The 57,130-nt window shown below is 58.3% G+C and carries 51 protein-coding genes, 6 tRNA genes and 1 pseudogene (2 of these 58 only partly in view); 38 read left to right on the top strand and 20 right to left on the bottom strand.

Translation table 11 applies throughout. The annotated features are described in order from the left end of the window. From A7Q00_RS06075 to tal, 4 genes are all read right to left on the bottom strand, one after another. Positions 1–523, bottom strand: the 5' portion of a protein-coding gene (locus tag A7Q00_RS06075) for a YebC/PmpR family DNA-binding transcriptional regulator (protein WP_003822885.1). 206 nt of this gene lie to the left of the window's left edge; the window shows 523 of its 729 coding nt (coding positions 1–523); it begins with the start codon at positions 521–523; the stop codon falls past the left edge of the window. Between the two features lie 322 nt (positions 524–845). Continuing rightward, entirely contained in the window at positions 846–1,937 is a 1,092-nt protein-coding gene (locus A7Q00_RS06070) for a hypothetical protein (RefSeq protein ID WP_064089705.1), read from the bottom strand. A gap of 16 nt (positions 1,938–1,953) precedes the next feature. Beyond that, positions 1,954–2,949 carry a virulence RhuM family protein/type II toxin-antitoxin system death-on-curing family toxin gene (locus tag A7Q00_RS06065; RefSeq protein WP_064089704.1) on the bottom strand — a complete coding sequence of 332 codons (996 nt, stop codon included), beginning with the start codon at positions 2,947–2,949 and terminating at the stop codon, positions 1,954–1,956. A gap of 71 nt (positions 2,950–3,020) precedes the next feature. Beyond that, positions 3,021–4,046, bottom strand: coding sequence for a transaldolase (tal, locus tag A7Q00_RS06060; RefSeq protein WP_064089703.1), 1,026 nt, complete (start codon positions 4,044–4,046; stop codon positions 3,021–3,023). A gap of 82 nt (positions 4,047–4,128) precedes the next feature. On the opposite strand from tal, the gene A7Q00_RS06055 reads away from it, so the two are divergent. From A7Q00_RS06055 to sstT, 5 genes are all read left to right on the top strand, one after another. Beyond that, positions 4,129–5,103 (top strand): KpsF/GutQ family sugar-phosphate isomerase, encoded by a 975-nt coding sequence (locus tag A7Q00_RS06055; protein ID WP_064089702.1) that lies wholly within the window; start codon positions 4,129–4,131, stop codon positions 5,101–5,103. An 80-nt stretch (positions 5,104–5,183) separates the two neighbouring features. Next, a complete protein-coding gene (locus tag A7Q00_RS06050) occupies positions 5,184–6,065 on the top strand; it encodes a DMT family transporter (RefSeq protein ID WP_064089701.1) in 882 nt (293 codons plus the stop codon). A gap of 409 nt (positions 6,066–6,474) precedes the next feature. Continuing rightward, positions 6,475–8,007, top strand: coding sequence for a sodium-dependent transporter (locus tag A7Q00_RS06045; RefSeq protein WP_064089700.1), 1,533 nt, complete (start codon positions 6,475–6,477; stop codon positions 8,005–8,007). Then, on the top strand, positions 8,004–8,114 hold the full coding sequence (locus A7Q00_RS12845; protein ID WP_082887770.1) for a methionine/alanine import family NSS transporter small subunit: 111 nt from the start codon (positions 8,004–8,006) through the stop codon (positions 8,112–8,114). The genes A7Q00_RS06045 and A7Q00_RS12845 overlap by 4 nt, the downstream gene beginning before the upstream one ends. A 283-nt stretch (positions 8,115–8,397) precedes the next feature. After that, entirely contained in the window at positions 8,398–9,657 is a 1,260-nt protein-coding gene (gene sstT / locus A7Q00_RS06040; protein ID WP_064089699.1) for a serine/threonine transporter SstT, read from the top strand. A gap of 219 nt (positions 9,658–9,876) precedes the next feature. Here the strand turns inward: sstT and A7Q00_RS06035 are convergent, their stop codons facing one another. The 5 genes and pseudogenes from A7Q00_RS06035 to A7Q00_RS06020 all read right to left on the bottom strand — a co-directional run bounded on the left by A7Q00_RS06035 (position 9,877) and on the right by A7Q00_RS06020 (position 14,810). Beyond that, on the bottom strand, positions 9,877–11,304 hold the full coding sequence (locus A7Q00_RS06035; protein ID WP_064089698.1) for an alanine/glycine:cation symporter family protein: 1,428 nt from the start codon (positions 11,302–11,304) through the stop codon (positions 9,877–9,879). 544 nt (positions 11,305–11,848) lie between these two features. Beyond that, on the bottom strand, positions 11,849–12,853 hold the full coding sequence (gene ilvE / locus A7Q00_RS06030) for a branched-chain-amino-acid transaminase (RefSeq protein ID WP_064089697.1): 1,005 nt from the start codon (positions 12,851–12,853) through the stop codon (positions 11,849–11,851). 395 nt (positions 12,854–13,248) lie between these two features. After that, on the bottom strand, positions 13,249–14,097 hold the full coding sequence (ypfJ, locus tag A7Q00_RS06025) for a KPN_02809 family neutral zinc metallopeptidase (RefSeq protein ID WP_064089696.1): 849 nt from the start codon (positions 14,095–14,097) through the stop codon (positions 13,249–13,251). A 73-nt stretch (positions 14,098–14,170) separates the two neighbouring features. Beyond that, positions 14,171–14,286: pseudogene (locus tag A7Q00_RS13465) on the bottom strand (IS5/IS1182 family transposase); the annotation flags it as partial. A gap of 116 nt (positions 14,287–14,402) precedes the next feature. Then, positions 14,403–14,810 carry an RNA-binding S4 domain-containing protein gene (locus tag A7Q00_RS06020; RefSeq protein ID WP_179946203.1) on the bottom strand — a complete coding sequence of 136 codons (408 nt, stop codon included), beginning with the start codon at positions 14,808–14,810 and terminating at the stop codon, positions 14,403–14,405. A 228-nt stretch (positions 14,811–15,038) separates the two neighbouring features. Between A7Q00_RS06020 and A7Q00_RS06015 the strand changes: the two genes are divergently transcribed. The 8 genes from A7Q00_RS06015 (at position 15,039) to A7Q00_RS05980 (ending at position 19,910) form a co-directional block, all read left to right on the top strand. After that, positions 15,039–15,539: a hypothetical protein gene (locus A7Q00_RS06015; RefSeq protein WP_064089695.1), complete on the top strand. Its 501-nt coding sequence runs from the start codon at positions 15,039–15,041 to the stop codon at positions 15,537–15,539. A gap of 53 nt (positions 15,540–15,592) precedes the next feature. Beyond that, positions 15,593–16,261, top strand: a complete 669-nt coding sequence (locus A7Q00_RS06010; RefSeq protein ID WP_064089694.1) for a PspA/IM30 family protein — start codon at positions 15,593–15,595, stop codon at positions 16,259–16,261. 110 nt (positions 16,262–16,371) lie between these two features. Then, complete coding sequence (locus A7Q00_RS06005) at positions 16,372–16,599, top strand: hypothetical protein (RefSeq protein ID WP_064089693.1); 228 nt, start codon at positions 16,372–16,374, stop codon at positions 16,597–16,599. 47 nt (positions 16,600–16,646) lie between these two features. Beyond that, on the top strand, positions 16,647–16,946 hold the full coding sequence (locus tag A7Q00_RS06000; protein ID WP_064089692.1) for a hypothetical protein: 300 nt from the start codon (positions 16,647–16,649) through the stop codon (positions 16,944–16,946). A 119-nt stretch (positions 16,947–17,065) separates the two neighbouring features. Further along, on the top strand, positions 17,066–17,974 hold the full coding sequence (locus A7Q00_RS05995; protein ID WP_064089691.1) for a tetratricopeptide repeat protein: 909 nt from the start codon (positions 17,066–17,068) through the stop codon (positions 17,972–17,974). Between the two features lie 87 nt (positions 17,975–18,061). Beyond that, a complete protein-coding gene (locus tag A7Q00_RS05990) occupies positions 18,062–18,760 on the top strand; it encodes a GNAT family N-acetyltransferase (protein WP_064089690.1) in 699 nt (232 codons plus the stop codon). A 94-nt stretch (positions 18,761–18,854) separates the two neighbouring features. Beyond that, positions 18,855–19,523: an OB-fold-containig protein gene (locus A7Q00_RS05985; protein WP_064089730.1), complete on the top strand. Its 669-nt coding sequence runs from the start codon at positions 18,855–18,857 to the stop codon at positions 19,521–19,523. A 24-nt stretch (positions 19,524–19,547) separates the two neighbouring features. Beyond that, complete coding sequence (locus A7Q00_RS05980) at positions 19,548–19,910, top strand: hypothetical protein (RefSeq protein ID WP_064089689.1); 363 nt, start codon at positions 19,548–19,550, stop codon at positions 19,908–19,910. 194 nt (positions 19,911–20,104) lie between these two features. Here A7Q00_RS05980 and nadB read toward each other — a convergent pair whose 3' ends face one another. Then, positions 20,105–21,643 carry an L-aspartate oxidase gene (gene nadB, locus A7Q00_RS05975; RefSeq protein WP_064089688.1) on the bottom strand — a complete coding sequence of 513 codons (1,539 nt, stop codon included), beginning with the start codon at positions 21,641–21,643 and terminating at the stop codon, positions 20,105–20,107. Positions 21,644–21,694: 51 nt separating this feature from the next. Then, entirely contained in the window at positions 21,695–22,807 is a 1,113-nt protein-coding gene (nadA, locus tag A7Q00_RS05970; RefSeq protein ID WP_064089687.1) for a quinolinate synthase NadA, read from the bottom strand. Between the two features lie 307 nt (positions 22,808–23,114). Between nadA and A7Q00_RS05965 the strand changes: the two genes are divergently transcribed. The 4 genes from A7Q00_RS05965 to A7Q00_RS05950 all read left to right on the top strand — a co-directional run bounded on the left by A7Q00_RS05965 (position 23,115) and on the right by A7Q00_RS05950 (position 26,982). Beyond that, on the top strand, positions 23,115–24,053 hold the full coding sequence (locus tag A7Q00_RS05965; RefSeq protein ID WP_064089686.1) for an NUDIX hydrolase: 939 nt from the start codon (positions 23,115–23,117) through the stop codon (positions 24,051–24,053). Between the two features lie 73 nt (positions 24,054–24,126). Continuing rightward, on the top strand, positions 24,127–25,008 hold the full coding sequence (nadC, locus tag A7Q00_RS05960) for a carboxylating nicotinate-nucleotide diphosphorylase (protein WP_064089685.1): 882 nt from the start codon (positions 24,127–24,129) through the stop codon (positions 25,006–25,008). A gap of 341 nt (positions 25,009–25,349) precedes the next feature. Continuing rightward, a complete protein-coding gene (locus tag A7Q00_RS13460; protein ID WP_156503762.1) occupies positions 25,350–25,511 on the top strand; it encodes a hypothetical protein in 162 nt (53 codons plus the stop codon). Between the two features lie 43 nt (positions 25,512–25,554). Then, entirely contained in the window at positions 25,555–26,982 is a 1,428-nt protein-coding gene (locus tag A7Q00_RS05950; RefSeq protein WP_064089683.1) for a hypothetical protein, read from the top strand. A gap of 134 nt (positions 26,983–27,116) precedes the next feature. Here the strand turns inward: A7Q00_RS05950 and A7Q00_RS05945 are convergent, their stop codons facing one another. Continuing rightward, a complete protein-coding gene (locus A7Q00_RS05945; protein ID WP_064089682.1) occupies positions 27,117–28,910 on the bottom strand; it encodes an ABC transporter ATP-binding protein/permease in 1,794 nt (597 codons plus the stop codon). Between the two features lie 295 nt (positions 28,911–29,205). Beyond that, positions 29,206–31,452 (bottom strand): TonB-dependent siderophore receptor, encoded by a 2,247-nt coding sequence (locus A7Q00_RS05940; protein ID WP_064089681.1) that lies wholly within the window; start codon positions 31,450–31,452, stop codon positions 29,206–29,208. Between the two features lie 395 nt (positions 31,453–31,847). On the opposite strand from A7Q00_RS05940, the gene A7Q00_RS05935 reads away from it, so the two are divergent. Together A7Q00_RS05935 and A7Q00_RS05930 are read left to right on the top strand one after the other, a co-directional pair. Further along, positions 31,848–32,687, top strand: coding sequence for a 6,7-dimethyl-8-ribityllumazine synthase (locus tag A7Q00_RS05935; RefSeq protein ID WP_156503761.1), 840 nt, complete (start codon positions 31,848–31,850; stop codon positions 32,685–32,687). Between the two features lie 263 nt (positions 32,688–32,950). After that, positions 32,951–34,696: a flotillin family protein gene (locus A7Q00_RS05930; RefSeq protein WP_064089679.1), complete on the top strand. Its 1,746-nt coding sequence runs from the start codon at positions 32,951–32,953 to the stop codon at positions 34,694–34,696. A gap of 664 nt (positions 34,697–35,360) precedes the next feature. On the opposite strand, the gene A7Q00_RS05925 is transcribed toward A7Q00_RS05930, so the two are convergent. The 7 genes from A7Q00_RS05925 to recB form a co-directional block, all read right to left on the bottom strand. Next, a tRNA-Leu gene (locus tag A7Q00_RS05925) sits at positions 35,361–35,451 on the bottom strand. Positions 35,452–35,479: 28 nt separating this feature from the next. Continuing rightward, positions 35,480–35,557 (bottom strand) — tRNA-Cys (locus A7Q00_RS13455). An 81-nt stretch (positions 35,558–35,638) separates the two neighbouring features. Then, positions 35,639–35,712 (bottom strand) — tRNA-Cys (locus tag A7Q00_RS05920). 43 nt (positions 35,713–35,755) lie between these two features. Next, positions 35,756–35,831, bottom strand: a tRNA-Gly gene (locus tag A7Q00_RS05915). A gap of 27 nt (positions 35,832–35,858) precedes the next feature. Beyond that, positions 35,859–35,934: transfer RNA gene (locus tag A7Q00_RS05910), tRNA-Gly, on the bottom strand. 23 nt (positions 35,935–35,957) lie between these two features. Continuing rightward, positions 35,958–36,033, bottom strand: a tRNA-Gly gene (locus A7Q00_RS05905). Positions 36,034–36,184: 151 nt separating this feature from the next. Beyond that, positions 36,185–39,877 carry an exodeoxyribonuclease V subunit beta gene (gene recB, locus A7Q00_RS05900; protein ID WP_064089729.1) on the bottom strand — a complete coding sequence of 1,231 codons (3,693 nt, stop codon included), beginning with the start codon at positions 39,875–39,877 and terminating at the stop codon, positions 36,185–36,187. A gap of 457 nt (positions 39,878–40,334) precedes the next feature. On the opposite strand from recB, the gene A7Q00_RS05895 reads away from it, so the two are divergent. From A7Q00_RS05895 to A7Q00_RS05805, 19 genes are all read left to right on the top strand, one after another. After that, positions 40,335–41,585, top strand: a complete 1,251-nt coding sequence (locus A7Q00_RS05895; RefSeq protein WP_064089678.1) for an NAD(P)/FAD-dependent oxidoreductase — start codon at positions 40,335–40,337, stop codon at positions 41,583–41,585. Positions 41,586–41,743: 158 nt separating this feature from the next. After that, positions 41,744–42,664, top strand: coding sequence for a ParA family protein (locus A7Q00_RS05890; RefSeq protein WP_064089677.1), 921 nt, complete (start codon positions 41,744–41,746; stop codon positions 42,662–42,664). Positions 42,665–42,771: 107 nt separating this feature from the next. Further along, positions 42,772–44,271: a ParB family protein gene (locus A7Q00_RS05885; RefSeq protein WP_179946202.1), complete on the top strand. Its 1,500-nt coding sequence runs from the start codon at positions 42,772–42,774 to the stop codon at positions 44,269–44,271. Beyond that, positions 44,264–44,878, top strand: coding sequence for an STY4526/YPO1902 family pathogenicity island replication protein (locus A7Q00_RS05880; RefSeq protein WP_064089675.1), 615 nt, complete (start codon positions 44,264–44,266; stop codon positions 44,876–44,878). The genes A7Q00_RS05885 and A7Q00_RS05880 overlap by 8 nt, the downstream gene beginning before the upstream one ends. Next, on the top strand, positions 44,875–45,630 hold the full coding sequence (locus A7Q00_RS05875) for a hypothetical protein (RefSeq protein WP_064089674.1): 756 nt from the start codon (positions 44,875–44,877) through the stop codon (positions 45,628–45,630). Before A7Q00_RS05880 ends, A7Q00_RS05875 begins: the two co-directional genes overlap by 4 nt. A 13-nt stretch (positions 45,631–45,643) precedes the next feature. Beyond that, on the top strand, positions 45,644–46,141 hold the full coding sequence (locus A7Q00_RS05870) for a hypothetical protein (RefSeq protein WP_064089673.1): 498 nt from the start codon (positions 45,644–45,646) through the stop codon (positions 46,139–46,141). 4 nt (positions 46,142–46,145) lie between these two features. After that, entirely contained in the window at positions 46,146–47,768 is a 1,623-nt protein-coding gene (locus A7Q00_RS05865) for a hypothetical protein (protein ID WP_156503759.1), read from the top strand. 365 nt (positions 47,769–48,133) lie between these two features. Next, positions 48,134–49,132 carry an AcaB family transcriptional regulator gene (locus A7Q00_RS05860; protein ID WP_179946201.1) on the top strand — a complete coding sequence of 333 codons (999 nt, stop codon included), beginning with the start codon at positions 48,134–48,136 and terminating at the stop codon, positions 49,130–49,132. Positions 49,133–49,146: 14 nt separating this feature from the next. Then, positions 49,147–49,656: a hypothetical protein gene (locus A7Q00_RS05855; RefSeq protein WP_156503758.1), complete on the top strand. Its 510-nt coding sequence runs from the start codon at positions 49,147–49,149 to the stop codon at positions 49,654–49,656. Positions 49,657–49,672: 16 nt separating this feature from the next. Then, positions 49,673–49,969 (top strand): hypothetical protein, encoded by a 297-nt coding sequence (locus A7Q00_RS05850; protein ID WP_064089669.1) that lies wholly within the window; start codon positions 49,673–49,675, stop codon positions 49,967–49,969. Between the two features lie 66 nt (positions 49,970–50,035). Further along, the gene (locus A7Q00_RS05845; protein WP_156503757.1) at positions 50,036–50,353 is read left to right on the top strand and encodes a hypothetical protein; all 318 of its coding nucleotides are present in this window, start codon (positions 50,036–50,038) and stop codon (positions 50,351–50,353) included. Between the two features lie 276 nt (positions 50,354–50,629). After that, positions 50,630–51,214, top strand: a complete 585-nt coding sequence (locus A7Q00_RS05840; protein ID WP_064089667.1) for a hypothetical protein — start codon at positions 50,630–50,632, stop codon at positions 51,212–51,214. Positions 51,215–51,350: 136 nt separating this feature from the next. Beyond that, a complete protein-coding gene (locus tag A7Q00_RS05835) occupies positions 51,351–51,590 on the top strand; it encodes a FitA-like ribbon-helix-helix domain-containing protein (protein WP_064089666.1) in 240 nt (79 codons plus the stop codon). Continuing rightward, on the top strand, positions 51,587–52,015 hold the full coding sequence (locus A7Q00_RS05830; protein WP_064089665.1) for a type II toxin-antitoxin system VapC family toxin: 429 nt from the start codon (positions 51,587–51,589) through the stop codon (positions 52,013–52,015). The genes A7Q00_RS05835 and A7Q00_RS05830 overlap by 4 nt, the downstream gene beginning before the upstream one ends. Before the next feature lie 124 nt (positions 52,016–52,139). Next, positions 52,140–52,568, top strand: coding sequence for a single-stranded DNA-binding protein (locus tag A7Q00_RS05825; protein ID WP_064089664.1), 429 nt, complete (start codon positions 52,140–52,142; stop codon positions 52,566–52,568). Between the two features lie 56 nt (positions 52,569–52,624). Continuing rightward, a complete protein-coding gene (locus tag A7Q00_RS05820; protein ID WP_064089663.1) occupies positions 52,625–55,114 on the top strand; it encodes a TraC family protein in 2,490 nt (829 codons plus the stop codon). 23 nt (positions 55,115–55,137) lie between these two features. After that, entirely contained in the window at positions 55,138–55,707 is a 570-nt protein-coding gene (locus tag A7Q00_RS05815) for a TrbI F-type domain-containing protein (RefSeq protein WP_064089662.1), read from the top strand. Between the two features lie 11 nt (positions 55,708–55,718). Next, positions 55,719–56,240, top strand: coding sequence for a signal peptidase I (gene lepB, locus A7Q00_RS05810; RefSeq protein ID WP_064089661.1), 522 nt, complete (start codon positions 55,719–55,721; stop codon positions 56,238–56,240). Between the two features lie 115 nt (positions 56,241–56,355). Beyond that, positions 56,356–57,130, top strand: partial view of a TrbC family F-type conjugative pilus assembly protein gene (locus A7Q00_RS05805; protein WP_179946200.1) — the 5' portion only. Its footprint extends 137 nt past the window's final position; 775 of the gene's 912 nt are visible here — the first part of the coding sequence; it begins with the start codon at positions 56,356–56,358; its stop codon lies beyond the right edge, outside the window.

Genomic DNA, 57,130 nt, shown 5'->3' with positions numbered 1-57,130 from the left:
TGATGACTTCGAACGAGCCGTCGTCGTGGGCAACGACGTCTTCGGCGCCGGCTTCGAGGGCGGCTTCCATCAGGGCGTCTTCTTCGGTGTCGGGGCCGAACAGGAGGTAGCCTTGGTGTTTGAAGTTGAAGGCGACGCAGCCGTCAGTGCCGAGGTTGCCGCCGTGTTTGCTGAAGGCGTGGCGCACGTCGGCCACGGTGCGGGTTTTGTTGTCGGTGAGGCAGTCCACCATCAGGGCGGCACCGCCGATGCCGTAGCCTTCGTAGCGCAGTTCGATGTATTCCACGCCTTCGAGGTTGCCTGTGCCTTTGTCGATGGCGCGTTGGACGTTGTCTTTGGGCATGTTGGCGTCCCAGGCTTTGTCCATGGCCAGGCGCAGGCGGGGGTTGGAAGCGGGGTCGCCACCGCCGAGGCGGGCGGCTACGGTGATTTCTTTGATCAGTTTGGTGAAGATTTTGCCGCGTTGGGCATCAACGCGGGCTTTTTTGTGTTGGATATTTGCCCATTTGCTATGGCCGGCCATATTGTTTTCCTTATTTAGTGGATTGAAATTGCAATGATACGGCGTTGCCAACGCCCTTATGTACTACCCGTACACGGCGGGCGTTGCCGCCTTGTCTCATTTTTATTTTAGTCCACTATTATCTGGTTGGGATGACAAAGCGCGATTTTAGCATTTTCAGGTAGCCTGTTGAACAGCGGGACGGCAGATAGCGCGGCTGGCGGATGAGCACGCTTTTGCTGCAAGGTGGCAGACCGCTGCCGCCGTGGGGGTTCGGCTTATTCGCTATGGTTTTTCAGGTAGCCTTTATTGGGAATAGAGGCTACCTGAAAAACGGATGGGTTTACTGCGGCGCTTCGCTAAACAGCGGGTTGAAGCCGTCTAACTCCAGCGCTTGGGGATAATCGGGCATGGCGGCGTTTTCGGGCAGGATGTCGCGCAGCAGGCGGATGTGTTCCACTTGGCATTCGGCCATCAGGTCGAGGAAGTTTTGCACCACGGTGTCTACGGAGTCGGTGGGGGCGAGCTGCCAGCGGAAGGTTTGCGGCACCAAGCCGTAGCTGTTGTCGGTGGCGCTGAAGCTGAACACAATCTGCCCGCCTTCTTGGGCGGCCACAGCCACGCCGACGCGCGGGCTTTGCAGGCGCACGGCGCGGATGGCGTTGGCGGAGAATACGTCCAGCGCCATGCGCTGGCGGGTGTGGCTGCCGTTGCGGATGGCCTCGAGCGGGGCGGCGGGGTCGAGCGGGTTGGCAAACAGGGTGAGGCCGGGCCGGGCGAAGCGTTCCTGCCAATATTGCATCAGGGGCAGGGCGGCCTGGCCGAGTTTGCCGGGGGCTTTGGGCGCGTTGTAGCCCAAGGCGTACACCACGTGCACGCTCTGCCCGGAGGGGATGGCGATTTCTGCGGCGCCGGTTTGCGCGGCGGCAAACTGTTCGGCGGCGGCAAGGCTTTGTTTGGCGGCAAACCATTGCTCCAGCTTGATGCGGCTGATTTGCTCGGCGGTGAGCAGCGCGGGCAGCCACACGGTTTGCGCCAGATGGCGGGTGGGCTCGAATTCGGCCAGTTTGGCCTGAAGCGCGGCGGCATTGAGGGCGGCGGGCAGGGCTACGGCCTGGTTGCAGCCGGCCACGAGCACCACGGGCAGGGCGATCCAGCCGGTTTCTTCGGCAGCGGCGGGGCGCAGGGTTTGCTCCATGGCCTGCCACAGGGCGCGGTAAACGGCATCGCTCGGCGCCATGGTGAGCGCCACGGAGAGGGGGGTGAGGTGGCGCGATTGCAGCATTTGGAAAATCAGGCTGTGCAGCGTGTCGCCGGAGAGTTTGTTTTGTGCGCGGGAGCGGTTGGCGGCCACGGCTTCGGCATGCAGCAGCAGTTCGTTTTTTACCGGATCGGCGGGATAGGGGCGGGGGTCGGGGAGGAGATGGCGGTTCATAATGATAATGGTAAGGTTACGGGTTGGGGTGGTGTTGCAACATGTGCATAATGAGTCGGATAAGGGTGTCTTTTTGCGCGGGCGCGGATTCGGCCACCAACAGGGTGAGTGCGGCCAGGCCGGTATCGTTGATGACGGCGTGTCCGTCTGCGTTGAACAGGCGGCGGTTTTGGTGTAGGAAATCAACAAACAGGAAAGCGCCGCTGCGCTTATTGCCGTCGGCAAAGGGATGGTTTTTCACGATAAAGTAGAGCAGATGGGCGGCTTTGCTTTCGATGCTGGGGTAGGCGGGCGCACCGAATACGCTTTGCGCGAGGTTGCCGAGAATGGCGGCTAAGCCGTCTTCGCGTTCGCGGGCAAACAGGTCGCTGGCTTCGCCGCGGGCGATGAGTTCGGTTTTGAGCTGGCTCAGGGCGCGGCGTGCGGCTTCGGGCGTGGGCAGGCTACCGCCGTTTTCGCCTGCCGGCTCTTGCAGCAGGCCTTCATCGTATTGTTGCAGCCAGAGGAAGGTTTGGGTGTAGCGGCTGACGATATCGACCAAGCCGCGGCCGGCTTCCAGTGTGAGGGCGGGCGAGGCGGCGGTGGTTTGAATCAGCTGCAAGGCGTGTGTGAGCTCGTCGGCATTTTGCTGCAGGCGTTGTTGGTTGAGCGCGTAGCCTTTGAGCAGGTAGTCTTTCAGGCGGGCGGTGGCCCAGCGGCGGAACTGGGTGGCATTTTTTGATTTTACGCGGTAACCCACGGAAAGCACTGCATCCAGATTGTAGTGTTTGATTTGCCGCGTTACCCGGCGTTTGCCTTCGGCGCGAACTACCGAGTAATCCTCGGTAGTTGCTTTTTCTTCCAGCTCGGCTTCGGCATAGATGTTTTTCAGGTGCAGACCGATGTTGTCGGTGCTGGTGTCAAACAGATGTGCCATCTGCGCTTGCGACAGCCATACGGTGTCGGTGTTGAAGCGGACTTCCACTTGGGTCTGCCCGTCTGCGCTTTGGTAGATTTCGATGGGGTTGTTCATGTGTGTGTTGTATTGATGATTGGATGAAGGCTACCTGAAAAATGGAGTGGCGGTTTCAGGTAGCCTTTCGCCTAATCGGCCATCGGGGCGAGCATTTGGGCAAAGGCCTGCTCAAACTGGGCGAGGCCGTCTTGCTGGAGCTTGGCGGCCAAGGCTTCGAGGTCGATGCCGAGGGCGGCGACTTCATCCAGAACCGGCTGCGCGGGCGCGGCAGGGCGGGAAAGGGCGTCGGCGGCGCGGCCGTGGTTGGTAAAGGCTTGCAGCACGGCATCGGGCAGGGTATTGACGGTGTGCGGGGCAATCAGGTTGTCCACATACAGGGTATCGGGGTAGGCGGGGTTTTTCACGCCGGTGCTGGCCCAGAGCAGGCGGGCGGTGGGCACGGCATCGCTTGGCTGGCCGAAGAATTGCTGCCAATCCCGATAGGCGGCTTGCGCCAGGGCCAGCGCGGTTTTGCCTTGCAGGTGCGGCGGCAGCTGCGGGTCGAGCGCGGTGTCGATGCGGGAGATGAAAAAGCTGGCCACCAGCTGCGGCGCGGCCTGACCTGCGCGTTGCGCCAAGCCTTGCTGATAGGCTTGGTAGGCGCATAGGGTTTGGGCGCGGGAGAACAGCAGGGTCAGGTTGATGTTGATGCCGTCGGCCACCAAGGCGGGCAGGGCGGCGAGGCCGGCATCGGTGGCGGGGATTTTAATCATGGCGTTGGGGCGGCCGATCAAATTCCACAGGCGGCACGCTTCGGCAATGGTGCCTTCGGTGTCGTGCGAGAGCGCGGGGTCGCATTCGAGGCTCACCAGCCCGCTGTTGCCTTCTGCCGCAAACTGTGCGGCAAACACATCGCAGGCGGCCTGAACGTCGGCCACGGCCAGGGTTTCGTAGCGCGCCTTCGCAGAAAGCGGCTGCTGCTTTAATTGGGCGATTTCGGCTGTGTATAATGCATCGCCGGCCAGCGCTTGGCGGAAGATGGCCGGATTGGAGGTAACCCCGCTCACGCCGCTTTGCTGCAACTTAGCCAGCGTGCCGGAGCGCACGAGCGAACGGGAAAGGTTGTCGAGCCAAATTTGCTGGCCGAGCTGTTTGACTTCCTGCAAAATAGCCATATCTTGAGCCTCTGCTGAATGTGTAAATTTTGGAAATTACCTGATTCCGGCGGCCGCCGCAAGCCGGAATGAAGAAAGAAGAATGATGAGTGAACAACAATATCTTGCCCACGCCCGCGAAGTGCTGGCGATAGAAGCCGATGCGCTGCGCGCCCTGTCCGACTCGTTGGACGGCAGTTTTTCCCGCACCTGCGAAGCCATGCTGGCCTGTGAAGGCCGCGTGGTGGTGAGCGGCATCGGCAAGAGCGGGCACATCGGGCGCAAAATCGCCGCCACGCTGGCCTCCACCGGCACGCCCGCCTTTTTCGTGCACCCGGCCGAAGCCGCGCACGGCGATTTGGGCATGATTGTGGACGGCGACGTGGTGCTGGCCATTTCCAACTCCGGCGAGAGCGACGAAATCGCCGTGATCCTGCCCGCGCTCAAGCGCAAGAACATCACGTTAATTGGCATGACCGGCCGCCCCGAATCCACGCTGGCGCGCCATGCCGACATCCACCTCACCGTGGCCGTGCCGCAGGAAGCCTGCCCACTCGGCCTCGCGCCCACCAGCAGCACCACCGCCGCGCTGGCCTTGGGCGACGCGCTGGCCGTAGCGCTGCTGCGTGCCCGCGCCTTCACGAGAGACGATTTTGCGCTGAGCCATCCCGCCGGCAGCCTGGGTAAACGCCTGCTGCTGCAAGTGGCCGATGTGATGCACACAGGCGACGAACTGCCCGTGGTGCGCCCGGATACGCCTTTTGCCGACCTGATTGTGTGCATGAGCGAAAAAGGCCTGGGCATGGTGGCCGTGGCCGACGAGGCGGGCTACCTGAAAGGCATTTTTACCGACGGCGATTTGCGCCGCCTGTTCCAGCAGCAGCGCGACTTCTCCGGCCTCACCGCCCAAGCCGTGATGGGTGCGCAGCCGAAAACCATCACACCGAACCGCCTGGCCACCGAGGCGCTGAAAACCATGCAGCAAAACCGCGTGAACGGCTTGCCGGTGTGCGATGAGGCAGGCAGGCTGTTGGGCGCGCTGAATATGCACGATTTGCTCAAAGCGCGGATTGTGTAGGCGCACCGGGTGCGGCTATAAAGGCTACTTGAAAACCGAAGCGAAGTTTTCAGGTAGCCTTTGTCTTTGGAAGAATTGAGATGAAACAAGTAACTATTTCTTATGCCGCGCCGCTGTTGGTGTTGGGCTGCGTGGTGTTCGGGCTGGGCAGCCTGATTGTGAAATTCGTGCAGGTGGGCCCGTATGCAGTGGCGCTTTGGCGGCTGGCGGTGGCGGCGTTGGTGTTTTGGCTGCTGATGCGCCGTTTCGGGCAGAAGCTGCCGCAGAGCCGCCGGGCGTTGCGCTTTGCTGCGTTGGCGGGGGTGTGCCTGGCCTTCGATTTGGCGCTTTGGCACGAGAGCATCCATGCGGTGGGGCCGGGTATTTCCACGCTACTCAACAGCTTGCAGATTTTTTTCTTGTCGGCCATCGGCGTGATTTTTTACGGTGAACGCTTGGGTAAGTTGCAGCTGGCGAGCCTGCTGTTGGCAGTGGGCGGGGTGGCGCTCATCGGCAGCCCGGAGTTCGGGCACAACGGCAAGGCGGTGTGGGGGTTTGCGAGCGGCACGGCTTCGGGGGCGATGCTGGCGCTGTCGATGGTGTTTGTACGCAAAACGCATGAGGCGGAGCGGGTGGCGCTGTTTCCGATGATGATGGTGCTCAGCGCGGGCGGGGCGTTGGCATTGGTGGCGCCGTCGCTATTGTTCGACAGCGGGGCGCTGTATCCGGCAAACTGGCGCGATGTGGGGCTGGTGCTGGTGTATGGCGTGGTGATGCAATGCTTTGCCTGGGGCTTGATTGCCTATGCGATTCCGCTGCTGTCGCTCTCGCTCACCGGGCTGCTGTTGCTTTCCGAGCCGGTGGCGGCGCTGCTGATTGATTATTTTCTGCTGGATAAGCCGATTAACGGCTGGCAGTGGGTTGGCGCGGCGCTGACTTTGGCGGCGATTTATTTGGGCTCGCTGAAGAAAAACGCGGCTTGAGGCTACCTGAAAACGAGTACGACGCGTTTCTGCGCAGCAAAAACCGATTGGCCAATTAAAGCATATTCCTGCCAATGCGTGGCATTTGGTTTTCAGGTAGCCTTGTTTTGCTGTGGCTGGTCAGTGTTTTATTGTTTGTATTTTTAGTTTGGATAAATAAAATTGCCAGTATTTGGTGGTGCGGTGCTTGACCGAACGGGGGCGATTCTTTACGATTGCTTGCAAAATCGTTGTTGATGTATAGTGAATTAAATTTAAATCAGGACAAGGCGGCGAGCCGCAGACAGTACAGATAGTACGGCAAGGCGAGGCAACGCTGTACTGGTTTAAATTTATTCACTATATAAGTTGCGGCGGCCGCTGAGCTTTGGCAAATGGCCGCCATTCACATTTTAAGAGGTATTCGAACGTGTCTAATCCGCAAAATTCCAAGCGCGAAACCTTCTCCAGCCGGCGGGCGTTTATGTTTGCCGCCATCGGCTCGGCGGTGGGTTTGGGCAATATCTGGCGCTTTCCCTATGTGGCGTATAAAAACGGCGGCGGGGCGTTTATCCTGCCGTATTTGGTGGCGCTGCTCACGGCGGGCATCCCGCTTTTGTTTCTCGATTATGCAGTGGGCCACCGCTATCGCGGCTCGCCGCCTTTGGCTTTCCGCCGCCTCGACCGCCGGTTTGAAACCATCGGCTGGTGGAATGTGTTGGTAAACGTGCTCATCGGGCTTTACTACGCGGTGATTTTGGGCTGGGCGGCCAGCTACACCTATTATTCGCTCAATGCGGCCTGGGGCGCGAATCCCGCCGATTTCTTCTTTAAAGACTATTTGCAGATGGCTTCGGATGTGTCGGCGCAAATGCAGTTTGTGGCGCAGGTAACCGTGCCGCTGGTGCTGGTGTGGCTGGCTACGCTGCTGATTTTGGCCTTCGGCGTGCAAAAAGGCGTGGCGCGCGCGTCCACTTTCTTTATGCCGCTGTTGGTGGTGATGTTTGTGCTCTTGGTGGGGATTGCGCTGTTTTTGCCGGGCGCGGCCAAGGGTTTGGACGTATTGTTTACCCCGGATTGGAGCAAGCTGGCCAGCTCGGAAGTGTGGGTGGCGGCCTATGGGCAGATTTTCTTCTCGCTCTCGGTGTGCTTCGGCATCATGATTACTTATTCTTCCTACATGAAACGTGATTCGGACTTAACCGGCACCGGCATGGTGGTGGCGTTTGCCAACAGCAGCTTCGAATTGCTGGCCGGTATCGGCGTGTTTGCCGCGCTGGGCTTTATTGCCACGGCCAACGGGCAGCAGGTGGGCGATGTGGCCGCCGGCGGCATCGGCCTGGCCTTTATCGCGTTTCCCACCATCATCAATCAGGCACCGGCCGGTGCGCTGATTGGCCTGCTGTTTTTCGGCTCGCTGGTGTTCGCCGGGCTCACTTCGCTGATTTCCGTGCTGGAAGTGGTGATTGCGGCGGTGCAGGACAAACTGAAAATCGGCCGCGTGGCCGCCACTTTGACGGTGGGCGTGCCGATGATGACGGCTTCCGTGCTGCTGTTCGGCACCACCACCGGCCTGCCGGTGTTGGATGTGCTGGATAAATTTGTGAATACCTACGGCATCGTGGCCGCTGGTTTCCTGTATGTGTTGTGCGTGGTGCTGAGCCGCCATCTGGGCGTGCTCTCCCGCCACATCAACAAGACTTCTTCGCTGAAAGTGGGCAAAACCTGGCTGCTGTTTGTGGGCGCGGTAACGCCCCTGGTGTTGGGCACCATGCTCTTCACCGACACGCGCTCGCTGCTCACCGAAGGCTATGAAGACTACCCGGCCTGGTTTGTGAATATCTACGGCTGGGGCACGGCCATCGGCGTGCTGGTGCTTGCCTTCCTGCTCTCCCTTCTGCCGTGGAAACACGAAGACAAACTGCAAGAACCCCCTGTTGAAACCGAAGGAGATGAACAATGAGCACGATTGCGATTGTGATGATGGTGGTGGCGCTGGTGGTGATCTGGGGCGGCTTGATCGTGTCCGTCCTGCGGCTGCCGGAAGACAAGGGCGGCGGGCAGGAGTAAGCTGCTCGGCTGAGGAAGAGGCTACCTGAAAGATTTCAGGTAGCCTCTTTGTTTCCGCCCATAGAATTTTTGATTATATAAACAGTAACAAAAAGTATTTCTAGCGGCCTTCCTCTTCTTCTATCATGAAAAAGACGTTTGGGTTTCATCGCCCTAGAATTATAGTGGATTAAATTTAAATCAGGACAAGGCGGCGAGCCGCAGACAGTACAAATAGTACGGCAAGGCGAGCCAACGCTGTACTGGTTTAAATTTAATTCACTATAGATTGAAGGAGAAGGAAATGTCTTTAGAATGGAAACGGCTTTTGCCCAAATGGGGCTTGGCTTCGCAAATTACCTTTGCTTTTTTCGGCGCCGTTGCGCTGGGTTTGCTGGTGCGTTTTGCCGGTGGCAGCAGTGTGGTGGCGTCGGCAGGCAATCTGTTGGGCTCGCTGTTTGTGGGTGCGCTCAAGGCGATTGCGCCGTTGTTGGTGTTCACGCTGGTGGTGTCGGCTGTGGCGCAACACCGCAAGGGCATGAATTCGAATATCCGGCCGGTGATTGTGCTGTATGTGGTGGGCATGGCGGTGGCGGCATTGCTGGCGGTGGCAGTAAGCTTTGCATTCCCGTCTTTTGTGCCGCTCAACGGGGTGGATGTGGCGGATAAGCCGATTCCGAACGGGTTTGGCGAGGTGCTGCAAAACCTGCTGCTCAAAATCGTGACCAATCCGGTACAGGCCTTGGCAGACGCCAACTACATCGGCATTTTGGCTTGGGCCTTGGTGTTGGGCTTGGCTTTGCGCGCTGCCGACGAGCCTACGCGCAATTTTCTGCAAAACATTTCCGATGCGGTAAACAAGGTGATGTATTGGATTATCCGCCTCGCCCCCATCGGCATTTTCGGGCTGACGCTGCACGCGTTTGTGAGCACCGGTTTGGAAAACCTGGCGGCCTATCTGCATGTGCTGCTGGCGATTGTGGGCGCGATGGCGTTTATGGCGCTGGTGCTGAATCCGCTGATTGTGTTTTTTGCAATCCGCAAAAATCCGTATCCGCTGGTGTGGACTTGCCTGAAAGAGAGCGGGCTGATTGCTTTCGTTATCCGCAGCTCGGTGGCCAATATCCCGGTTAATCTGAATTTGTGCAAAAAGCTGGGGCTGAATGAGGAAACCTATGCGGTAACCATCCCGCTGGGTGCCACCATGAATATGGAAGGCGCATCGATTACCATCACTATCCTGACGCTGGCCGCAGTGCATACATTGGGCATCCATGTGGATTTCATCACAGCTTTTTTACTGGTGATTATCGCCGTTATCGGCGCATGCGGTGCTTCCGGCATTCCCGGCGGGGCGCTGCCGTTGGTGCCGATGGCATGCAGCTTGTTTAATATCAGCAACGATGTGGCGATGCAGATGGTTACCATCGGGCTGATTATCAGCGTGGTGCAAGACCCATGCGGTACGCTGCTCAATTCTTCCACCGACGTGGTGTTTACCGCCGCTGCCGATCCGGTGTATCGGCATAGAGAAGTGGCAGGGCAGGTGGAGACTGCGGTTTAAGTTTTCCACTAGGCAAACCAACATAACTTTTGCTACTGCGTTGGTTTGCCTTACTGTATTGCTATCTTCTCCGCATCAGGCGTTGTTCCGCAGAGGATTGTAGGAGTATGGGTAAGACGGAGCGGTGCCTTAGGAAGAGAAGTGGTTTGGCCATAAAAAGGCTACCTGAAAAATCGTTTCAGGTAGCCTTTCTGTTTTCAGGTAGCCTGTTTGCCGCGCTTACTGCTGCTCGTGATACTCATGAAATTCGTAGTGATACGACAGCGCGCCGCCGGCTTTTTTCTGCGCCAGGTAATCGTCGTACACCGCGCGGATTTCCTTGCGCAGCAGGAAGAGGGCGATTAAGTTGGGAATCACCATAAAGCCGTTGAACATGTCCGACAAGCTCCACACCACGTCCACCTTGCCCAGCGTGCCCAGCATGATGGCCAGCAGCACCAGTGTGCGGTAGACGGCCAAATGGCGGCCGTGGAACAGGAAGCGGATGTTGGATTCGCCGAAGTAGTACCAGCCGATGATAGTGGTGAAGGCGAAGAAGGTGAGGCACACCGCCAAGAGCTGTGCGCCGCCGCTGCCGAAGGCAATCACGAAGGCCTGCTGCGTTACCGCCGCGCCCTGCAAACCCAATTGGTCGGCATCGGTGAGCAGGATGATCAGCGCGGTGGCGGTGCACACCAGCAGCGTGTCGATAAACACGCCCACAAACGCCGCCATGCCTTGCTGCACGGGGTGCTGCACGTCTGCCGTGGCGTGGGCGTGCGGGGTGGAACCCATGCCGGCCTCGTTGGAAAACAGGCCGCGCGCCACGCCGAAACGCACCGCTTCGCGCATACCGATGCCGGCCGCGCCGCCCAACACCGCCTGCGGGTTAAACGCCGCGGTGAAGATGTGGCTGAACATCGGCGCGATGTGGCTGGAGAATTTGAACAGGATCACAATCGCGCAGATGATGTAGATGATGGCCATAAACGGCACCACAAACTGCGCGATTTTGGCAATGCGGTCCACCCCGCCCACGATAATCAGCCCGGCCAATACCGCCAAGCCGATGCCCACCGCCAAAGGCGGTATGTTGAAGGCCACGGTTACTGCCGAAGAGATGGAGTTGGATTGGGTGGCGTTGCCGATGAAGCCCAGCGCGATAATCAGCGCAATCGAAAAGCCGGCGGAGAGGAAACGCGCCGCGCTGCGGCCGATTTTCGGCGTGAGCCCGTGCGTGATGTAAAACGCCGGGCCGCCGATGTATTTGCCGTGGCTGACCACGCGGTATTTCTGCGCCAAGAGCGCTTCGGCGAAGATGGTGGACATGCCCAAAACGGCGGAAAACCACATCCAAAACACCGCGCCCGGCCCGCCGGCAGTAATTGCCGTGGCCACGCCGGCCACGTTGCCCGTGCCGATTTGGGCGGACACGGCCACCGCCAGCGCCTGAAATTGCGACAGCGATTTGTGGTCTTTGTCGGCGGCATCTTTCTTGGCAAAGAGCCCGCCGAACACCGATTTGAACGCCGCGCCGAACTTGGTGAGCTGCGGCACGCCCAAGTAGATGCTGAAAAAGAGGCCGATGCCGAGCAGGGCGTAGATCAGCAGGTAGTCCCACAGCACGAAATTAATCGTGCTTACCAGGTCGGACAATATTTTTTCCATAGTTGGCACCTCGCAAGAGAAAGGGGGTTGGAAACTGGCAGCCTGCGCGTTTGCCGGCCATCTGGCGCAAACGCCGCGAAACTGCGGGAAAAACAAAGGACGGGTTGGTGGGAAGCAGCCGGCAAAGCGGCTGCGGCTCAAAAGGGGCGGCAGGCTACCTGAAACGTCCGCCCCGATAGCCGGAACCATTACCGGCGCGATGCGGGGTAATGGCTCGGTGGCTGGAATACTGCCTTCCTACTGCGTCGGCCTGCCTTGCCGTACTTATCCGTACTGCCTGCGGCTTGCTGCCTGGTATGAAGCAATCATTATCCCGGCCGCGGCTATAGTGAATGAACAAAAACCAGTACAGCGTTGTCTCGCCTTGCCGTACTATCTGTACTGTCTTCGGCTCGCCGCCTTGTCCTGATTTTTGTTAATCCACTATCACTCTGAAAAATTTTCAGGTAGCCTCAAACTCTTTGACGATAAAAAGGATAAGGCTACCTGAAAACATGTTTTCGCGCCGCTTAACTATGCGGCAGCGGGTGGGACAAACAGCCAATCAGCGCTCGGGCACGGGCACTAGCCAGCCGTAGCGGTCTTCGGCCAGGCCGTATTGGATGTCGGTAATCGCCTTGCGGATGGCTGTGCCGCGCTCTTGGCTTTGCAACACGATTTCCTTGCCGTCGATCACCAAGGAAGTTACCGGCGATACCACGGCTGCCGTGCCGGTGAGGATGGCTTCCGCGCCGTTTTCCGCTGCGGCCTGCAATTCGGCCACGGTGAAATTGCGCTCGCTCACTTGGTAGCCCAAATCGGCAGCCACGCGCAACACGGAATCGCGGGTTACGCCGTGCAGGAATTCTTCGGTGAGCGGTTTGGTGATGATTTCGTTGCCGTTAATCAGCACGAAGTTGGACGCACCGGTTTCCTGCACGTCGCCGTTCGGGCAGAACAGTACCTGGTTGGCGCCGTATTGCTCGCGGGCGCGCACCACGGTTTGCAGGGCGGAGGCGTAGTTGCCGCCGCATTTCACCCGGCCCATGTGCGGCGCGCAGCGGATGCGCTCGGTTTCCACCAGCAGCTTCATCGGCGAACCCACTTTGAAATAGTCGCCCACCGGCGAAGCCAAAATATACAGCATGGCCGAAGACGAACCCACGCCGGCCTTGCCGATTACCGGGTCGGTGCCGATAAGCGTGGGGCGCAGATACATGGCGGCGGGCGCATCCGGCACTTCGTCGGCCGCGCGTACCACCAATTCCAGCATGGCGGAAAGGAAAACCTGCGCATCCGGCACGGGCAGCTCCAACAGTTTCGCGCTCTGCTGCATACGGGCGATGTTTGCCTGGGGGCGGAAGATGACGATACGGCCGTTTTGCTGGCGGAAGGCCTTCAGCCCTTCAAAACACTCGCTGCCGTAATGCAGGCTGTGCGCGCCCGGCGGCAGGGAGAGCGAATCGGAAGGCTGCCAGCGCACCGGCTGCCATGCGCCATCTGTGTAAGCCAACACCGGCATCTCGCGGTGGAAAACGCTGCCGAAAACGGCAGGAACTGCTTTTGCCATGATATTTCCTTGTGATTTGTGCTAAGGCGTCAAAGATACTCTTGAAGCAAAGCATTTGACAAGCCTTTTGTGTCAAAACTTGCATCCAATCAGGCTACCTGAAAAACGGTTTCTGCGAAAAGCAAACCCGCCATCAAGGCGCTTACGCCCCGCAGACGGGTTTTCAGGTAGCCTGCTTGCCGGATTGGGGCGTAGGTTTGGAATTAAATAGCAAATTGCGTTAAGCGGGGTGGATTGCTCTGATGAATGCTTAGGAGAAGGCTTGGTAAGGGATAAGCACTCAATGGAAAGCAGCGCCAGAAGCTTCGGTATTCAGCGCATCACCCTTGAGGCAAAAGGCTACCTGAAAATCGGAATACACCGTTTCAGGTAGCCTTTTGATATTGGATTGGAGTTTACAGAGAGGAGAAGGTGTCGCATTGCGCCGGGTCGCCGCTTTGCAGGCCGCGGCGGAACCATTGCAGGCGTTGGGCGGAGGTGCCGTGGGTGAAGCTGTCGGGTACGGCGTAGCCGCGACTGCGCTGTTGCAGGCGGTCGTCGCCCACGGCTTCGGCGGCGTTGAAGGCTTCTTCCAAATCGCCCTGTTCAAACAGCTGGCGTGCTTGCGCACGGTTGGCCCACACCCCGGCCAGGCAGTCGGCCTGCAGCTCCACCATCACGGAGAGGCGGTTGGCGTCGCGCTCGCTCATGCGGGCACGGGCACGGTTTACGCGCTCCATGGTGCCGTCGAGGTTTTGCACGTGGTGGCCGACTTCGTGGGCAATCACATAGGCAAAGGCTGCATCGCCCGCTGCGCCGAGCTGGTTTTTCATGTCGTCATAAAACGAGAGGTCGAGGTAAACCTTCTGGTCGGCCGGGCAGTAGAACGGGCCCATCGCGGATTGGCCGGTGCCGCAGGCGGTGGGGGTGCTGCCGCGGTAGAGCACCATTTTCGGCTGCACATATTGCCGGCCCTGGCTGCGGAAATATTCGCCCCAGGCGTCTTCGGTGGTGGCGAGGATTTGCGAGGAGAACTGCGCCAGCTGCTCTTCTTCTGGGCTGACGGCGCGTTGCTGCTGTTGCATTTGTGGCATCTGCATGCCGCCGCCGGTGAGGCCGCTCAAATCCACGCCGTAATAGGCGCCGATAAGCACGATAATCAGGCCGGCGAGGCCCATTTTGCCGCCGCCCCCGCCACCACCTCCGCCGCCAAGGCTGCGGCGGTCTTCGATGTTGCTGCTGCTGCGTTGATTGTCGAGTTTCATATTGGCATTCCTTGGGTTGGTGTGGTTTGGGGGCGGATTATACAGGCTGCCCAAAATTTTGTTTGCTGTTTTATAGTGAATTAAATTTAAACCAGTACAGCGTTGGCTCGCCTTGCCGTACTATCTGTACTGTCTGCGGCTCGTCGCCTTGTCCTGATTTAAATTTAATTCACTATAAATGGTTTTTGCGCCGTCGGGTAATCGGGGAGCAGGGGCTGTTTATGCGCTAAAGGCTACCTGAAAACGCAGTGTCGGTTTCAGGTAGCCTTTTGCTCTACGGCGGGCGGGTTGCGCTGCTGCAAATGCTATTGCCAGCCGCGTTTGAGTTTGTCCAGCTCGCGGCGGTCGCGTTTGGTGGGGCGGCCGTCGGGGTAGGCGGCGCTGATGCGGCTGGCCTGGTCGAGCGCTTTTTGCTCTTCGCGTTTGGCGGCGGTGGCGCTGTCTTCGGCGTAGAGGGCGCGTGCTTCGGGGGCGGGGCGACGCTGGTGGTTGAGCGCGAGCACGGTGATTTTGTAGGGCAGGGAGTTGAGCGTGAGGTCGATGGTGTCGCCCGGCTCGATGTTTTTGCTGTTTTTCACTTTCGCGCCGTTCACCAGCACGCGCCCGAGCTCGATATGCTTCTGCGCCATGCCGCGCGTTTTGAAGAAACGTGCCGCCCACAGCCATTTGTCGAGCCGCATGTGGTGTTCGTCGTGTGAATTTTTGCCTGCCATGGTTGCCTCCGTATTCAGGCGGCTATTTTATACCAAAGGCCGAGAATGCGGCTAACGGCTGATGTTTTGGTTTGCGTGTGATTTGTATGCAAATGTGTGCATTGATTTTTTATATTTATTATCATTGTGTTGAAAAAATTTTATTGAATTTGATGAGAAAAATATTGCGCAAAGAATTTGATTTGGATATATTTGAATACAAATGAATACAAAGAAAGGTGATTGCATATGGCAGCAGCCAACCGAATTCCGATTAGCGTGCGAATATCGCAGGAAGATGCAGATTTTATTGCGGAACTAAAAATAGAAGGCGCGAATACGCCGTCTGAAAAAATCCGCGAGCTGCTCACGCAGGCGCGGCTTGCCCACAGCCAAACCCACGATTACGGCACCGCGCTGGCTGCGCAGGAGCAGTTTTTTCAGGTAGCCCGGCGCGACGTGCTGCACGCCGAGAAAGAATTCGGCATCCATTCGCACATTGTGGCGCGGCTGTTCGAGCAGCTGCCCGACCTGGCCGCCACGCTGGCCGCCGACCTGCCGGAAAACGCGCAGGAAGCCGATTTGAAGCAATACGAGCGCGAGCTGATGTGGCGCATCGTCCGCCTCACCGACAGCATCCTGCAACTGGCCGTTACCGGCAAAGGTGCGGCCTATGATGATACCGTGCTGCAACAGCTTGAGAACACTTTAAAACTGGCGAAGATTGTGCAACAGGCGGGCGAGGTTTGACCTCTGCCTCACACCAATTTGAATCAAACACATTTTATGGAAAGGAAACAAAAATGAGCGAAACCCTGTCCCGCAGAGTCGGCCGTTTGGTGAGCGGCGGTTTTCATGCCCTGATTGACGCAGCGGAAAACCTTGCGCCCGAGGCGGTAATGAACGAGAGCATCCGCGAAATCGAGCGCGCGGTTGACGAAGTGCGCGCCGAGTTGGGCAAAGTGTTGGCGCAAAAGCATCTGGCCGCCAAGAAAATGGCCGACGAGAGCAACCGCCACGAAACCCTGTCCGACCACATCCGCGCCGCCGTAGCCGCTGGGCGCGACGATTTGGCCGAAAGCGGCATCGCCGAGCAGATGGACATCGAAGCGCGTCTACCTGTTTTGGAAAACACCATCGCCGACTGCGCCGCGCAGGAAAAAGAACTGGAAGGCTTCATCGCCGCCCTGCAGGCGAAAAAACGCGAGATGCAGCAGCAGTTGCAAGAGTGGCGCGCTGCACAGCAAAGCATGGGCGCAGGCAAAGCGGCAGGCGGCAGCGACATGGGCCGCATCGCCCGTGATGCCGAAAAAAGCGGCAACGCCTTCGACCGCGTGATGGGCAGGCAAAATGCCGTCCACAGCAGCACCGATGCGGCGCAGTTGGCCAAATTGAAAGAATTGGAAGATTTGAGCCGCAACAACCGCATTGCTGAAAGGCTGGCCGCGTTGAAAGCCAACAGCAAAGAGTGAGCGTATATTTCAGGTAGCCTTCCTATGCCTCGGTAAGGCTACCTGAAAGAGAAATTTCCTGCTAAGCAGGCCGTTGGAAAAACCCCGCTTATTCCATCCAAGGAGAGCCCATGATATACGCCATCGCCGCCGCGCTCGTTACCGCCGCGCTGCTTTACACCCTGCTGTTTGAAGACTGGGAAGAGTTTACCGAATGCGTGAAATTCTATCTAACCCCCGACATCATCAGCCTGTTTCGGGGCAAATTTTGGGAAGACTACTGGGCGGAAACCAAACTCGCGCTGTGGTTGGGCATCAGCGCCCTGGTCGGCATGCTGGTTTACGTTAATTTCAGCTAAGGGGCGAACACGGTTTTCAGGTAGCCCGAAACCATAAAGGAAACAAAATGAAGCAGGCAGACGATAAATTGGATACACCAGCCAAACTCAAACACATCGGCATCCTCGCCGCCGCCTGGCTGCTGATTCCCGCGCTGTGGACGGCCATGGCCAACGCCGGCGGCACCATGTCTTACGGCATCGCCCGCGTGGCCATGTTCACCATCTTCTGGACGATGCTCGCCGCCGTGTATTCGCTGGTGTCGTTTGTGCAAACCCTATTCGGCAAGCCCAGCCCATCGTGGCCGAAAATCCTGCTGCCCGCGCTCGGCTTGTGGCTGTTCCTGTGCGCTTATGCCTATCTTTGAGCTGCGCATTGGCTTCGCAGAAACCCACTTCGTTCGTTTTCAGGTAGCCCTTTCCCAGGCCGTATGAGCTACCTGAAAAAAACAAACCTTCAATAATCAACAGTATCGGAAATGAAAACATGAGAAACAACAGGCGTGTGAAAGAAGAGAAAAGCATCGGCACCGTGCCGGTGGTGTTGGGCGTGCTGGTGCTCGGCGCGGTATTGTGGGCGGCGGCGGGGAATGCCGGGATGCCCGTGCCGGGCTGGCAAGACGAAGTGGGCAAGCCGTCGCCCATGCTGCTGCTCAAAGCCCGTATGGGCAGCGTGGACGCGCAATACGAAGCCGGCCGCCTCTATATGCGCGGCAACCGCTGGAAAGAAGCCGTGCCGTGGTATGAAAAAGCCGCCGCGCAGGGCCATGCCAAAGCGCAAAACAACCTCGGCGTGGCCTATTCCGAGGGGCGCGGCGTGGCGGTGGATAAGGAGAAGGCCTGCCGGCTGTTCGAGCAGGCGCACAAACAGCTCAACAGCCGCGACAGCCTCGAAAACGTGGCGCTTTGCAACGATGAAACCGGCAAACCGCAAAACGCTTTCGAGAGCTACCTTTCCGCCGCCGAGCAGGGCAGCCCCAGCGCCATGCGGCTGGTGGGGCAGATGTACGATTCCGGCGAGGGCACGGCGCAGAGCTACGAATGGGCGGTGTATTGGTATCGCCAGGCTGTGCTGAGAAACGATGCGCAGGCCATGTATCTGCTGGCCTCCAAATACGCGCAATACCAAGGCGTGCCCAAGCGAGAGCCAGCCAATGCCGTGAGCGCCTACCTGCTGCTCAAGAGCATCAAGATGTATCAAAAACCGGAAGATGCCCAAGCTCTGGCCGGATTGGGCATAGACGAGAGAATCCGCGCCTTCGAGCAGATTATGCCGCCGCAAATGCGCGCCAAGCTGCCCGGCTTGGAAGCCGCTATCCGCCGGGACGGCACCAAAGGGCTGCTGGAGGGCATAGACAGCGCCATCCCCTACCAAGCGCCGCAAACCCGGCCTTAAATAGGAAAGGCTTCCTGAAAACTTTTGTTAAGTGAAAACCTATATTTTCAGGTAGCCTACTGCCCACAAACAGCTAAGGTAAAATCCATGCCCGTCAACGAATTCAACCAACCCATCGGCGAAAGCCTGCCTGGCCACACGCCCGGCGAGCGCCCGTCTGCCGCACTGCTCTCCGGCCGCTATTGCCGTTTGGAAAAACTTTCCGCCGCGCGGCACGGCGCGGATCTGTATGCCGTGTACGGCCCGACTTCGCCATTGCAAAATTGGACCTATCTTTCGCTCAACCCCGTGGCGGGCGTTGCCGAACTGGACGCGTTGCTGCAAAGGCTGGAGCAATCGGCCGACCCGTATTACTTCGTCATCATCGACCAGGCCGACGGCCGGGCGGTCGGTACCATGGCGCTGCAACGCACGGATACCGCCAACCGCGTGATCGAGGTGGGCTGGGTGATTTATTCCGAGCGGCTCAAGCGCAGCCGCATTGCCACCGAAGCGCAGTTTTTGCTGGCGCAATATGTGTTTGAAACCCTGCGCTACCGCCGCTACGAATGGAAGTGCGACGCGCTGAACCAAGCCTCGTGCTGCGCCGCCGAGCGATTGGGCTTCCGTTTCGAAGGCATTTTCCGGCAGGCGGTGGTGTATAAAGGGCGCAACCGCGATACCGCCTGGTTTGCCATGCTGGATGCGGACTGGCCGCAGGTGAAGCAGCGGATGCAGCGCTGGCTGGCCGAAGAGAATTTTGACGAACAGGGGCGGCAGCGCGTGCCATTGCGAGAGATGGAATGAAATAGAAATATGGTTTCAGGTAGCCTTTTCCCTCCGCCTTAAGGCTACCTGAAAACGAAATCCGATTAACCGACAACCCGTGAAAGACCCCGCCATGTGGAATTTAATCAACGCCCCCGAAACCGAAATTTTCGGCATCGCCATCGCCCTGATGCTGATGCTCGGCCTCTTAGAGCTGCTTTCGCTCTTGGCAGGCGGCCTCACTGACTGGCTCGATAACCTGTTGCCCGACAGCCTGGTGGAGGCGGATTTGGACGGCGATTTGCACGGCGGCATCGAAGGGGCGGGCGCATTGGTGCGCTTTTTGGATTGGCTGTATGTGGGGCGCGTGCCGCTGATGATGCTGCTGGTGGTGTTTCTCGCCGTGTTCGGGCTTGCGGGCTATGTGCTGCAATCCGTGTGTGCCGGGCTGTTTGGCGGCTACCTGAACGCTTGGCTGGCGGCAGCGGCGGCACTGTTTCTCGCGCTGCCCCTGGTGCGCCTTACGGCGGGCGAGCTCTACAAAATCATGCCCAAAGACGAAACCACCGCCGTTTCTCAAGACAGCCTGATCGGGCGCGTGGGTACGGTGGTGCTGGGCGAGGCGCGGCCTGGCAGCCCGGCGCAGGTGCGGGTGAAAGATGGCTACGGCCAGCAGCATTATGTGATGGCCGAGCCCGACGGCGAAGGCGTGCTGAAGCAGGGCGAGGCGGTGCTTTTGGTGTCGCTGGAGGGGAATACGTTTAAGGCGATTTTGAATCCGAGCGGGAGCTTGGTGGATTGAGGCTACCTGAAAGCGGGAATAGAGATGAAAGGGATAGATGCAGGAAGCCGATTGCGCTTACAGGCGGAAGCAGATGGCTTGGAAGGATGGGAATTTGTGTTGGAGAAACCCGGGGAGTGGCTGTTGTTGAGTGCGATTTGGTTGCCGTTTAGCGGGCTGGCAGTAATGAATTTGTTTTCGGAATATGGTTCATTGAGAGATGGGTTGCTATGGATGATTCCCACCGTGTGTGGACTGCACCGTTTGTGGAGCGGCTGGTGCGGTTTGCGCAAGGTTCGCTATAGCGAGGAGAAACAGCGGATGGCGGTGTATATGCTGAAACAGCAGCTTTTGCAAATGATGGATGAGTTTGGCAAAGCAACGGGTTTGCCGATATTGGAGCGATAGAGGCTACCTGAAAATATAGTAGATTAAAATAAAAATGAGATAAGGCTGCGAGCCGCAAGGCGTACAGGAGTAGGTTAAGGCGGACCAACGCTGTATCATTGCAATTTTGATCCACTATATTTGGATAAGGCGGGCAGGTTGGATAATTTGCATCTGGTCGGGCAGGAGGATGCCGTATCAAAACCATTCCGCCGTCAGCCTGTCGTCCGACAATCGGGGCACACCGTCAAATCGGTGTTGAAATGCGCGCCGACGTTCTGCCGCCTGGCGTATGCGGCTTGGGCGACGGCGAGGCTGCATTCGAGCAGGTTGCGGTTTTCGTATTCGGACGCGGTGTGCGGTTCGGCTTGGTTTTGCTTCCAAAGCCGCAGTTGGGCGATGGCGCGGCTCACGCCGGTATCGTTGCGGAGGATGCCGAGATGGCGTTGGTTGAACACTTGCAGGACGGGGCGGCTGAATGTGTTTTGGAGGTCGTCTGAAAAGATGCCTGCTTCGGCGGTGGGGTTTTCAGACGACCTTTGGGGTGGTGCGGTTTGGAATGCTTGTCCGTCCGCGATGGTTTGGGCGGCAAGCCTGGCGGTAACGACGCATTCGAGCAGGGAGTTGCTGGCGAGGCGGTTGGCTCCGTGCAAGCCGGTGCAGGCGGTTTCGCCTAAGGCGTAGAGCTGCGGCAGGGAGGTTCTGCCGCTGGGGTCGGTTTGGATACCGCCGCAGGTGTAGTGTTGCACGGGGCGAACGGGGATGGCTTGGCGCGTGATGTCCAAACCGCATTGGGACAGGCAGTGCCGATGGATGGACGGGAAATGCTGACGGACGAACGCTGCGGGTTGATGGCTGATGTCGAGCGAGACGAAATCTTGCGTTTGTTTGGCGATTTCGGCGGCGATGGCGCGGGCAACGATGTCGCGCGGCGCGAGTTCGGCGCGGCGGTCGTAATGCGGCATAAACCGTTCACCCGCTTGGTTGGTCAGAATGCCGCCTTCGCCGCGCACGGCTTCGGAAATCAGGAAGGTGCGGCCGTTTTCAGACGACCTTGCCAAGCCTGTGGGGTGGAATTGGATAAATTCGAGGTTTTCGACTGCGCAGCCTGCGCGTATCGCCATGGCGATGGCGTCGCCCGTGCATTCGGGCGGCGTGGTGGTGGCGGCGTAAATCTGTCCCAAGCCGCCGCCTGCAAGTACGGTATGGCGGGCGCGGATGCGGTAGGTTCCTTGCGTTTGGCGGTCGAGGACAGTCAGTCCGCACGCCGCGCCTGATTCGGTTTGGATATCCAACGCCATCTGCTGCTCGTAAACGCGGATGTTCGGGCGGCGGCGTATTTGGGCAATCAGGCTCTGCATGACGGCTTCGCCCGTGTAGTCGGCGACGTGGGCGATTCGGCGGCAGGTATGCCCGCCTTCGCGCGTCAGGTGCAGGTCGTTATGATTCCGGTCGAACGCCACGCCCTGCGCCAACAGCCATTCGATTGCCGGTTTGCCCTGCGACAGGATGGCGCGGACGGCGGCTTCGTCGCACAAACCCGCGCCCGCTTCCAAGGTATCGGCAACGTGTTTTTCGATGTCGTCCTCTCCCGACCACGCTGCCGCAATCCCGCCTTGCGCATGACGGCTGGCGGTGTCGTCCAGCCGGTTTTTGCACAGGATGACGGTGCGGAACGATTCAGGCAGCGACAGGGCGAGCGTCAGTGCCGCCAGCCCGTTTCCGGCAATCAATACGTCGCAATCGGTTTGCATGGTGTTGTCCTTGTTTGAGAGGTCGTCTGAAACGGCAATATGGACGGCAAATCAGGCGGGGCCCATGCCGTTGAACACATCTTTTTTCTTCAGCCCTGCCGCGAAGTCGAGCATACGCTGCAAAGGCAGTTTGGCGGCTTCGCCCAGCTTTCTGTCCAACAGGATTTCGTTGCGTCCGCTTGTCAGGGCGTGTTTGATGCCGCCCAGCGAATTCATCGCCATCCACGGGCAGAACGCGCAGCTTTTGCAGCTTCCGCCGTTGCCCGCCGTCGGCGCGGCGATAAATTCTTTGTCGGGCGCCTGCTTTTGCATTTCGTGCAGGATGCCCAAATCGGTCGCCACGATGAATTTTTTTTCGGGACGCGATACGGCGGCCTTCAGCAGTTTGCTGGTCGAGCCGACCACGTCGCCTAATTCGATGACGCTTTGCGGCGATTCGGGGTGAACCAGCACCGCCGCGTCGGGGTGCTTCGCCTTCAAGGCCGCCAGCTCCTGCCCTTTGAATTCGTTGTGGACGATGCACGAACCCTGCCACAGCAGCATATCCGCGCCCGTTTCGCGGCGGATGTAGTCGCCGAGGTGGCGGTCGGGCCCCCAAATCAGCTTCTCGCCGCGCGATTTCAAATACGACACGATTTCCAACGCCACCGAAGACGTTACCACCCAATCGGCACGCGCTTTCACGGCGGCGGAAGTGTTGGCGTACACCACCACCGTGCGGTCGGGGTGTTGGTCGCAAAACGCTGAAAACGCTTCTTCGGGACAACCCAAATCCAAAGAACATTCCGCTTCCAAGTCGGGCATCAGCACCGTTTTTTCAGGGCAGAGGATTTTCGCGCTCTCGCCCATGAAGCGCACGCCCGCCACCACCAGTGTGCCGGCTTCGTGTTCCGCGCCGAAGCGCGCCATCTCCAGCGAATCGCCCACGCACCCGCCCGTTTCCAAAGCCAAATCCTGAATCAGCGGATCAACATAATAATGCGCTACCAAAACTGCGTTTTTCTCCTTCAGCAAGGCCTTGATTTCGTTTTTCAGGTAGCCTGCCGTCTCGCGGTCAGGCGTGTCGGCAACCTTCGCCCAAGCCTGTCGGATTTGGCAGGCGGAAGTCGGCGTTTGGATGAGGGGCATATCGTAATCGAACGAACGGCGGGCGGCGGTCTGCATGATGTTTCCTTATGGCTGGGTTTTCAGGCGGCATGAGGGTTTGTCGTGTATAGTGGATTAAAATCGCAATGATACGGCGTTGACCCGCCTTGACGTACTACCTGTACGCCTTGTGGCTCGCCGCCTTGTCTCATTTTTATTTTAATCCACTATATTTTCAAACTTTCCTAGATTATGCTCATTTTGAGTATAATATGCAAGGCCGTCTGAAAGCGTACCCGGACGAAGCGCAAACCTGCGGCCCGCCCCGCTTTGACAAACCGCTTTGATTTACAATAAAGCCTTCCACCCCTGCCGAAAGCCAAGCATGGACGCCTACCCCGAAGCCGAAGCCCCGCCGCAGAGCATCGTCGAACTGGTTCCCGTATTGATTGCCGTAACAAACGGCGGCCTGCGGGTATTGACCGTCGCCCGGGGCGAACTCCTGCCCAACGGCCCGCTCTCCCCCCTGCGCAACTCCCTGCAGGCGGGCGTGAAACTGTGGGTCGCCAAACAGACTTCGCAGCCCATGGGCTATGTGGAACAGCTTTACACCTTTGTGGATACGCGCCGTCAAAACGGGCAAGGTCTGCCGGTCTTATACGTCAGCTATTTGGGGCTAGTGCGCGAGGCCGCCGACAGCATCCTGCACCCGGATGCGAAATGGCAGGACTGCTACGGCTATTTCCCGTGGGAAGATTTGCGCACCGACGGCGGGCAGCGCGATGCCCTTGTCGGCCGCCTGCGCATTTGGGCAAACTCGGCGGACACGGAGGAAGTGCGCCAAAAGCGGCTCAAGCGCATTCATTTGTGCTGGGGGGTCGTACCGGAAAACTGGTCGGAAGAATACGTTTTGCAACGCTATGAAATGCTGTATGAAAGCGGCCTGATAGCGGAAGCCGCCGAGCCGCAGGCAAACTTCGACTTCGCGCCCACGGGGCAGCCCATGCGCCACGACCACCGCCGCGTGCTGGCAACCGCCCTGTCCCGCCTGCGCGCCAAAATCAAATACCGCCCGGTGATTTTCGAACTGATGCCGCCCGAATTCACGCTGCTGCAACTGCAAAGCAGCGTCGAAGCCATCAGCGGCCGCCTGCTGCACAAGCAAAATTTCCGCCGCCAGATTCAGCAGCAAAACCTCATCGAGCCGTCGGATACCGGCGTATCGGGCGGAAAAGGCCGCCCCGCGCAGCTGTACCGCTTCCGCGACGGCGTCCTGCCCGACAGGCTGATTTCAGACATAGGCCTGCCGCTGGGCAGCCGTTAACCCGCTTCCAGACGGTCTCGGAACTGCCGCCCCCCTTCTTTCAACAAAGGAAACCCCCAACAAAGGAAACCCCATGCCGCTAGAAAACACCCTCTTCCCCCTGCCCGACACCCTGCTGCACCCCATGGTGGAGCAAGCCTTAAGCGAAGACTTGGGCAGGCGCGGCGACATTACGTCCGCCGCCGTTATCGCCCCCGATAAAACCGCCAAACTCTTCCTCGTCAGCCGCGAGAACGGCGTCATCGCCGGCATGGACTTGGCGCGCCTCGCCTTTCAGGTAATGGACCCGTCCGTCCGCTTCCAAGCCGAAATCCAAGACGGGCAAGCCGTCCGCGCAGGCCAGACGTTGGCCGCCGTCGAAGGCAATGCCCGCGCCCTGCTCGCCGCCGAACGCACCGCACTCAACTACCTCACCCACCTGAGCGGCATCGCCACCGCCACCGCGCTTGCCGTTGCCGAAGTCGCCGAATACGGCACAGACATCGTGTGCAGCCGCAAAACCATCCCCCTGCTGCGCGTCCTGCAAAAATACGCCGTCAGGGCGGGCGGCGGCACAAACCACCGCATGGGCTTGGACGACGCCGTGCTCATCAAAGACAACCACCTCGCCTATTGCGGCAGCATCGCCCAAGCCGTGCGGCAGGCAAAGCAGGCCGCCGGGGCGCTGACCTGCGTGGAAATCGAAGTGGACACATTGGCACAACTGGACGAAGCCCTCGCGGCGGGTGCGGAACGGATTTTGCTGGACAACATGGACGACGAAACCTTGAAAGAAGCGGCAAACCGCTGCCACACGCAAACCGCCCACCCCCACGCTGTTTATTGCGAAGCATCGGGCGGCATCGGCTTCGAGCGCCTGAAGCGCGTGGCGCAAACCGGCGTGGACGGTATCGCCCTCGGCTACCTCACCCACAGCAGCCGCTCGCTGGACATAGGTTTGGATTTCGTGGCGTGAGTTCCGCCGGAGATGGCGGCGGACGGTATAACCAATTCAAAAAAAATGCCCGCTCCGCTATTCCTGCGCAGGCATGAATCCGGCGGGAAGGCCGGGTTGCAAACCCGACACTTTATCAGGCAGCCCATCCCCCCTCTCAGGCTACCTGAAAGCGCAGCTTCAACGAAGTTAAAACCCCGCGCGGGCATCAATGCCTGCCCTGCAGCTGTCCTGCCCACGCTACGCTTGCCGCCTGAAAACGAGGGACTGGGTGCGGACATCCTGATGGAGGTAATTGATATGGATTGGATGGGGAAATTGTCAATCTTTCCGCTTTATATTGTGTTCAGCCTGTTTTTTAAGTGGATTATCTCGTGGGATGTGGCGGAAAAATCGAAGTCTGGAAGACAGGCTGGCTCATCGGCTGGCAGGCGGGGGATTGGGATACGGAGCAAATCCACATGTGGGCGCTGCTGGTGTGGGCGGCCTGGACAGTGTTTTGCCTGCTGGCCTTGGTGGTATAAGTTTGCCGGGCAGTTTTGAGGCTACCTGAAAAATGAAAGACACATGATGATGAATCAAGACAAACGCAAAATCGTGATGCTGTATCCGGCTACATCTAAGGATTTGACGCTGGAAATCGGCGTGGTCTGCGTAGGGGTATTGCTGCCGCTGATTATCGGGCTGGATACGTTGTCGGACATTTCCAGCAACGGGGTGGATACGGCGCTTCGTTTGGCCATGGTGCTGCTGTTTTTCGGCGGGGCGGCACTGGCCGGTATTCTGTACTGGCGCGTATTCGCGGCGCGGGAATTTCTGCGGCTGGACACGGAGCGCGGCGTGCTGCTGCACGGGCGCTGGCGTTGGGGCTGGCAGGCGCAGCGGGAATATCCGCTTTCGATGTTTGCGGCGGTGGCGGCGGAGAAGGTGCGGGACGACTACCGCGGTTATTACGGGCGTTTGTGGCTGGAATCGGCAAATGGGCAAAACGATTTGGTGCTGGAGGAAAATTTCCAGTCGCACAAAGATTCGCTGCAAGGCTTGGACGATATCCAAAGCCATATCGCCCGCACCACGGGTTTGGCCAAACGGCCGGTTATCAACACGGAAATCCGCGCACAAGAGGAGACGGCGGCCAATCCGGCACAGTTGCAGCCCTTGCAGGTGAAAACGCTGCCTGCGTGGCGGCAGGCGGTGAATCTAGCGGCGGCCGGGTTGTGGACTTGGCTGGCGGTTCGGCTGCTGCGTTTGGCGGCGGATTGGCACAGCGGCAGCCTGCCGAAGCCGCTGTATTTCGGCGCGGGGCTGCTGGCGCTCGGGCTGTTGGCGGTGGCGGTATCGGAAGTGCGCGGGGTGTTTCGTGCGCGGCGCGGCCGGAAAACGGCGCAAACACAAACGGCTTGGCGGCAGCCCTCCGAAATCAAAGCCGCGCTGGCGGCGGCCAGGCAGGCGGAACACGAGCCGCAGCCGAAGCTGCCGGAACGTGCCGTGCCGAAGCTTGCGGATGGGGCGGAATTTGCTGTGTATTCGGTTGGCACTTTGCTCTCGCGCCTAATGTTCCTGCTGTTTGCATTTGGGATGGTGTGGATCGGAGGAGGGGTCGGCTGGCGGTTGTTTTGGCTGGTGGCGCTGCTGTCTATCGCCGGGCGGCTGGCGCACCGTTGGCATACCTTGCGCAAAGTACGCTACAGCGTGCTGGGAGACGAATTGATTGTGTACCGCCTGCACAGTTTCAAGTGGCTACCTGAAAAACGCTATGCGCTATCGGAATTTTGCGGCATTTACAGCCGCGTGCGGTGCAACGGCGTGAGCGTGGACTTGAGCGAAATCTGGCTGGCGGGCAAGGCGGGCGGCAAAAACGTGCGGCTGCTGGAGGCAGATTTGCTGCTGCGCGACAACCGGCAGACGGCAGAGATAACGGCCAAACAAATCAGCCGCGCCACGGGGCTGCCGTTGCTGGAGTATGTGAGTGAAGACAGGGAAGGGGCTACCTGAAAGTTTGAAAGGGTAGAAACTTCAAATGGGTGGGTATCGGCGCAGCCATGCCGCCCGATGACACGGTTTGAGTTTCAGGTAGCCTTTGGCGGCTGCTTGGTTGGCAAATATGTGTTCTTTAACAATTCGGTATGTTAAATCCGGCTGGTGCCGCAGTCGATCAGGGTTTCGCCCACGCAGATGATTTGGTTGTGGAAGGCGTTGAGGGTGCTGCGGTGGCCGATGCTCACGATGATGCTGTCGGGCAGCTCGTGGCGAATCAGGCGGTAGAGGGCGGCTTCGGTATTTTCATCGAGCGCGGCGGTGGCCTCATCGAGCAGCACGAGGCGGGGGCGGGTGATGAGGATGCGCACGAAGGCGATGCGCTGCAGCTCGCCGGGGGAAAGCTTGTGCTGCCAGTCGTCTTCGGTGTCGAGCAGTTCTTTCAGGTAGCCCAGGCGGCAGGCTTCGAGGGCGGCGGTAAGCTGGTGTTCGTCGGGGCGGATGTTGGGGTAGCAGATGGCGCGGCGCAGGCTGCCTTGCGGGGTGTAGGGGCGCTGGGGCACGAAGAGGATGTGTTCACGGGCGGGGCCGATGATGTGGCCGCTGCTGCCGAAGGGCCAGAGGCCGGCCAGGGCGCGCAGCAATGAGGTTTTGCCGCAGCCGGATGGGCCGCGGATGAGTAGGGAATCGCCGCTTTGGGCGCGGAAGGAGACGTCGGAGAGCAGGATGTTGCCGTTGTTACGGTACAAGGTGAGCTTGTCGGCCTGCAGGATGCAGTTTTCGGCTTCGTGCTGCGGCTGGCGGTAGGGCAGGTGGTTTTGCATGCTTTGGAAGAAGCCGTCGAGACGTTCGAGCCGGGCTTGATAGGCGGTGAAGTCTTTGTAGGAATTGCGGAAGAAGGATAGGGCGCGTTGCAGGCGGTTGAAGGCTTGCACGGTTTGGTGCATATCGCCGATTTTCACTTGGCCGGCGAAAAAGCGCGGGGCTTGCAGCATGAGGGGCAGCAGGTTGGAAATTTGGGTGATGCCGGTGTTGAAGCCGTTGAGGCCGAGGCTGCGGAACACAATCTGCCAGCGGTTGCGGATGATGTGGGCAAAGTGGCGGCGCAGGTTGCGCCCTTCGGCGGCCTCGCCGTTGTAGAAGGCGATGCTCTCGGCGTGGTCGCGCACGCGCACAAGGGCGTAGCGGTAGTTGCCGTTGAAGTGTTCGTTTTGGAAGTTGAGCTTCACCAGGGGGCGGCCGATCCACACGGAAGTGGCGGTGGCAAAGAGGATAAAGAGGTAGATAAACATCACCATGCCGCGCGGGATTTCCAGCCCCAATACGCTGAGCACGCCGGAGAGATTCCAGAGGATGACGGTGAATTCGATGGTGGAAACGATGGCGTTGATCAGGCCGCGCACGAGCTCGGCGGTGGAGGCGATGAAGTCTTGCGCGTCTTGCTGGATACGTTGGTCGATGTTGTCGGGCGCGTGGCGGCGCATGTGCAGGCGGTAGTAGTTTTTATGGGCGAGCCAGCTTTGGGTGAGCGCGGCGTTGAGTTTTTCCAGCCAGCGGATCATAAAGACTTGCTCGAGCAGCTCGTCGGCCAGGGCATGGATGATTTTACACACCACCAAGGCGCTGTTGATGCCGGCGAAAAACCAGAAGGCGGCGGCGGCGCGGTCTTGAAGGGAATCGTAGAGGCCTTTGTAGAAAAAGGAATTGAGCACGCTGATGCGCACTTCGAGCAGCACCATCAAGAGCAGCGCGGCCAAAAGCAGGCACACCCGGATACGGTTGCTGCGTGCCAAGCAGGGGTGCAGGATGCGCTCGAAGCGCTGCCCGAAAGCAGTGCGGCGCAACAGGAAGGCGGTGATCAGGCAAAACAGCAATACGCCGAAAAAGCTCTGCACCAGCCACAGCGGGCTGTTCAGGAGCTCGATTTTCCATTGTTCTTGTTTCATATGTGGTGTTGGGTTGGATAACTTTATTTTTCAGGTATGGCAAACCAGCTTAACTTTCGCTACCGCTACCGCGTTGGTTTGCCTTGCCGTACTTCTGTACTGTCTGCGGCTCACCGCCTGGTATCGAAAGCCAATTTGGTTTGCCTAGCCCTTTGGGATTGAAAGGCTACCTGAAAAATAAAACGGCAGTAAAACGGGGTTGAGACAGGCGGGCCAAACAGCGCGGAAGGCTACCTGAAAAACGGGATGGCATTTTTCAGGTAGCCTCATGGGGCGTTATGCCGCGGCCAAATGCTTAAAACTCAAACTTGGCGGAAACGCTGATTTCGCGCGGGTTGCCGATGGCAATCATCGGGTATTGCGCAGAAGAGCCCACGGTGGAGGTGTAATACAGGCGGTTGGTCAGGTTTTTGCCGTTGAGCCGCACGTTGAGCTTGTTGCCGCCGAACTTGGCTTCATACGAAACGAAGGCGTCGGCCACGGTGGCGGATGGGATTTTCCACAGGCGGTCGCCGCTGGCGGCGTTTTTGCCGATGTACCATGCGCCGTTGTATTTGGCGCCGATGCCGGCGCGCCAGTTGCCGCCCAGCGCGTTACCGAAATCGTAAGTCAGGTACAGGCCGAACTGGTTGCGCGGGGTGTTGTTCAGCGGCAGGCCTTGGGCGGCGGCTTCGGCTTCCAGCACCTTGGTTTCGGTGTAGGCATAGTTGGCATTCACACCGAGGCGTTCGGTAATTTGGCCGCCCATTTCGGCTTCGAAGCCCATGGAGCGGGCGCGACCGGCATAGCGGGTTTCGGTTTGGCCGCCGGAGGTAACGCTGTAGCGCACGTTTTCTTTTTCGATATGGAATGCGGCTAGGGCGGCAGAGAGGCGCTCACCGGCGAATTTGGCGCCGATTTCAAACGAACGGCCTTTCTCCGGCTTGGCATCACCGGGGATTTCGCTGGAAATAGACACCTGCGGGCGGAAGGAAGTGGCGTAGCTGCCATAGAGCGACCACTGCGGGGTGAGGCGGTAGGTTACGCCGAGCGAGGGCGAGAAGTTCCAGCCGTGGTTGTCGGTGTTGGCTTTGAATACGAAATTGCGGTTGGCGCGGCCGGCGTATTGGTCGAAATACTCGGCGCGCAGGCCGGCGGACACAATCCATTTTTCGCCGAAATGAATATCGTCGTTGGCATACAGGGCGAAGGTTTTGAGGATTTCGGTTTGCTGGGTGTTGTTGCCTTGGCCGTCGATGGTGTTCACGCCGGGCTGCGGGCTAATGCGGCCATACACCGGGTTGTACATATTGATGGTGTAGTTGTTGGCGGGGCTTTGATAGATTTTGCCCAGCAGGCGGTCGTTGTGCATGGCTTCGAGGCCGAAGCCGAGTTTATGCCGTACGCTGCCGGTATGCACGTCGCCTTTGAAGCTTAAGGCCAGGTTGTGCACGCGCAGGCGGGCATCCTGCGTGCCGTCGATGCGGCGGCGCACCGTGCCGGTGGTGGTGTTGATACCGGCGGCGGTGTTGGCAATGCGGGCTTTCCAGTCGTCGTAGGTATGGTAGGTGAAGCCGTAGTTCAGGCGCATTTTCCACTGTTCACTCAAATATTGGTCGAGCGTGAACTGGAACATATGGTTTTTGCCGCTTTGCTCGCTGAAAGGCTCGTCCAGTCGGCGTTCGGCGGGAATAGCGAGGGGCTTGCCGTAGTTTGCGCCACGGGTGGAGTCGAGGAAGGTGCCGCGGTCGAAGGGCACGGTGTAGTCCAAGTATTCGTAGGCGGCGGTGATGGTGGTGTGCTCACCAATCCATTTGATCGAGGGGGCGATGGTGGTTTGCTTGATTTCGCCGAAGTTGCGCCAGTAGTCGCTTTGGCGGTAATCGGCGATGAAGCGGTAGGCCCAGCTTTGGCTGGAGCCGATGGGGCCGGTGAAATCCACGCCTACTTGGCGGGCGCTGTGGCTGCCGAAGCTGGTGCTCACGGAGCGGGCAGGTTTGAGCTGCGGCTGTTTGGTTACCACATTCACCACGCCGCCGGGGTCTTGCACGCCGTAGAGTGTGGAGGCCGGGCCTTTGAGCACTTCCACGCGCTCGGCGGTGGGGCTGAATACGTGGGTTTGGGTCATCTGCATGCCGTTGCGCAGCACGGAGTTGTCGCGGTTGTCGCCGAAGCCGCGTTTCACCACGGCCTCAAGCGTGCCGGCCAGGGTGTTGGCCTGGCGGATGCCGCTCACAGTAAGCAGGGCTTCATCCAGCGAGCCGGGGCGGCGGTCTTCCAGCACGGCGGGGGTAACGATGTTTACGCTACGGGGCACTTCGAGCAGCGGGGTGTTGCCGCCGCCGATGACATCGGCGGAAATGGGCTGGTAGCCGCTGGCATAGCGGCGGCGGGCGGTAACTTCGATGGCTTCGAGCTCGGCGCTGTCGGTGCTGTCGGCCTGTTGCTCCTGCCCTTGGGCAGGCTGTGCCTCATTCGTGCCTTCGGCATAAAGCAGGCCGGGGCTGCCGATGGCGGCAAGGGCAAGGATGAGGGCTTTGAGGTGTGTGCGCGGTTGTTTCATGAGGCAGTTCCCTTAAAGATAAAAAGACAAACAAAAAACAGGCAGTTAGGTTGAACCTGCTGCCATATCGGTTAATAAACAAGGTATTGAGAACGATTGGCATTTTAGTGGCTGATGGAAATTTGGCAATCTGCGTAAAATGATGTTTGCTTTATATTTTTGTTTTTAAGATACAATTTCTCGTGTAAAGAAATGTTTTGTTGCAATCTAGTTACATACATCATGGCGAAAAATTGAAAATGCCTGCTGTTTGCAGAAACCGGGGCTGACCGAGAAGCATTTTGGGGGACAATGGCGGGCATGGTGGTTTGATGGAGTTTTATGGTTTTCAGGTAGCCTTTTGGCTGCTTGAGGCTACCTGAAAAGGGAAACGGATGATTGGGAATGAGTTCCGAATGATGCTGCTGAGAAAATGGATCAAGGTGCTGTTTTTCGTGTGCTGGGGGGTGGCTTGGTGGTATCGCGACCTAATTGGTGCGGGCTTTTTTTGGTGTGCGGTCGTCCTGACGGGTTTGGTGGTGATGCTGAATTGGCAGGATGCCTATTCGCTTTGCCCAGAACGTAAATGGCGGGGCGATCCCAATCTGTTTTTGCTGGCAGCAACGGCGCCGTGGTGGGGTTTGCTCAATCCTATGCACGAAGTGGGCGGGTGGAGGTGGTGGCTGTGGGCTTGTGTGTCGCCGCTGTGGTTGCTGTTCTGGGCGGTGGTGGGGATGTGGATGCGGAGGTGGATGCAGGTGGTGCTGCCTGCGCTGGTTTTATTGGGATTGCCGCTGATGGTGTGGCACACTCATCAGCTGCATACCGTACCGTATTCTGCGCTGCATCGGGTAAGCGGGATTGCGCCATCGGAGCTGGACAGCCGTTCCTTCTCCCATTACCGGGGAGGGAGTTCTAAAATTTATTGGCTGGATTTAGACGGGGTAGAGCTGGCGTGTTTCCCCGATAGGCAGGATTCTTCCCGGGTTAATCGGGCGGTGTGCAGCGAGGCGCTGCGCTATGTGGGGCAGGCTTTGGATGTGTCGTATTACCAGAGTGTGCCGGGCGGGCGTTACCGGGTGTTTGAAATCGTGGCGCCTGACGGCGTGCTACTGGATTATGCAACGGCTCATCAAGAGTATGTGGCCGATGAAGCGGCGATGTGGCAGAGGTTTTACAACGGCCTGCTGCTGATGACTTTGCCGTTCTCGCTGTTGGGCGCGTTGGCTTATTGGGCGGTGGGGGAAGATTATTAACTGAGATTTTTCAGGTAGCCTCTTGGCTGCTTGAGGCTGCCTGAAAACAAAACCTGCTTTCATGCGCCCGTAATCGTTTTAAATTTAAGAAATGGTTTGCTTTAAGGCAAACGCTATGTAGCAAAGGATTTTAGCTTCGTGCAAGCTAAGATTTTCAGGTAGCCTCACAGAATAAAGGCTACCTGAAAACGATGTCTTGCAAAGCTAAAAACACACGAGGCCTGTATAGGCATTTATCAATCCAAGCATCAGAAAGGAAAACCATGAACCTTATTTCCATTGCCATCATCGCCGGCGTGATTCTGGCCGCGCTGTTCGTACTCGGCCTCATCCTCACCCGCCTGTACCGCCGCGCCAGCAAAGAAGTCTCCTTCGTGCGCACCGGCTTCGGCGGCGAAAAAGTCATCATGAACGGCGGCGCGATGGTGCTGCCCGTGCTGCACGAAATTATTCCGGTGAACATGAACACATTGCGTCTCGAAGTGCGCCGCGCGGCGCAGCAGGCGTTGATTACCCGCGACCGGATGCGCGTGGATGTAATGGCAGAATTTTACGTCCGCGTCAAACCCAGCGCCGAGAGCATCGCCACCGCCGCGCAAACGCTGGGTATGAAAACCATGTCGCCCGACGAATTGAAAGACCTCGTTGAAGGTAAATTCGTCGATGCCCTGCGCGCCGTCGCCGCCGAAATGGCGATGGAAGAGCTGCACGAAAAACGTGTTGATTTCGTTCAGAAAGTGCAACAAGTCGTGAGCGAAGACTTGTTTAAAAACGGCCTCGAGCTCGAAACCGTTTCCCTGACCGGCCTCGACCAAACCAGCTTCGAATTTTTCAACCCGCAAAACGCCTTTGACGCGGAAGGTCTGACCAAACTGACCGAAACCATCGAAGGCCGCCGCAAAAAACGCAACGAAATCGAACAAGACACCGATTTGGCGATTAAAACCAAAAACCTCGAAGCCGAGCAGCAACGCCTGAAAATCTCGCGCGAAGAAGAATACGCCAAACTCGAACAAGAACGCGAAATCGCCGTGCGCCGTGCCGAACAGGAAGCCAGCATCGCCGAGCAGGAGGCGCAGAAAAAACGTGAGGCGGAAGAAGCCAAAATCGCCGCCGAACGCGAAGTGGATTTGAAACGCATCGCCGCCGAACGCGATATTAAAAACGAAGACATCCGCAAGTCCCAAGCCGTCGAGCAGGCGGAAGTCGAGCGCCGCAAAGCCATCGAGCTGGCCGAACAAGACCGCGCCATCGCCGTGGCCGAAAAATCGCGTGCCGAATCCGAAGCCAAAGCCGAGGCCGACAAAGCCCGCGCCGCCGCCGTGCGCGAAGAAGAGAGCGTGATTACCGTACGCGAAACCGAACGCGCCGAACGTGCCAAAGCGGTCGAGCTGATTGCCGCCGAAGAAGCCGCGCAAAAAGACGCGATTTCGCTCACCGTCGCCGCCGAAGCCGAGAAACAGGCCGCGCAAGACCGCGCCGAAGCCGTGCGCATCGCCGCCGAAGCCGAAGCTGAGAAACAACGCCTGCAAGCCAAAGGCGAAGCCGATGCCAAAATCCTGCTGGCGCAAGCGCAAGAGCAGCAATACAAAGTCGATGCCGAAGGTACCCGCGCCGTGAATGAAGCCGCCAACGTGTTGAGCGTCGAGCAAGTTGAAATGCAAGTGCGCCTCGCCCTGTTGAAACACCTGCCCGACATCATCCGCGAATCCGTGCGCCCGATGGAAAACATCGACGACATCAAGATTCTGCAAGTCAACGGCTTGGGCGGTTTCAGTGGCGCTGCCGCGGACGGCGTTTCAGGTAGCCCAAACGCCCAAGGCAACGCGGCTTTGTCCGACCAAGTGGTGAACAGTGCCCTGCGCTACCGCGCCCAAGCCCCGCTGGTGGACGGTTTGCTCAAAGAGCTGGGCTTGAGCGGCGGCGACATCAACGGCCTCACACAAAGCCTCAATCCCGCTGCTCCTGCCAATCAGACACAGCCACAAGGGGAGGGCGGGGCTGAATAAGAGTTGACGGTATAAATAAAGAAAGGCTACCTGAAAACGAACGCAGTGAGTTTCTGCGAAGCTAAAACGAACGCAGTGAGTTTCTGCGAAGCTAAAACGAACGCAGTGAGTTTCTGCGAAGCTAAAGTTTTCAGGTAGCCTTTTGCGGTTGAGGCAATTGCATAATATGGACTATGCTTGCCATGGTTTGATTAGTATTTCACGTTCTTTTCCTGTGGGTTTCACGAAATTAAGAATGCGGTTTGTTTTTGTGCGGAATAGGTGTATGGTCACATCGGTTTCAATGCCTGCATTTTTTGGCCGATAACCGTTGCCAGCTGCGTGATTCGTATAGTGCCGCCTTGACTACTTCGCCGCTGGTAGCCACCGTGAGATAGGCTTGATGCAGCCCGCACGGCTTGTCCACCGTATTGCGGTAGGACAATAGCCCGTTTAAAACCATGTATATTCCGACCTGTTGCCAGACAGTGTTAGTGCTTTGATTGAGAGTTGTAGCAAGTATTTGTAAAAGCACCATCAAACTTATGTGGATTGAGGAGGACGGTGGAATATTTTCGAAGATAGGGTAAATAAGAATAAAATAAATTAGTTAATTGATTTTAAACTGTTTTGTGTATTTTGAGGATGTCTGGGGACAAAAAAAGAACCGCTATAAAGCGGTTTGTGGTGCCCGAGACCGGAATCGAACCGGTACGCTCGTATTAAGGAGCGACGGATTTTAAGTCCGTTGTGTCTACCAATTCCACCACTCGGGCCGGGCTGTGGTTTGTCAGCCTGGATGATTGGAGGCGGGGGCGCGGATTTTAACCGGCCTATGCGCGGGTTGCACCCCGCGCAGCATAAACACTCTGCCACCCCGCCGTGCTGATTGATGTATGGTTTGTTTAAACCGATACCGCAACGGCTATTTGCTGCCTGCGGTTTACATTCACTTTGGTATTTTGGAGGCGGGAGTCGGAATCGAACCGGCGTACACGGCTTTGCAGGCCGCTGCATAACCACTTTGCTATCCCGCCAAATTGGCTTTTGGCCGACTGTATCGGCCAAATCGCTGAAACTTGGAGCGGGAAACGAGTCTCGAACTCGCGACCTCAACCTTGGCAAGGTTGCGCTCTACCAACTGAGCTATTCCCGCGTAGCACCCGAACCGGTAAGTGGATAGTGGAGCGGGAAACGAGTCTCGAACTCGCGACCTCAACCTTGGCAAGGTTGCGCTCTACCAACTGAGCTATTCCCGCTTGGGATTCGGATGATTGAAACTTGGAGCGGGAAACGAGTCTCGAACTCGCGACCTCAACCTTGGCAAGGTTGCGCTCTACCAACTGAGCTATTCCCGCTTGGGCATTTTCCGGCTGAGCCGTACTTACGAAAGCGGCATATTATAGGCAGATTTGCCAAATAGTCAATATCCGTTTGGGAAAACTTGGCTAAGGCTTGTTATTTATGCTGATTTTCTCGCTTTATTTTGCCTTGCCTGCGCGGCGGCGGCTATTCGAGCCATTCCTGCAGGGCGGAAACGGGGATGTCCCAGCACCACAAGCCCTCCTGGCCGTGCGGATTCAGGCCGCGCACAAACAGGTAGCGCACATGGATGGATTCGGGCAGGGCGCGGCGTTGTTTCAGGTAGCGTGCGGTGGCCACGGCGTAAATCAGCGCCTGCAGGTAATAATGGTGTTCGCTCACCGCCGCGCTCATGGCGGCTTGGCCGTAATCGGCCAAACGACTGCCTAAGTGGTTGGATTTGTAGTCGATAACGCATACCCCGCCGTCTTTTCCTGCGGCAATCAGGTCGATGAAGCCGTTGAGGAAACCGGTTACGGCGTGGAAATCCAGCTGCGGCAGGTGGGCGGCAGCGTTTTCAGGTAGCCCGATGTCGGGGCGGGCAAACCAGCGGCGCAGGCGTTTCAAACCGAAATCGTGCAGATGCAGCACGAAGCCCATTTCCGCCACGCGGCTATCGGCGGGAATATCGGCCAACTGCATATTCTCTGCCAACGGCGCACGGCGCACGGCTTCCACCATTTCCAGCGCCGCCGGCAGCCATGCTTCGGCCTCGAAGCCGTGTTTGGTCAAAATATCGGCATAGGATGCCGCTTGTTCGGCGGCGGGGCGGGCGAAGTCGGTTTTCTCCAAAATGCTGTGCAGGCAGATGCCGGGCTGGATACCAGCAGGGAAGGCTAACAAGGCAGTTTCGGCTTCATTTGACCACAAATCGGCCTGCCCGTTTGGCTCAACTACATTTTGGCCGTTGGCCCGCAACTCGTCGCTTGCATTTTGGCTTCGCAGAAACTTGCTGCGCTCGTTTTCAGGTAGCCTTTCGGCTTCGGCAATAGGGTTTTCATCGGCCAACGGGTTTTCAGGTAGCCACTCTTCGGCGGGCAGGGTTTGGCGGCTCAGGCCGGTAAAGCTGGTGTGGCGGATAAATTGCAGCGGCCGCTCGGGCAGCACGAGGGCGCGGTAGCTGCCCTGTTGTTCGTCGCGGGCGTGGTAGCGGGCTTCGGGCGGCTCGTCTTCCAGCCATTGCAGCTGGCCGGGCGCGGCGCTTTGGATGCGGTTGCGCCAGGCCCGGCGCAGGGCTTCGGCCAGGGCTTGGCCTTTCAGGCCGCGCCAATAGTCGCGGATGGCTTGGCAGTCGTCTCCGGCCGCTTCGGCCAAGAGATAGGCGAAGGTGTTTTCCGGGGTGTTGCTGCAGGGGGCGGCGTAGAGCACGAGCTGCTCGCGGGCGCGGGTGAGGGCGACATACAAAAGGCGCAGGCGTTCGCCGAGGTCTTCGGCAAACAGTTGCCGCTCGTCTTCTTCGCCCAGCTGGGCTTTGGCCAACAATAGGTTGCGGCCGTTGCTTTGGCTGATGATGTTCCAGTCTTTTACCAAATCGCGGCTGGCGTCCCACACGAAAGGGCAAAACACCAGCGGGTATTCCAGCCCTTTGGCGGCGTGCATGGTAACGATTTTTACCAAGTCTTCATCGCTTTCCAGCCGCAGCTGATATTCCGTGTTTTTTTTGTCTTTTCCAACGTTTTGCAACTGTGCTTCCAGCCATTGCGCCAATGCGGAGGGCGTAACGCATTCGTCGGAGGCCAGTGCCAGGATTTCAGCCAGCTGCCAGAAGTTGGTGAAACTGCGTTCGTTGCGGGTGTGCAGAAGGTGCTGCTCGAGGCCGCTTTGGCGGGCAAAGCAGGTGAGCGCGGTGTAGATGCCGTGCTGCCGCCAGGCTTCGGCGGCGGTTTCGGCCAGGGCGATCCACTCGGCCAGGCGGTTTTCGTTGCCGTTCAATTCGGCCAGGTCTTGCGCGGTGTAGCCATAGAAAATGCCGCCGAGCACGAAGCGCAGGTATTCGGTTTGCTGCGGTGCCAGCCAAAACAGCAGCAGGGCGTGCAGGGCTTCGGCTTCGGGCGTATCGAACACCGATTGCTGTTGCAGCAATACGCTGCGCACGCCCCGGCGTTTGAGCGTGCGCGCAACCAGGGCGGCTTCGCTGTGGGTGCGGACCAATACGGCCACCTGCCCAGGATGCAGCGGCACGTTTCCGCCGCCGTGTTTGCCGCCGATGGAAAGGCTACCTGAAAGCGCCTGATTGAGCCGTGCGGCAATTTCGCGGGCACAATAATCGGCGCAGAGCTCGCGCAAGGCATCTTTATTCGGCAGTTTTCCTTCGCCTTCGCCCGCCGGATTGATCCAGCGCACGGCCACGGCTGCTTCGGGTGCCGGGCTGAGCAGGCTCTCGGCGCGGGCGGCCTGCACGTCGGGGTAGGCAATCTGCGGCAGCACGAAGGGGTGGCTGCGGGCGGCAAACAGATGGCCGATGCCGTTGACCAGATTGCGGTGGCTGCGGTAGTTGGTGCGCAGGGTATAGCTTTGCTCGGGGGCGGTTTCGGCTGCGGCGGCAAGGTAGGCGTGGATGTCGGCGCCGCGAAAGCCGTAGATGGCCTGTTTGGGGTCGCCCACCAAAAATACGGGCACGCCTTGGCGGATAAAGGCGGTGTGGAAAATGGCGTATTGCAGCGGGTCGGTGTCTTGGAATTCGTCGATGAGTGCCACGCGCCATTTGGCCGCCAGGGCTTGGGCGAGCGCTTCGGCTTGCTCGTGGTGGTCGGGGTTGGACAGGGCGGCGTGAACGTCGAGCAGCAAATCGTCGTAGTCGCGGCGCGGGCTGCGGCGTTTGTCTTCGGCCAAACGGGTTTTCAGGTAGCCCAAACATTCGAGCTTGAGGCGGATGGCGGCTTCCTGCTCGGCACCGCTGATTTCGGCCAGGCGGCGGCCGAGAACGGCCAAGGGCTGCAGGGCGGCGATGTCGGCTTCTTCAATATGCTGGTTTTTCTTGATTTTGCCGCGCAAGGCGTTGTCTTCAAAACACAGCAGCTTGTCCGGCTTGGAAAGCACGGGTTGCGCCAATCCTTCTTGTGCGGCTTGCCGGAGCTCGGCAAACAGAGTGTCGACGGAGGCGTTGAATGTGCCGCCGTGAAGCTGCGGCTTGATGCGGCGGTACACGGCTTCGATTTCCTCCGCATTCCGTCGCAGCTTCTGCCAAGCGGCGTGGAGGCCTTTCTGTATTTGCGGCAGGCGGTTTTCAGGTAGCCTGTAGTCCAAAAAAGCGCGTTTGAGGCTACCTGAAAATTCGGCCAGCACGGAGGCGGGGGTGATGCCGAAGCGGGCGGTGATGCGCGCGTTTTGCGGGTGGTCGGCCACGTGTTCGCGCCAGAAATCCTGTGCGGCCACCAGGCGGGCGGCGGTGTCGGCGGGGCCGGTTTCCAGCTCGAAGGGCACGCCGCACAAAAAGGCGTAGTCGCCCAGCACGCGCAGGCAGAAGCCGTGGATGGTGTAGATGGCGGCGGTGTCGAAGCCGGACAGGGCGGCCTGCAGCTGCAGGATGAGTTTGCCGCGCTCTTGTCTGGCCAAGGCTTCGGTCAGCAGGTGTTGCAGAAACTCATCGTCCGGCGTTTCCCCGCCCTGCAGGGCGGCCAAAACTTCGCCCAGCCGGGCACGCAGGCGGTTTTTCAGCTCGGCGGTGGCGGCTTCGGTGAAGGTAACCACCAGTATGTTTTCCGGCGCCCAGCCTTCGAGCACCACCAGGCGGGTGAACAGCGCGGCAATGCTGTAGGTTTTGCCCGTGCCGGCGGAAGCCTCGACAAGGTGGGTGCCCTGCGGCGGCAGCGGCAGTTGTGCAACGTGGAAATCCTGCATGGCGGGGTCCTTGATTTTCAAGTAGCCTAGGTAACGGGCGGTATTGTACGGCCTGGCCGGGAAACTGTCTGCGGGCGCTAGCGGACAAATTTGCTGCCGATGCCGGGCTGCGGTTGCCAACATGGCTAAAGCTCGGCAAGGCCGGCCAGCGCCCGGCAAGGGTGAAGATAATCCGCTAATTTGCAAACCAATGCGGCTTGGCAGGCTGATTGCTTTCAGGTAGCCTATCGGTCTGTTGCTTTCCCGGCCGCGCAGTATGGGCTGGAAAAGCCCGTGCCTGCTGCCCACGGCGGTTGGTTTTAGACAAATCTTGTCTAATTCATTTATAATCAAACCAATTCTTAATTCATTCAAGCTTTGCTGCTGCGGAATGGGGTGGCAGCGGCAAAGCAGCCGCAAACGAATAATCTTGCCACTGCCCGCAGAGCCGGGCGGAAGCAAAAAATAAAGGGAAAACATGATTCAGCATTACGACGTCGTTATCATCGGCGCCGGCCCCTCGGGGGCAGTGGCGGCTGCTCTGTTGAACAAGCGGGGATTCAATGTTTGTGTGGTGGAAAAGCAGCATTTCCCGCGTTTTGTTATCGGCGAGAGCCTGCTGCCGCACTGCATGGAGCTGCTGCATGAGGCCGGCTTCCTGCCCGCCGTGCAGGCCGGCTTCGGTTTTCAATATAAAAACGGCTTCGCCTTCTCTTGGGGCGAGCGCAATACCAGCTTCAAATTCACCGACAAAATCTCCCCCGGTCCCTCTACCGCATTCAATGTGGAGCGTGCCCGTTTCGATAAAATCCTGATCGACGAAGCCATCAAACAGGGCGTAACCGTACAGTTCGGCGCCACGGTGAAGGCCTTCGACAACCACGGCGACTTTGCCAAACTGGTGGTGCAGCAGGAAGGCGGCGACCCTTATGTGCTGGGCGCGCGTTTCGTGCTGGATGCCAGCGGCTACCACCGCGTGCTGCCGCGCATGCTCAGCTGGGATATTCCTTCCGACCTGCCTCTGCGCCACGTGCACTTCACCCACATCGAAGACCACATCACCGACCCGGCCTTCGATCGCAACAAAAACTTGGTGTGCATCCACCCCGAACACCGCGATATTTGGCTGTGGCTGATTCCTTTCTCCAACGGCCGCGCTTCCATCGGCGTGGTGGGGCTACCTGAAAAACTCGGGCAGGAAAGCTCTGCCGTCATCCTGAAAAAATTTGCCTTGGAAGTGCCTTTCCTACGCCGCATTTTGAAAAACGCACAATGGGATAACGACTTCCCCTTCATCTACCTGCCCGGCTATTCCGCCAGCGTGAAATCGCTCTACGGCCGCCACTTCGCCCTGTTGGGTAATGCCGCCGAATTCCTCGACCCGGTATTCTCCTCCGGCGTCACCATCGCCACCCACTCGGCCAAGCTCGCCGCCGATTTGGTGGCCAGACACCTGAACGGCCATCAGGTGAACTGGCAAAACGAATTCGCCCGCCCGCTGATGTCCGGCGTCAACGTGTTCCGGCACTATGTGGAGGCCTGGTATTCTGGCACGCTGCAAGACATGATTTTCAGCGGCCAGCGCACGCCGGAAACCGACCGCATGCTCAGCGCCGTGTTTGCCGGCTATGTGTGGGATCAAAACAACCCCTATGTGCACGATGCGCAACTCTTCACCTCGCAGATTTGGGAGCCCGCGCCCAAACACGACACCGCCGAAGCCGGTTAGCCGCCGTTTTGCGCTATAATCCGTTTCACTGCCGCTTCTGTGGAAGCCGATGTTTTAGCTTCGCAGAAACTTCGTTTTCTGTGAGTTCAGCTTGGTGCGGTGCGATAGGTTTGATTGCCTTCAAGTGAATATGCTTTTGATAGAAAAGGATATTTACGATGGTAATCTTGACCGTGGTCTCTACCAAGGGTGGCATTGGTAAGACGACCGTAACCGCCAACCTGTCCGCCATACTGGCCGATATGGGCTTCCGGGTGCTGATGATCGACACCGACACCCAAGCCTCACTCAGCAAATTCTACCCAATACATTACCGCGCGCCCAACGGCGTGGTGGAACTTTTGTTGGGCAAAAACGACGAATCCGTCATCCAATCCACCATTTCCAATACGGTTTATCCCAATCTGGACATCGTCCTGTCCAACAATATCCGCGACGACGTGCAAAACAAGGTGCAGAACCGCCCCGACCGGGCTTTCCTGCTGCGCAGCAAGTTGGTGCACCCCTGTATCGCCGAGAGCTACGATGCGGTGCTGATCGACACCAAAGGATCGGTCGGCGTAATTCAGGATGCGGCTTGCTTTGCCGCCAACCTGCTGCTCTCGCCGATCATGCCGGAAACACTGAGTGCGCGGGAATTCGTTTCAGGCACACAAGAAGCTTTAGATCGGTTGGCACATGGCGCGGTGATGAACTTGCCGATTCCACCGCTGCGGGCGTTGATTTATGCCCGCGACCGCACTAAAGATGCGCGCATCATTACCGAGGGCATCAAAGCCTATTTCAACCAGAGCTTGGACGGTAAAAAACAGCTACTGCCTTTAGAAATCCCCTATGCCAAAGCCTACAAGGAAGCAGCCACGCTGCGAATTCCAGTGCATTGCCACGAATGGAAGCATTCGGGCAAATCGGAATCTGCCCGCCAACAGATGATTCGGTTGGTATACGAACTGTTTCCGCCAATTCAAGAACAGCAGGTGGAATGTCATCTGTTCGGCGAACATCTGGAAAATCTGTTGCCTGAAGAAACAGCAGCCGATACCGGTACGGATAATATGTCAGCAGAGGTGCGGTCATGAGTAGCAACAACCGTTCTGGCACAATAAAACGTACTGGGCCGAAATTGCAGCTGAATGCCGAAACTGCATTCGCCAGCCTGCTAGTCGCTCCTCCAGCGCAAACTGGAATGGACATTGCGCCCAAGGACGATGTGTTTCCTGGTTTGTTTATGAACGTATCGGTTCATGAAATCGACTTCTTCGACAAAAACCCCCGCACACGCCACGACCCAGAGCAATACGGCCACATTAAACAATCCATCCGTGAGACCGGCGTGCAGCAGCCGGTACACATTACCCGCCGCCCCGGCGACAGCCGCTTCGTGCTGGCTCAGGGCGGCAACACCCGTCTTAAAATCGTACAGGAACTATTTGCCGAAACCGGCGACGAGCGTTTCGCCGTCATCCCGGCAATCTTTGCCGAATACACCTCGGAGGCGGACATTCAAATCGCCCACCTGATCGAGAACGAACAGCGTGCGGAGATGTGCTTTTGGGACAAGGCGCAGGCCTATGCCGCGATACGCGGGATGTTTCAGGCGGAGAGTGCGAAGAAGCTAAGCCTGCGCGAGTTGGAACAATTATTTCTGACACATGGATTATCTTTATCTTACAAAACACTAGGATTGATGTTCTTTGCAGCCGACCACCTCAACGATTTGGGGATGCTGGCACAGTCTCTGTCCAATCAAAAAACCTTCGATATCCGTAAACTCTATTACCAGTTCCAAGACGATCTAAAAAGCACCAGTGCCGTTGACCAACTGGACGGTTTCTGGAGCAACAGCCTGAGCGGGTGGGCAGCGGGACAAACGGAAGCTGAAACACAGGAACTGGATATGATCGCCCTGAGTCGTCACCTGCAACAGCGTTTTGTCGAGGTATTTGGTGATGTATTGCCGCAACGGGTTCAAAAACAACACGCTGCGACAGATTCCCTTAACACGAGGCTATCTGAAACAGGCGGTCATACCGGCCAATCTCCTGCCACAGCTGCCGATATAGATAGGCTACCTGAAATCGTTTCCGACATGCCAAGCCCGGCCAATGTGCCCAACACCGTTGCGCTGCCGCTCGATGCGGCTGCGAAACGGCACGATGCCCGGTCAGCTGCAGGCGTTACTCCCGCCTATGCCGACCACGACGCGGCACTGCAGGCCCTGCATCAGGCCGTGCACGGCCTGCTCTCGATGGTGGGGCTGGTCGACTGTTTCCGTGTCCATCCGGCCTTCCCCTACGGGTTCTATCTCGAATACCCTGATTTCCAAAATATCTCTCAGACCAACCTGCAGGCGGTGTTCGCCATCGACCACCTGCACGAAGAGGCTGGCAACGTATTTGCCTTCCTATGCCGTGTTTCCGGACAAGACAAGCTGATGGGCAGCGCCTTTATGGAGGCGGATAACCCCATCCTCAAACTACCTGAAAACTCTACCGTGCGGGTGGCCTGGCAGGATGCGGACATCCTGGACGAATACAGCACCATGGGCATCGGCGAGCGGGTCTACCTATTGGACCGGGTATTGGAATGGCAGACCACCGATACGCCGTATACTACGCCGGTGTCAGCCATTTTAGATGCCATGCGCGCCGTGCGTACTTTCGATGCGGGAGGCGGCCATGACTAAGGCTAAAACCCGTCACGAAGCGTGTTACCGCCTGCGTTTGGAGCAGCGTCACCCGCTGCACGGCCAAATACTGGCCCTGCTGGTTTCTTCCCTGGTGCTGCCCGAAGGCGGCCAGGAGGCAGCCGACGCCGGCCTCCCGCCGGGCTGCGCCGATGCTTTCGAGATGCTGGCCAAACTACCACCAGAACAGTTGCACGCGGTGGCCCGCCTGTTGGACGGCATGGTGGAAATCCGCCTGCCGCCGGCCGCGCTGGCGGCGGCGGTGCACGAGGTCGCCGGCAGCCAAGAGCGGCGGCAACTCTGCCTGCAACGCTGCGAATGGCTGATCCGGCACGGCGGCAGCAACCGTATGATTCTGCTGCTGTGCCCGGCGCTGTGCGCCGATGATGTGCGGCAGCTGCGCCGGCGGCTGGGCATCCCCGTCAATAAGGGCCGGCTGCCCGCCCTGCCCTTGGAAGCCCGTTTGTCGGTGGCGGCCGACTGGCAGGCGACGGCGGGTGAAACCGACACCTTCCTGCGCTACCGGGCGTTGGCCGAACGCCATCCCGGCTGCACCCTCGGCCAGCTGTACAGCACGGTGGCCGCCGTCGAAGGGGGCTGCCTGTGAAACCTGTTGCCGCCCATCCTGTCCCGACCCTGTCGCCCGAGCTGTTCGGCAGCGATCCGATTCCGTATTGGAACAACCGCGACACCGCTTATCTGGCCGCACTGTGGGAGGAACCCGTGACCTATGTGGTGCAGTTCGCCCAAGCTTTGGATTCGGTGACGGCAGGCTATTTCCTCAGCTGCTATGTTGCGCGCTACCGGCCTGGCGAATGGGTCGCCCTCAACGAAGACATCGTGCGCCAGGAAACCGGTTTGGGCGGCGGCAGCTGGTACCGCGTGCGCCATCTGTTGCTGGAGGCGGGCATCCTGGCCAACGAACGCCGCCTGAACGTGTCGCTGTACCGTTTGGACGGGGAAAAGTTGGAAGGGCTGCTACGCTGCCGTGCCGATGTGTCGCTGTGCGCCGTGGCTGCCCCGCCGGTCTCGCTCAACCGCCTGCACCTGAAAAGCCTGCTGCATTACGGCCTGTCGGTCAAGGCCTGCCTGCTGTTGGCGGCGGTGCAGGCCGATACGCCGCATATTGCCCTGGCCGAACGGCAGGATTGCAGTCCGTGGGTGGCGCTGCCGGAACAAGCTGTTACCGAACGTACCCGACTGAGCCGCCGCGAACAGCGGCTGGCAGCCGAAGCACTGCGCGACATCGGCGTACTGGAAACCAAGTACGGGGGTTTCCCGAGGATGCGCCACTGCCGCTACAGCCTGCAGCGGCTGGCGGAATTGGGCGACGGCTATATGCAGTCGCTGACAGTGTGAAAGGTGAATGGGTATGAACATCATGCGCCCCGAACAAGAAGATATTACTGCCGCCTTGCAGCTGACTCGGGCACTCAGCCTGACGGCTTTGGGCTACCATCCCGGCAAGCTCGACCAGTACGGCGAACCGGCATGGCTGGACGACGCTGACAAACCCGGCGTGCTGGATGAATTATGCCGCCTGTATCAGGGCTGCAATTTGGAATGGCTGCTGGCGGCTTTATCCGTGCTGATTTCCCCCGGCCGGGGAATCATTGACGAGGGCAGCGACATTTTGCAAGTCCACCCGCGTTGGGAACAGGCTGTGCAGGACAGCCACCGCCTGGACTGGCTGATCCATGCCGGCAGCGTGGCGTTTACCGATAAAGAAACAGACGACGACGGCGAACCTCTGCCGGAGAAACGCTGCGTATTGAACGAGACCTATTGGATTTCCGGCTACGAACCGGCCGGCGAAGGCGGCAACGAACGCGAAGCCATCGATGATGCCATGCGGCGCGACCAAGGGTGATGCCGTGAAACTGCCCGCCCCCGACCAATTCAACCGCGACATCATGCGCTGCAAACAGGCTCTGCAGGGCGGGCGCACCATCGCCGTTTACAAATGCCTGGTCGATGTCGCTGGTTCGATCAAAGCGGCGGTGTTCCTGTCGCAGCTGGTCTATTGGACGCGGCATGGAACGGCGGTGGCGGAGCGGGACGGCTGGATCTTTAAATCGATTGCCGAGATGGAAGACGAAACCGGCTTGAGCAAACGCGAACAGGGTACTTGCAAACAGAAACTGCTGGAGCGCAACCTGATTGAAACCCGCCGTTTCGGCTTCGGCGCACGCTTGGAAATGCGGCTCAACCTGCCGGCCCTGGCCGCTGCCGTCTGCGCCGCCAACGGCAGGCCGTCTGACGGCAGGCTACCTGAAAATATCGATCTGGCCGCCTTCCGCCAACCGTCCGACCTGTTCTTCCTGCGTTATTTCCAAGAGCGTATCGCCTACCACCGGGATTTGGCGACCCTGACCGGCTGCATCCACTCGGCCATCATGCTGTCCTTCATCATGCAGCAGTGCGTGGCCAAGGGTGCCGGGTCGGAAGAACGCTGGTTCGTCAGCTTCGACATCCCGGCCTGGCAGCGCCATCTGTCGCTGCCCTACAAAACCCAGCTGACCGCCCGCAACAAACTGAAGAACCTGCAATTCATCATCGAAAAACACTTCTTCGCCTCACGCCGCATCTTTACCCTGCTCAACGGCCGCGCCATCTGGTCGGCACTGGAGCAGAGCGTCCGCGACGAACGCCGGGCCGCACCCGAAACGCAAACCGAGCCCTATCCCCTTGATTATCGCAGAAATGACAAAAGGGATAATACAGCTGTTACCGAATCGGAATTAAGAAATGACAAAAGGGCGAATACAGGTATACGCTTTCAGGAAAATGCCGCCGATACCGGATTTGCCCCCGTTGAAACCAAGCCGGAGGCAAGAAATGACAAAGGGGACAATACAGCCGTCACCAATCCGGAAAGCAAGAAACGACAAACGGGAAAATTAGGAAGCGACCATCGGGAAAATACAGAAAGCGCAAAAGGGCGAATTATTAAAGATTCAGATTACCCCCAGTTCCCTATCGGGAACGACTACAACAAAGCACCCAGCCGCACCGGACAATCAGCCGTGGCGGCAGATGTGGGGGGTGTGCCTGCTGCGCAGGAGGGAAACCCCGCCGATACTGAGGGCAAGCGCTTCGACGGCCTGGTTTATCCGCAGCACTTCGGCAGCAGCCTGAAAGCCCAAAGCCGCAGGCTGTTCGACAAGCTGCTGCCCACCGCCGATAGCGAAACCCTGCAGGAGATACTGGACGAGATTGCCGGCCAGACCAAACCCGTAACCAGCCCGCTCGGCCTCCTGACCGTGTTGTGCCGCAAAGCCGCCGCCGGCGAACTGCTGTGCATCCTGGCACCGCTGGTACGGGAGAAACGCGAACGGCAGCAGGCTTGGGAGAAGCAGCGGCTGGAGCAGGAACAACGCTTGCAAAAGCAGGCGGCTGCGGCAGCAGGCAATGATGCAGCCCGTGCCAATTCGGAAGATTTGCGCCGTTCCGTGCTGCATGCGGTGGGGATACGGCCTGCCGAAAGCAGTAATTAGGGCGGATAGGGGCCGCCGTAAAAATATTTTGTGCGACAAAAGCCTTTTAAGGGTAAGGGGCGGGAATGGCGCAATCGCTTGTGACCCCCGGTCACAAAACCCTAGGGCGGGAATGGCGCAATCGCTTGTGACCCCCGGTCACAAAACCCTAGGGCGGGAATGGCGCAATCGCTTGTGACCCTCCATTCGCAAACCCTGATTATTCATCCAACCGCTTTAATTGTAATTCCACCCTGCGGCCGCCGGCCGCACAACAGACAGGAGCATACGGCATGATCCGCAGCAAACAGAAACTGGTCATCCAAGCGAAGTCCGTCAAAGTCGGACAAACCTTCGACACGCCTTTTCCGACATCCGAGCAGTCGGTGTTTTCCGACGGTTACGACTGGCAGCGGGAACGCGCCCGCCTGGCGGCGGTGTCGGACGATCCTGCCGATCTGGCCGCTTTGGCGGTATTGGCGGAGCACGAGTTGTTGCTGAAGCAGCATATCCTGCGTATGAGGATTCATTCGGGCCGGGCACGTTCCCGTTCTGCGGCTGCAATCGATTTGGACGATTACGACATCTACCTGTCCGAAGACCAGGCGTTTGACGATATCGGCAAGCTGAGCGGCAGCGGCGATACCTTCGAGCTGCAGACCAAACACGCGGTACGCATGTGGGAAGGGCAGAACGACCGCAAGAGCCACCGCTGGCCGGGTATCCGCTACGGCATGGCCCTGTCGGGCGAGCTGGTGCGGGCGGCCAAACAGGACAACCCGTTCGCCCATGCCGAACTGCTGGCTTTCGAGCAGGCTTTGGAGGAGGCTGCGGCCTATCTGGAGGCGGAAGTCGGCAGGATGCGGCAACAAATCGGGCAATACGCCGCCTCCGGCATCCACATCGCCGTCATGGCCAACCGGAATCCGCTGCTGATCAAAGTGGAATCGATGCGGGGCTACGGTTTCCGGCTGCTGCAGCTGCTGATGGCCTACGACATGTTGGTGCGTTTGGCCCTGACGATGGGCAGCAAAGGCCTGACCAGCAATACGGAAAGCAACCGGATCATCTACGAGGGCGGCCGCCGCTTACGCTCCCTGCTGCAAAACCTGTATACCTCTGCCATGAAGATGCGGCAGATCCAGGGGATTACGCGGCAGACCCTGTTGGACGATCCGGCCATGTCGGCCAAACTGGCGGCAGCGGTGGCCGCTGGGGCACTGCCGCCCTTGCCGGAAGCGGTATTGCTGTACCGCGTATTGCCGGCCTATGCCTTTATCGAACAAGCGGTCAGTGACGAAGCGGTACTGGCTCAGATGAAAGAAACCGCGGTCGGGTTGGGGCTGACTGAGACAGCCGCCGCTCCGGTTGCCGAAGAGCCATGATCCCGGAGCAGCGGATGGGCGACTTGTTCCCCGACGGCAAACAGGACTTATGCTGCCGCAGCCTAGCCAAGATCAGGCAGCCGGCGGCGGTGGCGGCGGAAGTCGCCGAGCTGGAAGCCGGCATCTACCGCCTGGTACGGGAAGCCAAACAGTTCGTACGGTCGGCCCGGCAGATGGGGCTGGTACGCCGGGTGGCCTACCGCTCCACCCCGGTCAGCCATGCCGTCCTGCCCGCATACCCGGGCAAAGACTTCCACGTTCCCAATATCTGCTGGGCGGAATACATCGGCAAACAGCGCAAAGACATTACCGACTGGGGGACGATTGCCGTACAGCTGGATGCCGCTAATGCCTCGTACGACGAAAGGCTGCTGCATATGCGCGTACACCTGGCCATGCGGCAGTACCACGACGAAGGGAAACGGATGCTGGAGCAGCTGAAATCGGACTACGCGCTGCTGGGGGAACTCGAGTTTATGTCGGTCTCGCAGAATATTCCGGTGCCGGTGGTGGTCGGAATGTGAAAAAGAGGATTTGGATATGCGCAAAGTAACCCTAGATGATTTCATCATGCCCGAATTTCGCGGTCAAAACCCCGATGATTACGAGTTTCGCGGGGATGGCAAGATTGTCCGTAAAGACCGGTGGGAAACCGGTATTCATCGCATCCATACGGTATTGATGCGTGCCGGCGTGATGCGGGACGAACCTGAATTTGAAATTGACGATGTGGTGCGGGCTGTTCGCTCGCTGCTGGATACTCAACTGGACGATACTGGATCAGTTATGCAGCATCCGGCAACAGATGCCCCGAATGGGGGAGAACCCGATGAATGATAAGCACATCCCCATTATCGCCTGGTCTGTTGGCTCAATAGGATTCAGGCAGCCGGTGCGCTTGCCTTGATAACAGGGGTGGTCGCCGGCATCGGCCTGTTGATCTACAGCCTGTTGACCGGTTCCGTGTTTGCACAAAACCTGGCCGACAGCGGCGGCATCTTGCTGTTCCTGTGGAAGGCGGCCGTCTCGGTATTGCCCAAACCGCCGGATAACTTTGACCGCCCGACCGTCGTCCGGGGTATCGATATGCAGATTTGGGAGGCGGAAGCGGATCCCGGGAGGGTTGCCTACTTGTGCTCGGTACGCTCGCAATGGGCGGAAGGGATGGGCCGGGGTTGGGCGGGGCAGATGCAGTCCGAACCGGCGGCTTGCCGTAAATGAGATGACCTGCTTGACCGGTCAAAATCAATAACAGTCAAATGAGGATAACAAAATGACGAAATTTGCCGTGGTATTCGGTGCTTTCTGTTTCTTCTGTGCTGTTTACTCTTTATGAAAAAGTAAACAGTTGAATAAATTCAACATACTAGCGATCGTCTTGGCGTTTATCGCATTTGCTGATTACGCGGTCAAACAGTTTTCAAATTGACCCTAATGGATTCCGTATCGGCAGGCAGGTAGCCTATACGGACAGGATAACTGAAGGAAAAAATCAAAATGCAAAAGCTATTCAACCGTATTTCCCGCAAACTGAAGGCGGTTTTGTTCGGCCATTACCGGCCGGATTTTGATTCGGCATGGCTGGAGCAGAACGGTCATGCGATGTATTGCGAAGTGGTGGTCGATCATGATCGCGGGCATCCGTTGGAATTCTCCGGGGCGCAGTTGGACGAGCTGGAAAACCGGGTACTGCGCAATCGGGCAGTCTATCTGAAATTGACGGGGAAGTTACTAATCAAGGCCATGGTTTTGTTGGCTAGATCCTTTGTCATGACCCCTTTACTGATCTTCGCCTTGTTTTGGTTGGTATCGGACAATGCAGCCGATTACCAGGGTTTGGCACAGAGGATTGCTGACCCGGAATCGGCAGGCATCCTGTTTCAGAAAGCATTTCAGTGGTGCTTATCGTTGAACCTGTCGGTAGCAGTTTATCTGTGGGTGGTCCGGGGTTTCCACCATGATTGGAAAGACAGTATCTTCAAACTCGAATTGATACGAAATATGCTGACCCAATATGGGTTTGACCGGCAATCCTGGGATACGGTCAGCCTGCGTTTTTCCTCCAAACCAAAAACCGATTGAACTGGCCGGATACGGTTTGACAGATGGTCGGACCGCCCAAGCTTGTTGCCGTTTATCACCTAATAGATTGCTATCAATTTAAAAAAATGATAGCATTTCATCTCCCGTGTTCCATATTTCTGCAAAGGAGCCTGCCATGGCCGCCATTACCATCCGTAACCTGTCCGACGAAACCCACCGTGCCCTGAAAGCCCGGGCGACCTCCGCCGGGCGCAGCACCGAAGCGGAAATCCGTCTGATTCTGGAGCAGGCCGCCCGTCCCGAGCGGCGGGTTAAATTGGGATCGCTGCTGACCGGTTTGGGCCGGCAGGCCGGCGGGGTGGATTTGGAAACCGTCCGTGATCCTTCCGTCACACAGCCGGTGTCATTCGAATGATTTTAGTCGATACCAACGTCATTTCCGAGACTCTTCGGCAGCAGCCCGATCCTGCTGTTGTGCGCTGGATGGATGCCCAGTCGATCGAAACGCTTTACCTGTCGGCCGTGACGGTGGCCGAACTGCGCTACGGCATTGCCGTGCTGCCGGAAGGCAGGAGGCGGCAAGTGTTGCATAGCGGGCTGGAGCAGTCGGTACTACCCCTGTTCGAGGGGCGTATCCTGCCTTTTGATGGCGCGGCGGCGGAATCGTATGCCGAATTGATGGCTGCCGCCCGCCGTCGGGGCCGGGGGGTGTCGGCAGCCGACGGCTATATTGCCGCCACCGCCCATGCCGCCGGTTTGATGGTGGCGACCCGGGACACCTCTCCGTTCGAGGCGGTCGGTTTGGCGGTAGTCAATCCCTGGCTGTTTGATGCCGGGTGAGTGCCCGGCTTGACAGGCAGGCTGTGTCCGACTACACTTCTCTCCGCCCCCATCTGCAATAAAACGGGTTGCTTGCCGACCCGTTATCCACAATCCGGCCGTTTCCAACTTGGAGACAGGCCGTATGTCTATTTCTATCGTTGTCCGGGGTAATCTCGGGCAGTCTTTCGAACTCAAAGAAATCAACCGCAGCGACGGCGAAGCCAGTACCGTCCTGAACTTTTCTATTGCTTCCAACCGTTTCAAACGCCAAAGGGTCGACGGGCAGGACCGTTATGTACCGGCCGGGCCGACTGAGTGGCTGGAGTGCGAGTATTGGAATCGTCGTGCTACACATCTGCACAGCTTATTGGTTAAAGGTATGCCAGTGGTGGTGGAAGGCGAGGAGCTGTCCGAAACCTATGAAAAAGACGGACAAACAATCAAGACCCGCAAAATCCGCGTGGAGAACCTCTACCTCAACCTCAGTTCCGAACGCATCGCCGCCGTGACCCTGAAACCGCCACGTACACTGGAGCAGACCGAAACAGAATCCGACGACACTCCCTTCTAATCCTTCTGCGGCAGACCGCAGGACGGGCTCTGCCGCTTGACGAGACGCATAGCGGTATGAATATTTTTCAACAAAACGAACAGCGCGATGTCGGCTGGCAATACGTATCCCTGACCGCCGGCAACGATGAGGATGGCATTTTCTATTTTGAAGCGGACAATGCCATCGGTTCAGCTTGCCTGTTCCCGCCGCTGGCCGGATGGGATGACAAAACTCCGGATGCAGCCTCGGTGCTACTGAACGAGCCCTATCCCGGCGGCACCATCATGCAGTTCATCCATTTCGGTTCGCCCTATATCCGCCCGATTACTGACAGCTATGCTCAGGCGCGTTTCGGCGTACTCGGCGATGCGGCGGTACAGACCGCCCAATACGGGGTGCGCGAGCGCGCAGCCTTTATCGAGCGCGGTAGCCGTCATCGGCTGGTGCCAACCACGGAAACGCGCATTTTGGGCAGCTATTGCCTGTGGACCTTCAAAATCCCGCTGAAAACATCCAACCCGTTTTCAGGCAGTCCAAAAGAAATGGAAGCCTTTCGCAAGGAGTGCGATGAGTTTCTAAAACTGCGCAGCCGTGCACTGTCACAGCTGACAGTGATGGGTATCCAGGCGAATGTTTTGCCCACCCCCGACCTGATGGGCGTGCTGCGTCGCTATTTCTCGGTGTATGAAGAATGGGATACAGGCGTGGAAGAAGAAACGCCTCTGAATGAGCAGCTGTTTCCAGTTGGTTCGCGCATGAATTGGGATAGCCGCCGCCACGATTTGCTGCACTGTTCCGGCTTCTCCCATTCGAAGGAGCGGCAATACATCGGCTTGCTGGCTATCGACCGTTATCCCGGATCGGATCACCCCTTTCATTTCTCGCGTATGATCGAATTGTTAGGCAATCCGCCAGGTGATGGCCCTCAGATCGGTATGCCCTATGCGCTGTGCACCACCATCCATTTCCCGGAACAGCAGACCAAGGCGGCCAAAGTGCGTGCCATGCAGGGGCAGGTAGAAAAGTCGGCCAACCCGCTGATGCTGAAATGGTCACCTAGGCTCAAGAAAAAACGCGAGGGCTTCCAACAACTGGCCCAGCTGATGGTTGAGGGTGGTAACCTGGTGGAAGCCAGCACCAGTCTGTGCCTGTTTAATGTTTCGGCCAACGCCATCCGTAGTGCTCAATCCTCCTTATCCTCCTATTACAAACGGCTTGGCTTCGTGATGCGGCCAGAGCGTTACATGCCGGAAGTTTCTTTCTTTAACCAGCTGCCGCTGAATGCTTCTCCCGAGTCGATCAAGAATACCCACCGATTTAAAACCATGGGTGGCAGCCATGCGGCCCACTTGCTGCCGGTTACCGACGAATGGCAGGGCTTCGGTAACGAAATGCTGCTGACCACCCGTATCGGCCGCCCGTTTCGCTATGCCCTGTTCGACCCGCGCAACCTCAACTACAACTGGGTTTGGACCGGCGGTTCCGGTACCGGTAAAACCTTTGCCGTACAGCGCTTGATCCAAGACCAGCTGTCAATGGGGACCAAAATCTGGACGCTGGATACCGGTTCGTCCTATCTGGCCGCTGCCCGGGCGGCGGGTGCACAAATCATCGACTTTGATTTCTATTCGGAAGTCAGCCTAAATCCGTTTACCAAGATTTCCAATATCGACCGTGAAATCGAGTTGATCTTGCCGATCATCGGCAAGATGGCCAAACCGAAAGAGGGTCTAGACGATACTCTGCGTGCCTTGGCCGAAGAAGCGGTTAAATCGGTGTATGCCAATAAAGGCAACCAGGCCGAAATTACCGATGTCATCCAATTCCTGAACAACCAGACCGGCCGCATGGCCGATCAGCAGCACGAACTGGCGACGCTGCTATCGCCATTTGGCTCGACTGGGTCAATGGGGCGCTGGTTCCGTGGCGAAAACAACTTCCGTGCCGAAGCCGATTGGACCATTATCGAACTGTCCGGCCTGACTACCAACAAACACCTGTGCGATGTGGTGTTAATGATGTTGTCTACCACCATCGCCCAAGAAATGTTTACCAGTCGCGATGGGCGCCGCCGGATGCTGGTGGTGGAAGAAGGCGGCGATAGGGTCACTGACGAGCCGTTTGCCAAGTTCATCGCCCAACTGAACTCGAAAGTGCGTAAGGAAGACGGTTCGGTCGGCGTGGTGGTACAGACCTTCGCCCAGATTTACACCACGCCGTACGGTTCGGCCATCATGGCCTCGGCGCATACCAAATTCCATATGCAGCAGACAAAAGAAGCGGTCGCCGAGGCGGTGGCGAAAAAATGGATCCAAGTAGACAAGTACACCGAAAATCTCATGGAGCAGGTGCGCACCGCCAAAGGACAATACAGCGAAATCCTGGTGCGCAGCGGCAGTAGTGCCGGAATTGCCCGCCTGATTGAGACCCCGTTCAACCGCGTGCTGTTCAACACAGAGGGCGACCTGTTCAAAGAACTGCAGCGCCGCGTACGCAACGGCGAACAGATTACCCACCTGGTCGAAGCCGAAGCCCGTAGGCTGTACGGCGACGGCACTTCTTAAAGGCTACCTGAAAAGGATGAATCATGACCGACAAGCAATCACAGGCTGAAAATCCGACTGCCCACAATCCAGTCTCCATTCCGGCACCGGATACGGCAACTGCCCCGGCACACCAAACTGGCGGCAACGGCAACACACTGCTGACCGTGTTGGTGGTGCTCGCAGTACTGCTGGGCGGCTACAGTTTTTACCGCACCATTTTCCCCAGTCACATTGTCGGTGGCATCGCTGTAGTCGACTCAGACCGCCTGGCTGCCGCCTACCTGCAGGAGGCATTGGCCAATATCCAATCTGACAGTCCGGAACAGTCACAGCAGAAATTGGCGGCACAGCTGGCCGGTATCCAAAACAAATTGGACGAATTATCAGCTAGCGGTCGAATTGTGGTACGCAAATCGGCCGTGCTGACCTATCCGCCGGAAGCCGACATGACCGAACAAGTGGCGGCCGAGCTGGGTATCAAGCTGCTGCCCGTAACCGCACCTGCCGCCGTCAATACCCTGCCTGCACCCGCGCCGACCGCCACCCCTGTGGAGCAGAGTGAACTGCCCGGTGCGACTTCTGGAGGGCAGTCGGGCAGTGAACTGGATTAGAGGTAGCGGAGATGTCGGGGAAGGTTCTGCCGTCACTGAAAACCCGCCTGCTGGTTTCCGCCGTCGGTATTGCCGTCTTTGCTGCCGCCTGGGCAGCACGTCCATTGTTGCAACAACGTGGTGCTTTGTTATTTGAAGCCAAAGTGCAGGGTTGCCTGCCTTGGCAACTGTATTGGTACGATAAACAACAGGAAAAGCGGCCTTTACAGCGTGGCGACATCATACTGTTTCCGGCACGCGGCATGGCCCCAGTCATTGCTGACGGTCAACCGATCGGCAAGATGGTAGTCGGCTTGCCTGGTGACGAAGTACGTATCACTGAAGGTAACGTTTATATCAATGGCGGGCTGATTGCCGATGTACGCTACGGCGCGGCCAAATTGGGCAAACCGCCGACCTTTTGGGACAAGACCTACAGATTGGATCGAGATGAAGTTTTCGTATTTGGCTCCGAACAACACTCTTGGGACTCGCGCTATTGGGGGCCTTATCCGCTCTCTATGGTACGCGGCCGTCTGGTGCCTGTGTTCTAGCCATGCCGCAGCTGGAGACGGCAGTCTGCAAAATCTGTTAGAGGCACAGCACCGGCGTGCGGCACAGTTTTCAGGCAGCCTGAACGGCCTGCCGCTGCGCCCCAATGAGATGCTGATGCCGTCCGGACAGAATCCTGCCGTACGGCAGCTGGCGGAAATCAAGACTGTAGTATTCGTATCCCGAGCTATGCCGGAAACGGAATTGTTGAAGCTACTGACGCAAGGGGCAGGTCGTAAAGATACGGTTTTTCTATACCGGGGTTGGGGTAACGGCGGGGCAGACAAAGCCTTCGATTATGCAGAACACTTAGTGCGCAGGCTGCCTGAAGCGGCCCGACGCAACCCGCCCAACATTATGGTCATGCCACAGGCATTCCGACAATACCGCATCGGCTACGTTCCTGCCATGCTGCACTTGGACGGTGGCAAATGGTACCTGGTGCAGGGCGTACCGGATTTGGCCACTGCCCTGCGGGCAGTGGAACGAAAAACATTCAACCGCCGGCTCGGTCGCCAATGGCGAGTATCCGAGCCGGATCAGGCCGAAGTGATGCGCGCGGCTGCCGCTCGCTTTGATTGGCGAGCACACGCCCGCCAGACGGTGAAGGCACTCAACCGGCAAATGGAAGGCTCTATGGATTTACCAACGGCGGCTACCATCAGTAATCGTCTGTTTACCCCCTATATAGCTGCGGACCATGATATCCGCCATCCATCTACTGGGGCAGTAGTCTATCCGAAAGGCACACGGTTCAACGTACTGGCACTAGACCCGGCCGGGCACCGCTCCATCTTGGTTATAGATGGCCGTGATGCTCGCCAAGTACGTTATGCACAACGGATTATGCGTGAGCGGCCGCAAACCATCCTGTTTTATACCCGCTTGGGTG

Origin of the sequence: Eikenella halliae, assembly GCF_001648475.1 — a bacterium.
Taxonomy (GTDB): Bacteria; Pseudomonadota; Gammaproteobacteria; order Burkholderiales; family Neisseriaceae; genus Eikenella; species Eikenella halliae.
This window is presented reverse-complemented; position numbering and strand designations above follow the sequence as displayed.

Bases quoted from the DNA above. Each gene is read 5' to 3' on its own strand.
- A7Q00_RS06050 (WP_064089701.1), top strand. From the start codon at position 5,184: ATGAAACAAGTAACTATTTCTTATGCCGCGCCGCTGTTGGTGTTGGGC.
- A7Q00_RS05950 (WP_064089683.1), top strand. From the start codon at position 25,555: ATGATGATGAATCAAGACAAACGCAAAATCGTGATGCTGTATCCGGCT.
- A7Q00_RS05825 (WP_064089664.1), top strand. From the start codon at position 52,140: ATGTCTATTTCTATCGTTGTCCGGGGTAATCTCGGGCAGTCTTTCGAA.
- A7Q00_RS12845 (WP_082887770.1), top strand. From the start codon at position 8,004: ATGAGCACGATTGCGATTGTGATGATGGTGGTGGCGCTGGTGGTGATC.
- A7Q00_RS05980 (WP_064089689.1), top strand. From the start codon at position 19,548: ATGAAAGGGATAGATGCAGGAAGCCGATTGCGCTTACAGGCGGAAGCA.
- A7Q00_RS05880 (WP_064089675.1), top strand. From the start codon at position 44,264: ATGACTAAGGCTAAAACCCGTCACGAAGCGTGTTACCGCCTGCGTTTG.
- recB (WP_064089729.1), bottom strand. From the start codon at position 39,877: ATGCAGGATTTCCACGTTGCACAACTGCCGCTGCCGCCGCAGGGCACC.
- A7Q00_RS05940 (WP_064089681.1), bottom strand. From the start codon at position 31,452: ATGAAACAACCGCGCACACACCTCAAAGCCCTCATCCTTGCCCTTGCC.
- sstT (WP_064089699.1), top strand. From the start codon at position 8,398: ATGTCTTTAGAATGGAAACGGCTTTTGCCCAAATGGGGCTTGGCTTCG.
- lepB (WP_064089661.1), top strand. From the start codon at position 55,719: ATGTCGGGGAAGGTTCTGCCGTCACTGAAAACCCGCCTGCTGGTTTCC.
- tal (WP_064089703.1), bottom strand. From the start codon at position 4,046: ATGGCTATTTTGCAGGAAGTCAAACAGCTCGGCCAGCAAATTTGGCTC.
- A7Q00_RS06010 (WP_064089694.1), top strand. From the start codon at position 15,593: ATGAGCGAAACCCTGTCCCGCAGAGTCGGCCGTTTGGTGAGCGGCGGT.
- nadC (WP_064089685.1), top strand. From the start codon at position 24,127: ATGCCGCTAGAAAACACCCTCTTCCCCCTGCCCGACACCCTGCTGCAC.
- A7Q00_RS05830 (WP_064089665.1), top strand. From the start codon at position 51,587: ATGATTTTAGTCGATACCAACGTCATTTCCGAGACTCTTCGGCAGCAG.
- A7Q00_RS05820 (WP_064089663.1), top strand. From the start codon at position 52,625: ATGAATATTTTTCAACAAAACGAACAGCGCGATGTCGGCTGGCAATAC.
- A7Q00_RS05815 (WP_064089662.1), top strand. From the start codon at position 55,138: ATGACCGACAAGCAATCACAGGCTGAAAATCCGACTGCCCACAATCCA.
- A7Q00_RS05890 (WP_064089677.1), top strand. From the start codon at position 41,744: ATGGTAATCTTGACCGTGGTCTCTACCAAGGGTGGCATTGGTAAGACG.
- A7Q00_RS06020 (WP_179946203.1), bottom strand. From the start codon at position 14,810: ATGGCAGGCAAAAATTCACACGACGAACACCACATGCGGCTCGACAAA.
- nadA (WP_064089687.1), bottom strand. From the start codon at position 22,807: ATGCAGACCGCCGCCCGCCGTTCGTTCGATTACGATATGCCCCTCATC.
- ilvE (WP_064089697.1), bottom strand. From the start codon at position 12,853: ATGGCAAAAGCAGTTCCTGCCGTTTTCGGCAGCGTTTTCCACCGCGAG.
- A7Q00_RS05985 (WP_064089730.1), top strand. From the start codon at position 18,855: ATGTGGAATTTAATCAACGCCCCCGAAACCGAAATTTTCGGCATCGCC.
- A7Q00_RS06055 (WP_064089702.1), top strand. From the start codon at position 4,129: ATGATGAGTGAACAACAATATCTTGCCCACGCCCGCGAAGTGCTGGCG.
- A7Q00_RS05930 (WP_064089679.1), top strand. From the start codon at position 32,951: ATGAACCTTATTTCCATTGCCATCATCGCCGGCGTGATTCTGGCCGCG.
- A7Q00_RS06035 (WP_064089698.1), bottom strand. From the start codon at position 11,304: ATGGAAAAAATATTGTCCGACCTGGTAAGCACGATTAATTTCGTGCTG.
- ypfJ (WP_064089696.1), bottom strand. From the start codon at position 14,097: ATGAAACTCGACAATCAACGCAGCAGCAGCAACATCGAAGACCGCCGC.
- A7Q00_RS05945 (WP_064089682.1), bottom strand. From the start codon at position 28,910: ATGAAACAAGAACAATGGAAAATCGAGCTCCTGAACAGCCCGCTGTGG.
- A7Q00_RS06000 (WP_064089692.1), top strand. From the start codon at position 16,647: ATGAAGCAGGCAGACGATAAATTGGATACACCAGCCAAACTCAAACAC.
- A7Q00_RS06015 (WP_064089695.1), top strand. From the start codon at position 15,039: ATGGCAGCAGCCAACCGAATTCCGATTAGCGTGCGAATATCGCAGGAA.
- A7Q00_RS05965 (WP_064089686.1), top strand. From the start codon at position 23,115: ATGGACGCCTACCCCGAAGCCGAAGCCCCGCCGCAGAGCATCGTCGAA.
- A7Q00_RS05870 (WP_064089673.1), top strand. From the start codon at position 45,644: ATGAACATCATGCGCCCCGAACAAGAAGATATTACTGCCGCCTTGCAG.
- nadB (WP_064089688.1), bottom strand. From the start codon at position 21,643: ATGCAAACCGATTGCGACGTATTGATTGCCGGAAACGGGCTGGCGGCA.
- A7Q00_RS06005 (WP_064089693.1), top strand. From the start codon at position 16,372: ATGATATACGCCATCGCCGCCGCGCTCGTTACCGCCGCGCTGCTTTAC.
- A7Q00_RS05850 (WP_064089669.1), top strand. From the start codon at position 49,673: ATGCGCAAAGTAACCCTAGATGATTTCATCATGCCCGAATTTCGCGGT.
- A7Q00_RS05995 (WP_064089691.1), top strand. From the start codon at position 17,066: ATGAGAAACAACAGGCGTGTGAAAGAAGAGAAAAGCATCGGCACCGTG.
- A7Q00_RS06065 (WP_064089704.1), bottom strand. From the start codon at position 2,949: ATGAACAACCCCATCGAAATCTACCAAAGCGCAGACGGGCAGACCCAA.
- A7Q00_RS05935 (WP_156503761.1), top strand. From the start codon at position 31,848: ATGATGCTGCTGAGAAAATGGATCAAGGTGCTGTTTTTCGTGTGCTGG.
- A7Q00_RS05990 (WP_064089690.1), top strand. From the start codon at position 18,062: ATGCCCGTCAACGAATTCAACCAACCCATCGGCGAAAGCCTGCCTGGC.
- A7Q00_RS06070 (WP_064089705.1), bottom strand. From the start codon at position 1,937: ATGAACCGCCATCTCCTCCCCGACCCCCGCCCCTATCCCGCCGATCCG.
- A7Q00_RS05855 (WP_156503758.1), top strand. From the start codon at position 49,147: ATGGGCGACTTGTTCCCCGACGGCAAACAGGACTTATGCTGCCGCAGC.
- A7Q00_RS05885 (WP_179946202.1), top strand. From the start codon at position 42,772: ATGGACATTGCGCCCAAGGACGATGTGTTTCCTGGTTTGTTTATGAAC.
- A7Q00_RS05895 (WP_064089678.1), top strand. From the start codon at position 40,335: ATGATTCAGCATTACGACGTCGTTATCATCGGCGCCGGCCCCTCGGGG.
- A7Q00_RS05835 (WP_064089666.1), top strand. From the start codon at position 51,351: ATGGCCGCCATTACCATCCGTAACCTGTCCGACGAAACCCACCGTGCC.
- A7Q00_RS05840 (WP_064089667.1), top strand. From the start codon at position 50,630: ATGCAAAAGCTATTCAACCGTATTTCCCGCAAACTGAAGGCGGTTTTG.